48 protein-coding genes (1 of these 48 cut by a window edge) are annotated in these 57,340 nt (G+C 72.8%); 27 read left to right on the forward strand and 21 right to left on the reverse strand.

All coding sequences use genetic code 11. The features are described 5' to 3' along the window. The 6 genes from AB0M11_RS18245 to AB0M11_RS18270 form a co-directional block, all read left to right on the forward strand. Positions 1-408 (forward strand): alpha-glucosidase C-terminal domain-containing protein (locus AB0M11_RS18245; RefSeq protein WP_365706524.1); only part of this gene is annotated, 408 nt, incomplete at its 5' end. A 31-nt stretch (positions 409-439) separates the two neighbouring features. Continuing rightward, entirely contained in the window at positions 440-1,795 is a 1,356-nt protein-coding gene (locus AB0M11_RS18250) for a maltokinase (protein ID WP_365706526.1), read from the forward strand. Between the two features lie 4 nt (positions 1,796-1,799). Beyond that, positions 1,800-4,013 carry a 1,4-alpha-glucan branching enzyme gene (gene glgB, locus AB0M11_RS18255; protein ID WP_365706528.1) on the forward strand — a complete coding sequence of 738 codons (2,214 nt, stop codon included), beginning with the start codon at positions 1,800-1,802 and terminating at the stop codon, positions 4,011-4,013. 106 nt (positions 4,014-4,119) lie between these two features. Further along, positions 4,120-5,208 (forward strand): glutamate--cysteine ligase, encoded by a 1,089-nt coding sequence (locus tag AB0M11_RS18260; RefSeq protein WP_365706690.1) that lies wholly within the window; start codon positions 4,120-4,122, stop codon positions 5,206-5,208. A gap of 127 nt (positions 5,209-5,335) precedes the next feature. Then, positions 5,336-7,237 (forward strand): AMP-dependent synthetase/ligase, encoded by a 1,902-nt coding sequence (locus AB0M11_RS18265; RefSeq protein WP_365706530.1) that lies wholly within the window; start codon positions 5,336-5,338, stop codon positions 7,235-7,237. 93 nt (positions 7,238-7,330) lie between these two features. Further along, positions 7,331-7,765, forward strand: coding sequence for an ATP-binding protein (locus AB0M11_RS18270; RefSeq protein WP_365706532.1), 435 nt, complete (start codon positions 7,331-7,333; stop codon positions 7,763-7,765). A gap of 42 nt (positions 7,766-7,807) precedes the next feature. Here AB0M11_RS18270 and AB0M11_RS18275 read toward each other — a convergent pair whose 3' ends face one another. Beyond that, positions 7,808-8,617 (reverse strand): methyltransferase domain-containing protein, encoded by an 810-nt coding sequence (locus AB0M11_RS18275; protein ID WP_365706534.1) that lies wholly within the window; start codon positions 8,615-8,617, stop codon positions 7,808-7,810. 257 nt (positions 8,618-8,874) lie between these two features. On the opposite strand from AB0M11_RS18275, the gene AB0M11_RS18280 reads away from it, so the two are divergent. Together AB0M11_RS18280 and AB0M11_RS18285 are read left to right on the forward strand one after the other, a co-directional pair. Continuing rightward, positions 8,875-10,251: an NAD(P)/FAD-dependent oxidoreductase gene (locus tag AB0M11_RS18280; RefSeq protein WP_365706536.1), complete on the forward strand. Its 1,377-nt coding sequence runs from the start codon at positions 8,875-8,877 to the stop codon at positions 10,249-10,251. A gap of 16 nt (positions 10,252-10,267) precedes the next feature. Next, entirely contained in the window at positions 10,268-12,520 is a 2,253-nt protein-coding gene (locus tag AB0M11_RS18285) for an FUSC family protein (protein ID WP_365706538.1), read from the forward strand. 16 nt (positions 12,521-12,536) lie between these two features. On the opposite strand, the gene AB0M11_RS18290 is transcribed toward AB0M11_RS18285, so the two are convergent. Both AB0M11_RS18290 and AB0M11_RS18295 read right to left on the reverse strand, forming a co-directional pair. Continuing rightward, positions 12,537-13,367 (reverse strand): SigB/SigF/SigG family RNA polymerase sigma factor, encoded by an 831-nt coding sequence (locus tag AB0M11_RS18290; protein ID WP_365706540.1) that lies wholly within the window; start codon positions 13,365-13,367, stop codon positions 12,537-12,539. A 232-nt stretch (positions 13,368-13,599) separates the two neighbouring features. After that, positions 13,600-14,019, reverse strand: coding sequence for an ATP-binding protein (locus AB0M11_RS18295; RefSeq protein WP_365706542.1), 420 nt, complete (start codon positions 14,017-14,019; stop codon positions 13,600-13,602). 397 nt (positions 14,020-14,416) lie between these two features. On the opposite strand from AB0M11_RS18295, the gene AB0M11_RS18300 reads away from it, so the two are divergent. Continuing rightward, positions 14,417-14,866, forward strand: coding sequence for a cyclic nucleotide-binding domain-containing protein (locus tag AB0M11_RS18300; RefSeq protein ID WP_365706544.1), 450 nt, complete (start codon positions 14,417-14,419; stop codon positions 14,864-14,866). A 4-nt stretch (positions 14,867-14,870) separates the two neighbouring features. Here the strand turns inward: AB0M11_RS18300 and AB0M11_RS18305 are convergent, their stop codons facing one another. Together AB0M11_RS18305 and AB0M11_RS18310 are read right to left on the reverse strand one after the other, a co-directional pair. Then, positions 14,871-16,175 (reverse strand): MFS transporter, encoded by a 1,305-nt coding sequence (locus AB0M11_RS18305; protein WP_365706546.1) that lies wholly within the window; start codon positions 16,173-16,175, stop codon positions 14,871-14,873. Positions 16,176-16,304: 129 nt separating this feature from the next. Beyond that, entirely contained in the window at positions 16,305-16,922 is a 618-nt protein-coding gene (locus AB0M11_RS18310; protein ID WP_365706548.1) for a LysE family transporter, read from the reverse strand. 131 nt (positions 16,923-17,053) lie between these two features. Here AB0M11_RS18310 and AB0M11_RS18315 point away from each other — a divergent pair, with 131 nt between their 5' ends. Then, on the forward strand, positions 17,054-17,950 hold the full coding sequence (locus AB0M11_RS18315; protein ID WP_365706550.1) for a LysR family transcriptional regulator ArgP: 897 nt from the start codon (positions 17,054-17,056) through the stop codon (positions 17,948-17,950). A 12-nt stretch (positions 17,951-17,962) separates the two neighbouring features. Here AB0M11_RS18315 and AB0M11_RS18320 read toward each other — a convergent pair whose 3' ends face one another. Beyond that, positions 17,963-18,664 carry a helix-turn-helix domain-containing protein gene (locus AB0M11_RS18320; RefSeq protein WP_365706552.1) on the reverse strand — a complete coding sequence of 234 codons (702 nt, stop codon included), beginning with the start codon at positions 18,662-18,664 and terminating at the stop codon, positions 17,963-17,965. A gap of 124 nt (positions 18,665-18,788) precedes the next feature. Between AB0M11_RS18320 and AB0M11_RS18325 the strand changes: the two genes are divergently transcribed. Further along, positions 18,789-20,003, forward strand: a complete 1,215-nt coding sequence (locus tag AB0M11_RS18325) for a saccharopine dehydrogenase C-terminal domain-containing protein (RefSeq protein WP_365706554.1) — start codon at positions 18,789-18,791, stop codon at positions 20,001-20,003. Between the two features lie 111 nt (positions 20,004-20,114). Next, positions 20,115-20,369, forward strand: a complete 255-nt coding sequence (locus AB0M11_RS18330; RefSeq protein ID WP_365706556.1) for a WhiB family transcriptional regulator — start codon at positions 20,115-20,117, stop codon at positions 20,367-20,369. On the opposite strand, the gene AB0M11_RS18335 is transcribed toward AB0M11_RS18330, so the two are convergent. From AB0M11_RS18335 to AB0M11_RS18350, 4 genes are all read right to left on the reverse strand, one after another. After that, on the reverse strand, positions 20,362-22,221 hold the full coding sequence (locus AB0M11_RS18335; RefSeq protein WP_365706558.1) for a HAMP domain-containing sensor histidine kinase: 1,860 nt from the start codon (positions 22,219-22,221) through the stop codon (positions 20,362-20,364). The two genes, AB0M11_RS18330 and AB0M11_RS18335, sit on opposite strands and share 8 nt — an antisense overlap. Beyond that, positions 22,218-22,919, reverse strand: coding sequence for a response regulator transcription factor (locus AB0M11_RS18340; RefSeq protein ID WP_365706560.1), 702 nt, complete (start codon positions 22,917-22,919; stop codon positions 22,218-22,220). The genes AB0M11_RS18335 and AB0M11_RS18340 overlap by 4 nt, the downstream gene beginning before the upstream one ends. Before the next feature lie 31 nt (positions 22,920-22,950). Continuing rightward, entirely contained in the window at positions 22,951-23,694 is a 744-nt protein-coding gene (locus AB0M11_RS18345) for a hypothetical protein (RefSeq protein WP_365706562.1), read from the reverse strand. A 131-nt stretch (positions 23,695-23,825) separates the two neighbouring features. After that, positions 23,826-25,229, reverse strand: coding sequence for a M1 family metallopeptidase (locus AB0M11_RS18350; protein ID WP_365706564.1), 1,404 nt, complete (start codon positions 25,227-25,229; stop codon positions 23,826-23,828). 165 nt (positions 25,230-25,394) lie between these two features. On the opposite strand from AB0M11_RS18350, the gene AB0M11_RS18355 reads away from it, so the two are divergent. Next, complete coding sequence (locus AB0M11_RS18355) at positions 25,395-25,742, forward strand: DUF488 family protein (RefSeq protein ID WP_365706566.1); 348 nt, start codon at positions 25,395-25,397, stop codon at positions 25,740-25,742. A gap of 158 nt (positions 25,743-25,900) precedes the next feature. Here the strand turns inward: AB0M11_RS18355 and AB0M11_RS18360 are convergent, their stop codons facing one another. Together AB0M11_RS18360 and AB0M11_RS18365 are read right to left on the reverse strand one after the other, a co-directional pair. After that, a complete protein-coding gene (locus AB0M11_RS18360; RefSeq protein WP_365706568.1) occupies positions 25,901-27,574 on the reverse strand; it encodes an FAD-binding dehydrogenase in 1,674 nt (557 codons plus the stop codon). Between the two features lie 13 nt (positions 27,575-27,587). Then, positions 27,588-28,217, reverse strand: coding sequence for a TetR/AcrR family transcriptional regulator (locus tag AB0M11_RS18365; RefSeq protein WP_365706570.1), 630 nt, complete (start codon positions 28,215-28,217; stop codon positions 27,588-27,590). Positions 28,218-28,363: 146 nt separating this feature from the next. On the opposite strand from AB0M11_RS18365, the gene AB0M11_RS18370 reads away from it, so the two are divergent. The 3 genes from AB0M11_RS18370 (at position 28,364) to AB0M11_RS18380 (ending at position 31,085) form a co-directional block, all read left to right on the forward strand. After that, positions 28,364-28,990 (forward strand): alpha-ketoglutarate-dependent dioxygenase AlkB, encoded by a 627-nt coding sequence (locus tag AB0M11_RS18370; protein ID WP_365706572.1) that lies wholly within the window; start codon positions 28,364-28,366, stop codon positions 28,988-28,990. 85 nt (positions 28,991-29,075) lie between these two features. Then, the gene (locus tag AB0M11_RS18375) at positions 29,076-29,825 is read left to right on the forward strand and encodes an MBL fold metallo-hydrolase (RefSeq protein ID WP_365706574.1); all 750 of its coding nucleotides are present in this window, start codon (positions 29,076-29,078) and stop codon (positions 29,823-29,825) included. A 24-nt stretch (positions 29,826-29,849) separates the two neighbouring features. Further along, a complete protein-coding gene (locus AB0M11_RS18380) occupies positions 29,850-31,085 on the forward strand; it encodes a DUF4032 domain-containing protein (RefSeq protein WP_365706576.1) in 1,236 nt (411 codons plus the stop codon). A 48-nt stretch (positions 31,086-31,133) separates the two neighbouring features. Here the strand turns inward: AB0M11_RS18380 and AB0M11_RS18385 are convergent, their stop codons facing one another. Beyond that, positions 31,134-32,003 (reverse strand): universal stress protein, encoded by an 870-nt coding sequence (locus tag AB0M11_RS18385; protein WP_365706578.1) that lies wholly within the window; start codon positions 32,001-32,003, stop codon positions 31,134-31,136. Between the two features lie 190 nt (positions 32,004-32,193). On the opposite strand from AB0M11_RS18385, the gene AB0M11_RS18390 reads away from it, so the two are divergent. The 4 genes from AB0M11_RS18390 (at position 32,194) to AB0M11_RS18405 (ending at position 38,679) form a co-directional block, all read left to right on the forward strand. Beyond that, complete coding sequence (locus AB0M11_RS18390) at positions 32,194-33,870, forward strand: FAD-dependent oxidoreductase (protein ID WP_365706580.1); 1,677 nt, start codon at positions 32,194-32,196, stop codon at positions 33,868-33,870. Next, the gene (locus tag AB0M11_RS18395) at positions 33,867-35,339 is read left to right on the forward strand and encodes an ATP-binding protein (protein ID WP_365706582.1); all 1,473 of its coding nucleotides are present in this window, start codon (positions 33,867-33,869) and stop codon (positions 35,337-35,339) included. Before AB0M11_RS18390 ends, AB0M11_RS18395 begins: the two co-directional genes overlap by 4 nt. After that, on the forward strand, positions 35,336-35,689 hold the full coding sequence (locus tag AB0M11_RS18400) for a UBP-type zinc finger domain-containing protein (RefSeq protein ID WP_365706584.1): 354 nt from the start codon (positions 35,336-35,338) through the stop codon (positions 35,687-35,689). The genes AB0M11_RS18395 and AB0M11_RS18400 overlap by 4 nt, the downstream gene beginning before the upstream one ends. A 116-nt stretch (positions 35,690-35,805) precedes the next feature. After that, positions 35,806-38,679, forward strand: coding sequence for an AAA family ATPase (locus AB0M11_RS18405; RefSeq protein WP_365706586.1), 2,874 nt, complete (start codon positions 35,806-35,808; stop codon positions 38,677-38,679). A gap of 15 nt (positions 38,680-38,694) precedes the next feature. Here the strand turns inward: AB0M11_RS18405 and AB0M11_RS18410 are convergent, their stop codons facing one another. The 4 genes from AB0M11_RS18410 to AB0M11_RS18425 all read right to left on the reverse strand — a co-directional run bounded on the left by AB0M11_RS18410 (position 38,695) and on the right by AB0M11_RS18425 (position 45,410). Next, positions 38,695-39,921, reverse strand: coding sequence for an SGNH/GDSL hydrolase family protein (locus AB0M11_RS18410; protein WP_365706588.1), 1,227 nt, complete (start codon positions 39,919-39,921; stop codon positions 38,695-38,697). Beyond that, entirely contained in the window at positions 39,918-42,257 is a 2,340-nt protein-coding gene (locus AB0M11_RS18415; protein ID WP_365706590.1) for a glycoside hydrolase N-terminal domain-containing protein, read from the reverse strand. The genes AB0M11_RS18410 and AB0M11_RS18415 overlap by 4 nt, the downstream gene beginning before the upstream one ends. Positions 42,258-42,391: 134 nt before the next feature. Further along, positions 42,392-44,188, reverse strand: a complete 1,797-nt coding sequence (locus AB0M11_RS18420) for a CBM35 domain-containing protein (protein WP_365706592.1) — start codon at positions 44,186-44,188, stop codon at positions 42,392-42,394. 31 nt (positions 44,189-44,219) lie between these two features. Beyond that, the gene (locus AB0M11_RS18425) at positions 44,220-45,410 is read right to left on the reverse strand and encodes an ROK family transcriptional regulator (protein ID WP_365706594.1); all 1,191 of its coding nucleotides are present in this window, start codon (positions 45,408-45,410) and stop codon (positions 44,220-44,222) included. A gap of 437 nt (positions 45,411-45,847) precedes the next feature. Between AB0M11_RS18425 and AB0M11_RS18430 the strand changes: the two genes are divergently transcribed. The 7 genes from AB0M11_RS18430 to AB0M11_RS18460 all read left to right on the forward strand — a co-directional run bounded on the left by AB0M11_RS18430 (position 45,848) and on the right by AB0M11_RS18460 (position 53,782). After that, positions 45,848-47,071, forward strand: coding sequence for a serine hydrolase domain-containing protein (locus AB0M11_RS18430; RefSeq protein WP_365706596.1), 1,224 nt, complete (start codon positions 45,848-45,850; stop codon positions 47,069-47,071). 103 nt (positions 47,072-47,174) lie between these two features. Beyond that, entirely contained in the window at positions 47,175-48,518 is a 1,344-nt protein-coding gene (locus AB0M11_RS18435) for a CAP domain-containing protein (RefSeq protein ID WP_365706598.1), read from the forward strand. Positions 48,519-48,574: 56 nt separating this feature from the next. Then, entirely contained in the window at positions 48,575-49,252 is a 678-nt protein-coding gene (locus tag AB0M11_RS18440; RefSeq protein WP_365706600.1) for an AIM24 family protein, read from the forward strand. Positions 49,253-49,495: 243 nt separating this feature from the next. Then, complete coding sequence (locus tag AB0M11_RS18445) at positions 49,496-51,115, forward strand: serine/threonine-protein kinase (protein WP_365706602.1); 1,620 nt, start codon at positions 49,496-49,498, stop codon at positions 51,113-51,115. A gap of 38 nt (positions 51,116-51,153) precedes the next feature. Further along, positions 51,154-52,125 carry an LLM class F420-dependent oxidoreductase gene (locus AB0M11_RS18450; RefSeq protein WP_365706604.1) on the forward strand — a complete coding sequence of 324 codons (972 nt, stop codon included), beginning with the start codon at positions 51,154-51,156 and terminating at the stop codon, positions 52,123-52,125. Between the two features lie 91 nt (positions 52,126-52,216). After that, positions 52,217-53,263, forward strand: coding sequence for a hypothetical protein (locus AB0M11_RS18455; protein ID WP_365706606.1), 1,047 nt, complete (start codon positions 52,217-52,219; stop codon positions 53,261-53,263). 93 nt (positions 53,264-53,356) lie between these two features. Then, positions 53,357-53,782, forward strand: coding sequence for an SsgA family sporulation/cell division regulator (locus AB0M11_RS18460; RefSeq protein WP_365706608.1), 426 nt, complete (start codon positions 53,357-53,359; stop codon positions 53,780-53,782). Between the two features lie 2 nt (positions 53,783-53,784). Here AB0M11_RS18460 and AB0M11_RS18465 read toward each other — a convergent pair whose 3' ends face one another. The 4 genes from AB0M11_RS18465 to AB0M11_RS18480 form a co-directional block, all read right to left on the reverse strand. Next, positions 53,785-54,270: a DUF6328 family protein gene (locus AB0M11_RS18465; protein WP_365706610.1), complete on the reverse strand. Its 486-nt coding sequence runs from the start codon at positions 54,268-54,270 to the stop codon at positions 53,785-53,787. 82 nt (positions 54,271-54,352) lie between these two features. Next, the gene (locus tag AB0M11_RS18470; protein WP_365706612.1) at positions 54,353-55,336 is read right to left on the reverse strand and encodes an aldo/keto reductase; all 984 of its coding nucleotides are present in this window, start codon (positions 55,334-55,336) and stop codon (positions 54,353-54,355) included. A 76-nt stretch (positions 55,337-55,412) separates the two neighbouring features. After that, on the reverse strand, positions 55,413-56,021 hold the full coding sequence (locus tag AB0M11_RS18475) for a TetR family transcriptional regulator (protein WP_365706614.1): 609 nt from the start codon (positions 56,019-56,021) through the stop codon (positions 55,413-55,415). Beyond that, a protein-coding gene (locus AB0M11_RS18480) for an MFS transporter (protein ID WP_365706616.1) crosses the window boundary here: on the reverse strand, positions 56,018-57,340 show its 3' portion. The gene runs 171 nt beyond the window's last position; the window shows 1,323 of its 1,494 coding nt (coding positions 172-1,494); the start codon falls outside the window, past its right edge; its stop codon occupies positions 56,018-56,020. Before AB0M11_RS18480 ends, AB0M11_RS18475 begins: the two co-directional genes overlap by 4 nt.

The following is a 57,340-nucleotide window of genomic DNA, read 5'->3' on the forward strand; positions in this document are numbered from 1 at the left end:
TACGGCTACCAGGTCACCAACGTCGAGGCCTCCATGTCCTCGCCGTCGTCCCTGCTGCACTGGACCCGGCGCATGATCGAGATCCGCAAGCAGAACCCCGCCTTCGGACTCGGCTCGTTCACCGAACTCCAGTCCTCCAACCCGGCGGTGCTGGCGTTCCTGCGGGAGGCCCCCTCGTCAGCGGAAGGGGGGGACGACATCGTCCTGTGCGTGCACAACTTCTCCCGGTTCGCCCAGCCCACGGAACTCGATCTGCGGGCCTACGCCGGCCGGCACCCGGTCGAGCTGATCGGCGGGGTGCGCTTTCCCGCCATCGGTGAGCTGCCCTACCTGCTCACCCTCGCGGGACACGGCTTCTACTGGTTCCGGCTCTCCCGAGTCGACTCCCGCATCGGCCGTCGGCGCTGAGCGTGCGGGGCCGAGGAAAGGACGCGTCACCATGACGAAGACCGTTGACCCGCCCCGGAGCACGACGGCGGATCTGAACGGCCCGCTGGTCTCGCTGGGCGGGCTGTTGCGCGACTGGCTGCCCCGACAGCGCTGGTTCGCCGGCAAGGACCGGCCCGTCACGGAGCTGTCGGTGCTCTCCGTGACCGAACTCTTCCCCGGCTGCCTGCACCTGCTGGTCCACGCCGACCACTCCCCCGGCGGGGACGCCGCCCCGTCCGGCGACTGCTACCAGCTGCTGCTCAGCGTCCGCGAACACCGCGTGCCCCGGCTGGAGCGGGCCTTTCTGGGCCGGGCCGAGGAGGGCCCGCTGGCCGGGCTCGCGGTCTACGACGCCCTGCACGACCCGCGCGCCGCCGAACTGCTCCTGGAGCGGCTGCGCATCCCCGGCACGGCGGGCCCGCTGCGCTTCGAGACGGCTCCGCGGGCCCGGATACCCGGCGGACTCGCGCCGCGGCTGCTGGACGCCGAGCAGTCCAACTCCTCCCTGGTGTACGGCGACTCCTACATCCTCAAGGTGTTCCGGCGGATCCAGCCCGGTGTCAACCCGGACCTGGAGGTGCCCGGCGCACTGGCCGCGCAGGGCTGCGCGCGGGTACCGGCGCCGGTGGCCTGGTTCCGGACCACCGAGCCGAGCCCGGCGACGCTCGGGGTGCTGCAGCCCTTCCTGCCGGGCGCGGCCGACGGCTGGACCCTCGCCCTGCGCGCCCTGGCCGCCGGGGACGACTTCACCACCGAGGCGCACGAACTGGGGCGGGCCACCGCGGAGGTGCACCTCGCGCTCGCCTCCGCCTTCCCGTCCGCCGTCCACGACGAGCACAGCCGTACGGCCGAGGCGATGTCGGCGCGGCTGGACGCCGCCGCGCACGCGGTGCCGGCGCTGCGGCCCTTCGTACCCGGACTGCGCGGCGCCTTCGAGGCGCTGGCCGGCTGTGCCGCCGGGCCGCTCGCCCAGCGCATCCACGGCGATCTCCATCTCGGGCAGGTGCTGCGGGCGGACCAGGAATGGTTCGTCATCGACTTCGAGGGCGAGCCGTCCCGGCCGCTCGCCGAGCGGCGCAGCACGCAGTCTCCGGTGCGGGACGTCGCCGGGATGCTGCGCTCCTTCGACTACGCCGCACGGCAGCGCCGTCCCTGGCGCCCGGAGTGGGCTCGCCGCTGCCGGGAGGCCTACTGCGCGGGTTACGCTGCCCGGGCCGGCTGGGACCCGCGCAGGAAGCACGCGCTGCTGCGCGCCCACGAGACGGACCGCGCGGTGTACGAGGTGGTGTACGAGGCCAGGCACCGGCCGGCCTGGCTTCCGGTTCCGATGGCCGCGATCGAGCGGCTCGCCCGCTGGAGAGGCTGACGTCATGGCACTGCGCGACTCCTCGCTCCCGGAGCCCTCCGGTCCCTCGCGTCCCACGGCCCCGCCGCTGGCCGCCGACGACCGCGGGCGCCTGCTCGCGGGCGCCCACCACGATCCGCACGCCCTGCTCGGCGCCCGCCCGGTGGACGGCGGCACCCTCTTCCGGGCGCTGCGCCCGCACGCGCGCGCCGTGAGCGTGCTCGTCGACGGGGTGCGCAGCCCCCTGGCGCCGGAGGGCGACGGGCTCTTCGCGGCCGTGCTGCCGTACGCCGAGGTTCCGTCGTACACCCTCCTCGTCCAGTACGAGGACGAGGAGGGCGGGGAGCACGAGGTCCACGACCCCTACCGTTTCCTGCCCGCGCTCGGTGAGTTCGACCTGCACCTGATCCGGGAGGGGCGGCACGAGCAGCTGTGGAAGGCGCTCGGCGCGGAGCCGATGACCCATGACGGCGTGACGGGCACCCGGTTCACGGTGTGGGCGCCCAACGCCCAGGGCGTGAGAGTGGCCGGGGACTTCACCTGCTGGGACGGCACGCAGTACCCGATGCGCTCGCTGGGTGCCGCCGGGGTGTGGGAGGTGTTCCTGCCGGGGGTCGGCGAGGGCGCCCGGTACAAGTTCGAGATCACCTCCCGGTACGGCGGCCGGTTCCTCAAGGCGGACCCGATGGCCCGGCGGACCGAGGTGCCGCCCGCGACCGCGTCGATCGTGACGGTGTCCCGGCACGAGTGGAGCGACGGTGAGTGGATGGCGCACCGGGGCGACGTCCCCGTGCACGAGGCGCCGTTCTCGGTGTACGAGGTACACCTGCCGTCCTGGCGCCCCGGCCTGACCTACCGTCAGCTGGCCGAGGCGCTGCCCGCCTACGTCAAGGACCTGGGCTTCACGCACGTCGAGTTCATGCCGGTCGCCGAGCATCCCTTCGGCGGCTCCTGGGGCTACCAGGTCACCGGCTTCTACGCGCCGACGGCCCGGCTCGGCACCCCCGACGACTTCAGGTACCTGGTCGACGCCCTGCACCGGGCCGGCATCGGCGTGATCATGGACTGGGTGCCGGCCCACTTCCCCAAGGACGACTGGGCGCTGGCCCGCTTCGACGGGGACCCGCTGTACGAACCCGGGGACGAGCGGCGGGCCGAGCATCCGGACTGGGGGACCTACGAGTTCGACCTGGGCCGGGTGGAGGTGCGCAACTTCCTGGTCGCCAACGCCGTGTACTGGTGCGAGGAGTTCCACATCGACGGGCTGCGGGTGGACGCGGTCGCCTCGATGCTCTACCTCGACTACTCGCGGGATTCCGGGCAGTGGACGCCGAACGTGTTCGGCGGGCGCGAGGACCTGGACGCGGTCGCGTTCCTCCAGGAGATGAACGCGACCGTGTACCGGCGGGCGCCGGGCGTGGTGACCATCGCCGAGGAGTCCACCGCCTGGGACGGCGTGACCCGGCCGACCGACAGCGGCGGGCTGGGCTTCGGGCTGAAGTGGAACATGGGCTGGATGCACGACTCGCTGGAGTACATCCGACACGAGCCCGTGCACCGCAAGTACCACCACCACGAGATGACCTTCTCGATGGTCTACGCGTACAGCGAGAACTACGTCCTGCCCATCTCCCACGACGAAGTGGTCCACGGCAAGCGGTCGTTGGTGTCGAAGATGCCCGGCGACTGGTGGCAGCAGCGGGCGAACCACCGCGCGTATCTGGCCTTCATGTGGGCCCATCCGGGCAAGCAACTGCTCTTCATGGGGCAGGAGTTCGCCCAGGGCGGCGAGTGGTCCCACGCCGACGGCCCGGACTGGTGGCTGCTCGACCCGCGGTACGGGGCGGAGGCCGATCACCGGGGTGTCCGGGATCTGGTCCGCGATCTCAACTCCGTCTACCGCGCGCACCCGGCGCTGTGGCAGCGCGACACCGATCCGGCGGGTTTCCAGTGGGTCGTGGGGGACGCGGCCGAGGACAACGTCTTCGCCTTCCTCAGGTTCGATGCCGAGGCCCGGCCGTTGCTGGCGGTAGCCAACCTCTCCCCCGTGGTGCGTCCCGGCTACCGGCTGGGCGTGCCCCGGAAGGCGCCCGTCTGGCGGGAGGTGCTCAACACCGACAGTGCCCGGTACGGCGGCGGGGACGTCGTCAGCCGGGGACCGCTCCTCGCCGACGACGGGGCTCTGCGGCTCACGCTGCCCCCGCTCGGCACGGTGTGGCTGGAGCCTGTCGCCCCGTAGCCCGTCGAGGGCCCCGGCACGTGTTTGTGCGGCCGGGTCCGGGCAGTCCGGGATGAAAGACCTCGCCGCGCCCGGTCGCGGCCCGGCCGGAGGGCGGTTCCCCGTGCTGCGTACCGTCGGAGTGGAGGAAGAACTCCTGCTGGTCCACCCGGACAGCGGGGAGCCCATGCCCTGGTCGGCGGCCGTCCTGGACCGCGCCGCCCAGGAGGATCCCGGACAGGCCGTGTTCCAGATGGAGCTGTTCGGGCAGATGCTGGAGCTCGCGACCAGTCCGCAGCGGGACATGGCCGAGCTCGGCGCGGAGGTCGCCCGGTGCCGCAAGGAGGCGGGCCGGCTGGCCGGCGAGATCGGGTGCGCGGTGGCGGCGATGGCCACGTGTCCGCTCCCGGTCGACCCGGCGCTCACCCGCCACGAGCGCTACCGCTGGATGGCCGGGCGGTACGGCGCGGCCATGGCGGACTGGTTCGTCTGCGGCTGCCATGTGCACGTGTCGGTGGAGTCCGACGAGGAAGGGGTCGCCGTCCTCGACCGGATCCGGCCCTGGCTGCCGGTGCTGCGCGCGCTCAGCGTCAACTCGCCGTACTGGCAGGGCCGGGACTCCGGTTACGCCAGCTTCCGCAGCCGGCTGTGGGCGCGCGGCCCGTCGGCGGGACCGACCGAGCTGTTCGGTTCGGCCGAGCGGTACCGGCGGCGGGTCGCGGACATGGTGGCCAGCGGCGTCATCCTCGACACGGGGATGGTGTACTTCGACGCCCGGCTGTCCACGCGGTACCCGACGGTGGAGATCCGGGTGGCCGACGTGTGCCTGCGGGCGGACACCACCGTCCTCGTCGCCACGCTCATCCGCGCCCTGGTGGAGACGGCGGCGCGCGAGTGGCGGGCCGGGCGGCCGCCGCTCGACCCCAGCGTGAGCGTGCTCCGGCTGGCCTCCTGGCTGGCCGCCCGCGACGGCCTGGACGGCGACCTCCTCGACCCGGTGACCATGCGGCCACGGCCCGCCGTCGACGTGATGCGCGCGCTGGTGGCACACGCCGCGGACGCGCTCGCCGACAGCGGGGACACCGTCGGTGTCGAGGAGGCCCTCGCACAGCTGCTGTACCGGGGCACCGGCGCCCGCGAGCAGCGGTCGTTCCTGGAGCGCACGGGGAGTCTGCGGGACGTCGTCGTGGAGTGCGTGCGCCGTACCCAGGGATGAGCTCTGTCATCGGGCGGACACGAGTTGACCGTATCCGACACGGGCCGTGCTCCCCTGGGCTAGATTCGACCCGCTCGACAACCGTACCGATCGGGAGGGTAACCCTCCGTACATCCAGGAGCAGCGCATGCGCGACTACGCCCTCGCTCCGACGACCGCTTCGACCCTGACCGGCGGGCTCGCCGACAGCATCTTCGAGACGGCGGACCGGAACCCCACCCTGCCGGTGCTGGCGCGCCGGCCCGAGGCCGCCGCGGGCTGGCAGGAGGTCACCGCGGTCGAACTGCGGGACGAGGTGGTCGACCTGGCCAAGGGGCTGATCGCGTCGGGGATCTCACCCGGGCAGCGGGTGGCCGTGATGGCGCGGACGCGCTACGAGTGGACGGTGTTCGGCCTCGCGCTGTGGTCGGTGGGGGCCGAGGTCGTCCCGATCCACCCGACGTCCTCGCGGGACCAGGTCGAGTGGATCCTGCGGGACGCGCGCTGTGTGGCGGTGGTGGTCGAGGACGAGCAGGCGGTGATGACCGTCGGCACCGTGTGCGAGGGACTGCCCGGGCTCAAGCACGTGTGGCAGCTGGACGCGGGGGCGCTGCCCGAGCTGGTGCAGAAGGGCACGTACGTCCCGCTGACCACGGTGGAGTCGCTGCGCCGGATCGTGATGCCGGACTCCACGGCGGCCATCACGTACACCTCGGGCACCTCGGGCCGCCCGCTGGGCTGCGCGCTGAGCCACGCCGGGCTGGCCTACCCGTGCGACACACTGCTGGCCGGCTGGGGGCACACCGCGGCACGCCCGGGGGAACAGGGCTCCGTCCTGGCTTTCCTGCCGTTCTCGCACGTGTACGGCCTGATGATCATGGTGATCTGTCTGCGCGGCGGGATCCTGATGGGTCACGAGCCCGAGATGACCGAGGCCGCGCTGGCCGAGGCGCTGCGCACCTTCCGTCCGACCTATCTGTACGCGGTGCCGTCGGTGCTGGAGAAGGTGTACAAGACGTTCCTGCGCACCTCGCAGCAGCACGGCCGGGGCGCCCTGTTCGAGCGGGCCGCGGAGACCGCGCGGGACTTCGCCGCGGCCCTGGAGCGGCAGCGGCTGGGCACCGGCTCGGGCCCCGGCTTCGACCTGCGGCTGCAGCACGCCGTGTACGAGCGGACGGTGTACCGCAAGCTGCGCGCGGCGCTCGGCGGCCGGGTGCTGCGGGCCACGTCCGGCGGCTCCTCGCTCAGCCGTGAGCTGACCCTGTTCTACGAGGGCATCGGCATGTACGTGCACGACGGCTACGGCCTCACCGAGTCCAGCGGCGGGATCACCATGCAGCCGCTGGGGCGCGAGAAGTCGGGCACGGTCGGCCAGGCTCTGCCGGGCACCCAGATCCAGGTGGCCGACGACGGCGAGATACTGGTGCGCGGGCCGTCGGTGTTCCAGGGGTACGTGGGTGACGACTACGCGACCCGGGCCGCGCTGCGCGGCGGCTGGCTGGCCACCGGGGACATCGGGCGGCTGGACTCCGAGGGCTATCTGACCATCACGGGCCGCAAGAAGGACATCATCATCACCAGCAGCGGCAAGAGCGTGGCCCCGGCCCCGCTGGAGCAGCGGCTGCGGATGCATCCGCTGGTGCACCAGGCGGTGGTCGTCGGCGACGACCGGCCCTGCGTGGGCGCGCTGATCACCCTGGACCCGGACTTCCTCGCGCACTGGCGGGGGGCGCTGGCGGTGCCGGGCGACTCGCCCGGCCGCGAGGCACGCGAGGAGAACGCGCTGCGCGAGGAGATCGCCCGCGCCATCGCCTCCGCCAACAGCCTGGTCTCCCGTTCCGAGTCGATCCGGGTCTACCGGGTGCTCCAGGAACCCTTCGCCCCGGGCAACGGCATGCTGACCCCGTCGATGAAGCTGCGCCGGGACGCCATAGCGCGCCATTACGCGGCCGAGATCGACGCCATGTACCAGGCCCGCTCGCAGGCCGTGCGCCGGCCGCGTCAGCCGGAGCCGGCCGACTGGGACGACTCGGACGACGTCTTCCGGTGAGCGGAACACGCGTACCCTGCGCCAGGGTGGGAACTCGCGACGGAGAAGAGACCGGCGCGACAGCGGCCCCTGCGCGGGGCTGAGAGAGACGAGATGGGGACCGGACCACGGCGGGACGACAGAGGATCCGCGGAGGAGACCGACGGCTGTACGGTCTCCTTCCCGGGTCGGCTTCGTGATGTGACCGGTGCGCGGCTCGCCGCCGACGGCTACCTGGCGGGCCTCGCGCGCACCTCGCCGCCCACCGGGCCCGACTGCTGGAACGACATCCTGCTGGTCGTGACGGAGCTGGCCGCCAACGTCGTCCAGTACGCGCCGGGCCCCTTCGAACTGCGGATGCGCCGGACGTACGACGGCGTCCACGTCACCATGCACGACTCCAGCCAGGTCCGGCCCGAGCCGCGGCCCTTCCACCCGCAGGGCAGCGGAGGCGGCATCGGCTGGCATCTGCTGCACACCCTGTGCGACCAGGTCAGCGTGGTCGTCACCGACGACGGCAAGGACGTCCACGCCTTCCTGCCCTGGTGAGTTCCCGCCCTGGTGAGTTGCCCGGGTGAGGGCTGCCCGCCGTCATTCGGGGCGGTGGGCGACCACCCCGAACATCGTCACCGACATGTGCACCGCTCCCCGCTCCGCGGCCTCGGCGAGATCGGCGTACAAGGTGTCCCGCTGTTCCTCCGTGACGGCGCCCGTGCGCACGGCGGCCTCGCCGAGCATGCGGATCAGCGGCCAGGCGACCGAGCGGTGGTCCTGGAGCAGAGCCTGCGAGCCGCGGTCGTCCACCACGAACCCGGCGGCGCTCAGCTGGCCGACCAGGCGGCGCCCGGAGCAGGGGTTGGCGCCGCCCAGGGCGGCCCCGGTCAGCGCGCGCACCACCGCCGGGTCGCCGGGGTGCAGGAGGGTGGTCCCCCAGTCGGTGTCCAGCACCGCCACCCGGCCGCCGGGACGCAGCACCCTGGCCATCTCGGCGATCGCCCGGTCGGGTTCGTGGAGGTGCTGGAGGACCCGCTCGCACCACACGACGTCCATGGAGCCGTCCGGGACCGGCAGCGCCTCCGCGTCTCCCTGGAGGAAGCGGGCCCGGCTGCCGGCGGACCGCTCCTCGGCGACCGCGCGCAGACTCGGGTTGACCTCGATGCCGATGGCGACGCCGTCCGGCCCTGCCGCGGCGGCCAGCGCCCGGGTCTGCGAGCCGGTTCCGGAGCCCACGTCGAGGAGCCGGTCGCCGGGCCGCACGGCCAGCGCCCCCTCGGCCCAGGCGCGCAGTCGCCGTACCCCGGTGTTGGCGTCCTGGACGTCCAGGGCGGCCACCAGCGAGGGCACGCGGTCCGGGTCGATGTGCCGCTTCTGGAAGCCCGTGCCGGGCTGGGTCTGCGCCATGGCGGGCACTCTACTGGCGTACGTGATCGCCGGGGGACGGCCTTTCCTCGATCGCGAGTCCGGCGCATATCTGTGCGGGAGCCGGTTTCTCCCGGCGATCGAGGGGCATGCTGGAGCCCACGCGTTCGGCTGCCCGCTCCGCCCGGCTGGCGGAACGGCGTCGGGCACGGTGGGATCGATGTGGTGCGAAGCAAGCGTTCCGGGGCACGCGAACGGCGTCGAGCCGAACGGCCTGGAGCAGCGGAAAGGGATACACCGTGACACGACCCAGGATCCTGGTGGTGGGCGCAGGCTTCGCCGGAGTGGGGTGCGTGCGCCGCCTGGAGCGGAAACTCTCCCCCGACGAAGCCGACGTCACCCTGGTGTCGCCGACTTCCTACCAGCTCTATCTGCCCCTGCTTCCGCAGGTCGCCTCGGGCGTGCTGACGCCCCAGTCGATCGCCGTCTCGCTGCGCCGCAGCAAGAGGTACCGCACCCGGATCATCCCCGGCGGCGCGATCGGGGTGGACCTGAAGTCCAAGGTGTGCGTCGTGCGCACCATCACCGACCAGCTCGTCAACGAGCGCTACGACTACATCGTGCTGGCCCCGGGCAGTGTCACCCGCACCTTCGACATCCCCGGCCTGACCGAGCACGCGTTCGGGATGAAGACCCTCGCCGAGGCCGCCTACATCCGCGACCACGTCATCTCCCAGCTCGACCTGGCCGACGCCAGCGACGACCCGGCCGAGCGGGCGGCGCGGCTGCAGTTCGTGGTGGTCGGCGGCGGCTACGCGGGCACCGAGACCGCGGCCTGTCTGCAGAAGCTCACCCACGCGGCGCTGCACCGCTACCCGAACCTGGACCCCAAGCTGATCAAGTGGCACCTGATCGACATCGCCCCCAAGCTGATGCCGGAGCTCGGCGACAAACTCGGCCGCAGCGCGCAGGAGGTGCTGCGCCGCCGCGGTATCGACGTCTCGCTGGGCGTGTCGATCGAGAAGGCGGGTCCCGAGGAGGTCACCTTCACCGACGGCCGTGTGGTGCCCACGCACACGCTGATCTGGACGGCCGGGGTGGCCGCCAGTCCGCTGATCGCCACCATGGGCGCGGAGACGGTCCGCGGACGCCTGGCGGTCACCGCCGAGATGACCCTGCCGGGCCATGACGGGGTGTTCGCGCTCGGCGACGCGGCGGCCGTGCCGGACAAGGCGAAGGACGAGGCGGGCGCGGTCTGCCCGCCGACCGCGCAGCACGCCATGCGGCAGGGCAAGGTGGTCGCCGACAACGTCATCGCGGCCCTGCGGGGCCGGCCGCTCCAGCCGTACGTGCACAAGGACCTGGGGCTCGTGGTGGACCTCGGCGGCAAGGACGCGGTGTCCAAGCCGCTCGGCATCGAACTGCGCGGTCTGGCCGCTCAGGCGGTGGCCCGCGGCTACCACTGGTCGGCGCTGCGCACCAACGTGGCCAAGACCCGGGTCGCGACCAACTGGCTGCTGAACGCACTGGCCGGTGACGACTTCGTCCGGACCGGCTTCCAGTCCCGCAAGCCCGCCCGGCTCAAGGACTTCGAGTACACGGACACCTATCTGACGCCGGAGCAGGTGCGGGCGCACGCCGAGGGCCCCGAGGCCCCCGGTGCCGCCACGGCGTGACGCCGAGCGCGGGTCGGTGAGCGCGGCGGGACGGCCGGGCTGGGCGGATGTCCGGGGCCGGGTGGCGGCTGCCGACCCCGGGCTGCTCCGTTTCACCGCCGGTCTGCGCACGGTCACCTCGATCGCGCTCACGCTCGCCGTGCTGGCGGCGCTGCGGTTCGACGTGTCGCACCTGGTGGCGGGGGCCATCACGGCGATGGTCGCCACCTTCTCGATCCGGGAGAAGGGCCGGCCGCAGCAGGCCGTCACGCTCACCCTGGGCCTGCCGGTGGCGCTGGCCTCGATGTCGCTGGGCGCGCTGCTCAACGCGCGGGTGGTGACCGGCGACCTCTTCTTCGTGGCGCTCATCTTCTGCGCGGTCTACGGCCGCCGTTTCGGCGACCGGGGGACGGCGTTGGGGCTGATCGGCTTCCAGATCTACTTCGCCTCGTTGTTCGTGCACGCGACGGTGCCGGCGCTGCCGGAGCTGTACGTCACGATCACGGTGGCGTTCGGCTGCGCGGCTCTGGCGCGGTTCGTCCTGGTCCGGCAGACGGCCGCGGGCATCCTGGAGCGGCTGCGGCGTGCCTTCCGGGCCCGGTTCGCCCAACTGGTCGCCGCGCAGGCGGAGTTGCTCGACGCCGGTCCGGACGGGCTGGACCGGGCTGTGGAGGAGGTCCGGGTCAGGACCGCCCGGCTGCACGAGACGGCGCTGCTGATCCAGGGGCGGCTCGCGGACGGCACCTCCGACGAGGCGGTGGCCAGGCTGGTGCAGCGCCGGATCGCGGACGCCGAGATCGCTGCCGAGCGGCTCGGGCTGCTGCTGCTCACCGCCCGCAGCGCCGAGCGGGCGGACACGCTCACCCTGCACCTGCCGGGCGCCCCGCTGCCGTCGGCCGCGCCGGAGCCGGTGCGGGACGAGGCGACGGCGCGGCTGCGGCTCGATCTGGAGGCGCTGCGGCTGCTGGTGCTGCGGCCGGGCGGACCCGAGCGGGGGACGGCGCAGGCCCGGCTGCGCAACCGGCTCCTCGGTTACCGCGAGGGGGAGGACCTGCCGCCCGCCCCGACCGCCGTCCAGGACGTGTTCCGGGGCGTCGGCGAGGCCGCGCGGGCGGTGCTGGGGCTGCGGATCGCGCTGGACGGGCCGCAGGACGAGTCCGCCGACACCCCGGCCACCTCCCGGTCCCGGGAGGAACTGGACGCCGAGGACGCGGCCATCGAGAGCGCCGAGGAGGGCGAGCGGGAGGCCGAGGAGGCGACCGGGCTGCGCCGGCCGACCACGCGGGCGGCGGTGCAGGTGGCGGTCGGCTCCTCGCTGGCCATGGCGGGCGGCGAGTTCCTGTCCGCGCAGCGCTGGTACTGGGCGGTGCTGACGTGCTGGATCGTGTTCATCAACACCGCGTCCACCGGCGAGATCCTGGTCAAGGGCTACCGGCGGCTGCTGGGCACGGTTCTCGGCGTGGTGGCCGGCATCGTGCTCGCGGGACTGGTCGGGCACCACACCTGGACCGCGTTCGCGCTGGTGCTGGTGTTCATCTTCGCGATGTTCTACTCGGCGCCGCTGTCCTACACCCTCATGTCGTTCTTCGTGACGGCGATGCTGGGTCTGCTGTACACGCTGCTCAACACCTACAGTCTGGACGTCCTGGTGCTGCGGGTGGCGGAGACGGCGCTCGGAGCGGTGTGCGGGGTGATCGCGGCCGCGGTGGTGCTGCCGGTGCACACGGACCGCCGTACCGACGAACTGCTGGCCGTGACGCTGGACCGGCTGGCCGACGTCACCCGCGCCGCCGCCGAGCAGTTGAGCGGTGCGCCGCCGGTCGACCTGGTGGAGAAGGCCCGTGACCTGGACCAGGCCCTGGCCGATCTGTCGGCGGCCGTGCAGCCGCTGACGCATCCGATCACTCCGCTGCGCTCCCGACGGGACACCGCGCGCTACGTGGTGGCCCTCCTGGAGACGTGCGCCTATCACGCGCGGTCCCTCGCGGCGACGGCGGAGCTGCTGCCCACCCACCCGTCGATCGCGGCGGATCCCCGGCTGCGCGGGGCGGCACGGCGGATCGTGCACAACATCGAGGCGGTCGCCGCCCAGGTGGCCGGCCGGCGGCCGGTCCCCGAGATCGAGACCGGCCCCAGCATCGCGGCGATGCTGGAGCCGGGCACGCTGGGCGCCCCGCGCTACGGCCGGGTGACCGACCGGGTGCTGCGCCATCTGCAGCGCCTCGACGAGGCGGTGGTGGGCCTGGCCCGGCCGTTGGGGGTGCCGCTGCGGCCGCGCGCGGCGGCCTGACCGGCGGTGCGGGACGTCAGACGGACCGGCCCAGGGCCTCGGCCCTGACCCGGGCGCAGCTGCGGCTGATGAGCCGGGACACGTGCATCTGCGAGATGCCGAGCTTGTCGGCGATCCGGCTCTGCGTCATGTCCTCGAAGAACCGCATGTAGAGGATGGCCCGTTCCCGCTCGGGCAACCGCCGCAGGCCCTCCTTGGCCGCCTCCCGGTCGACGACGACGTCGTAGGAGCCGTCGGACTCGCCCAGGGTGTCGGCGAGGCTGTAACCGTCCTCGCCCATGGAGAGTTCGGCGTCCAGGGAGAGGGTGCTGAAGCTCTCCAGCGCCTCCAGGCCGGCGGCGACCTCGTCCTCGGTCAGACCGGTGTGGGCGGCGATGGCCGCGGGGGTGGGTTCGGGGGATCCGGGATGCTCGGTGAGTTCCCGGCGGGCCACCCGCACCCGGTTGCGCAGTTCCTGCACCCGGCGCGGTACCCGCAGGGCCCACATGCGGTCGCGGAAGTGGCGCTTGACCTCACCGGTGATGGTGGGCACCGCGTAACTCTCGAAGGCGCCGCGGGACGGGTCGTAGCGGTCGACAGCCTTGACCAGGCCCAGCGCGGCGACCTGGCGCAGGTCTTCCACGGACTCGCCGCGGTCGCGGAAGCGGCCGGCGATCCGGTGGGCCATGGGCAGCCAGGCTGCGACCAGTTCGTCCCGCAGGGCGTCCCGCTCGGGGCCGTCGTCGAGCTCGGCGAGGCGGGCGAAGAGGGCCGCCGTGTCGGGAGCGTCGTCGTGGGCCCGCCGGGGCGTGGGGCGGGTGGTGGGGCCGGGCGTGGGGGTGGGGCCGGTCGACAAATCGGTGGGCATGCGGAATCGCTCCTGAACTGTGGGTATCAGGGCGTCACCGGAACGTGGTCCCGGGACTTCGCCCGAACTGCGGTGTCAGGTTCGCCGCGGGAGCACCACCCGGACCGGTCGGCCCGGGGGCTGTCGTACGACTGCTCCCGCTGGCGCGCGCCTCCGGTCCGAAGCACGACACTCCGCCTGCCCCATCGATCCGGGCGCAAACACCCTCCGGTTCGAAGTTCCGCCCACCGGTTCAGTTCAGCGGTACGACGGCGGTGATCCGCTTGCCTCCGCAGGGCAGTCCGGCGACCTCCACCTCGCGGGCCAGGCGGCAGACGATGGGCCATCCCCGGCCGCCGGCCCGCCATCGCTGCCGTTCGTCCACGGCCCGTTCGGCCACGGGCAGCTCGTCGCTGTGGTCACTGACCGACACCCGTACCGCGCAGCCCTCGACGTCGACGTCGAAGCCGGTGATCCCGCCGCCGTGCAGGATCGCGTTGCTGGTCAGTTCCGAGGTGACGAGCAGGGCGTCGTCGAGGGCGTCGGCGGTGTACGGAAGGGCACGCCGGGCGACGGCGCCGCGGACCGCTCTGCGGGCGTCGGCCGGCCGCATCGGCGGCCGACGGGACTGGGGTGGTACGACTGGTGACTCGGTCCGGTACTTTTCCTGCATCCTTTCGCTCCCTGGGTGGTGGACCGGTTGGTCGGCTGAGTCCCGCCTGTACGGGGCTCTCCCTTGTCGGCTCACCGGTCGGGGCGCCGCCAAACCAGTTCCGGGGCCGCGAGGGCTCCCCAAAGTGAAACAGGTCACGTAGCCTGTTCCCAGATGCGCGAAACGGCTCCGGATGGTTTACCGTTCACCCATAAGTGGTCGAGGGGTTGACATCAGGTCCTCCCGCACCACCTTTGACGGCCCTGGCTGGCCTCCCCCGTCCAGCCAGGGCTTTTTCCTGCCCGGACGCCCTCGTGACGGCGTTTCTCATCTCCTTCGAGGTGCCCGGTGGGGCGGCAACGGCTGAAATGGGCGTAGGGAAAGACCCCGTACCCTCGCCGGCGAGGAGTCCCGAGCCATGACCAAAGCCATCAAACTGCTGACCGCCCTGCCGCAGGCTCAGCGCGAGCGCCTCATGGAACTGGCTCACGAGGTGTCCTTCCCCGAGGACACCAGGATCTTCGAGGCCGGCGGCACCGCGGACCGCTTCTGGGTGATCCGCTCCGGAGCGGTCAACCTGGACCAGGAGGTGACGCCCCGCAGGCGCGTCACCGTCGCGAGCCTGGGCGCCGGCGATCTGCTCGGCTGGTCCTGGCTCTTCCCGCCGTACACCTGGGACTTCGGGGCGGTGGCCTTCAGCCAGGTCCGGGCGTACGAGTACGACGCCGCGGCGGTCCTCGCGCTGTGCGTGGAGGACCCGCTGCTCGGCCTGTCGCTGGTGCGCACCGTCGCCGAGATCCTCGCCAGCCGCCTGGAGGTCACCCGCGGCAAGCTCCTCGACGCCTACGTCGGGCGGCGGCCCGCGTGACCGGTCAGACGCGGTAGCGGCGCAGGGCCGGAACAGCGGCGGCCAGGACCAGCATCACGGCCACCACCAGCAGTCCGCCGCCCGCGACGGCCGCGCGCGGTCCGAGGACCGAGCCGGCGGTGCCGTGCAGCACGTCCGCCAGGCGCGGGCCGCCCGCGACCACCACGGTGAAGACCCCCTGCATCCGGCCCCGCATCTCGTCGGTCGCGGCGGAGAGCAGGATCGCGCCGCGGAAGACCATCGAGACCATGTCGGCCACCCCCGCCAGGGCCAGGAAGGACACGGCGATCCAGAGGTTGCGGCTCAGCCCGAACCCCGCGACGGCCGCGCCCCAGCCGACCACCGCGCCGATCACCATCAGACCGTGCCGGCGCGCCCGCGAGAAGGTGCCGGAGAAGAGCCCGCCGAGGACCGCGCCGATGGGGATCGCGGCGAACAGCAGGCCGAGCGCGAGCCCCTCGCCGTAGGGGGCGTAGGTCTGGGCGGCCAGTTGCGGGAACAGGGCGCGGGGCATGCCGAAGACCATCGCGATGATGTCGGCGAGGAACGACAACAGCAGCACCTTGTGCATGGAGATGTACCGGAAGCCCTCCACGATCTCGCGCACCCCGGCGCGCCGCGCCGTTGCGCCGGCCAACGGCGGCAGCGCCGGCAGCCGGTGGACCGCCCACACCGTCACGCACAGCGCCAGCGCGTCGATCAGGTACAGCTCGGGCAGCCCGATGACGGGGATCAGGGCGCCGGCGAGCAGCGGACCGACCACCTGTCCGGTCTGCATGACCGTCGACCCGAGCGCGTTGGCGGCGGGCAGCTGCTCCTCGGGGACCAGCCGGGCGATGGAGGCGGTCCGGGCGGGCGCGTTCAGTCCCCAGAAGGCCTGCTGCAGCGCGAGCAGCACCATCAGCGCGGCCACCGACTTCAGCCCGGTGGCCGCCTGGACGAAGAACAGCAGGGAGGTCGCACCGATACCGGTGTTGGTGATCAGCAGCAGCCTGCGGCGGTCCATGGTGTCCGCCACCGCCCCGCCCCACAGCGCGAACACGATCAGCGGCAGCAGCCCGGCGAGACTCGCCGCGCCGACCCAGGCGGAGGACCCGGTGATGTCGAAGATCTGCTTGGGCACGGCGACGGCGGTCAGCTGGCTGCCGACCGAGGTGACGATGGTCGACGTCCACAGCCGGCGGTAGGCCGGGATGCGCAGCGGGCGGGTGTCCATCGCCCAGCGGCGCCAGCCGCTCCGGGGCGGGGCCGCCGTGCTCTCGTCGGGGGTCTGTATGTCGGACTGGGTGCCGCTCTCGCTGGTGTCCACGGAGTTCCTGGTGTCCTGGTCTTCTCGATGCCCGCTACATCTTTCAGTTGCAGGTTCACTATCGCAGCAACATCCGTCGCCGCCGAACCGGTTGTCCCAGGATGCGGCCGCTCCGGGGGTGCGCGCGGCTCAGGATCCCGCCACGAGCAGCAGGCCGAGCCCGGTCATGGTCAGCGCCACCAGCCCGTCCAGCACCCGCCACGCGGCCGGCCCGGCGAGGTACCGGCCGAGCAGCCGGGCGCCGAAGCCGAGCGCGGCGAACCAGCAGAGGCTGGCCAGGGCGGCGCCGAGGCCGAAGGTCCAGCGCAGGTCGCCGCGGTCGGCGGCGAGGGAGCCGAGCAGGAACACGGTGTCCAGGTAGACGTGCGGGTTGAGCCAGGTCATGGCCAGGCAGGTGAGCACCGCACGGCGCCGGGAGCCCGCCGCCTCGCCCTCGGTGCGCAGGCCGCCGGTGCCTGGCCGCAGGACCCGGCGGGCGGCCAGCACGCCGTAGCAGAGCAGGAAGGCGCCGCCGATCAGACCGACCGCGCGGACGGCGCCCGGCCAGGCCACCACGAGGGCGCCCACCCCGCCGACGCCGAGCGAGATGAGGGCGGCGTCGGAGAGCGCGCAGATGCCGACGACCACGAGGACCGCATCCCGGCGGATGCCCTGGCGCAGCACGAAGGCGTTCTGGGCGCCGATGGCGACGATGAGCGAGAGGCCGCTGCCGAAGCCCGCGGCAGCGGCGGCGAGAGAGCTGGACATGACCTCGACGCTACGGAAGCGATCACCGCAGGTACAGCTAAGGTTTTTTACGTACCCTTAGCAGAGCTGAAGGCAGGCCTGAGGGAAGGCTGAGGGCAGGGCTGAGGGCAGGGCTGAAGACAGACAGGAGGATGTCCGTGGAGCTGCCGCTCGACCAGGTGCGGACGCTGCTGGCGGTGGTGGACGAGGGCACCTTCGACGCGGCGGCCGCGGCCCTGCGGGTGACGCCGTCGGCGGTCAGCCAGCGGGTGAAGGCGCTGGAGCAGCGCACGGGCCGGGTGCTGCTGCGACGGACCAAACCGGTGCGGCCGACGGAGTCGGGCGAGGTGCTGGTCCGGTTCGCCCGGCAGCTGGCGCGGCTGGAGCGGGACGCGCGCGGTGAGCTGGGCATGAGCGGCGCCGGCGCCGGTGAGCCCACCCGGGTCCCGGTCGCGGTGAACGCGGACTCGCTGGCGACGTGGTTCCTGGGAGCGCTGTCCGGTCTGCCGGGCGTCTACGTCGAACTGCGCCGGGAGGACGAGGACCACACGGCTGCCCTGTTGCGGGAGGGGCTGGTGATGGCGGCGGTGACGTCGTCGTCGCAGGCGGTGCCGGGGTGTTCGGTGCGGGCGCTGGGGCGGATGCGGTATCTGCCGGTGGCGGCGCCGGAGTTCGCGGCGGACCGTCTGGCGGGAGCGCTGCCGGATGCGCTCGCCGCGGCGCCGGTGATCGTGTTCGACCGGGTCGACGACTTCCAGGACGGGTTCGTCCGGCGGCTGGGCGGTGCGGCCGCGAGTGCGCTGCGGCACTACGTGCCGACGTCCGAGGGGTTCGTGGACGCGGTCACGGCGGGGCTGGGGTGGGGGATGGTGCCGGAGGCCCAGGCGCGACCGCGGCTGCGGGAGGGGCGGTTGGTGCGGATCGGCGGGCCGGAGTGGTGGGTCGACGTGCCGTTGTACTGGCAGCAGTGGAAGTTGGACTCGCCGGCTCTGGTGGCGGTGGCGGAGGCGGTCATACGTACGGCGGGGGGTGCGTTGCGCCAGCCGTAGGGGGCGTCCGGTTCAAGGCGCTTGCAAGGACCGTTCCGCGCTGTCCAGGAGCATCTCCAGCGCCGTGGGATAGGCACTCGTCACCATGCGTCTCGCCAGCAGGCGGGACGCCTCCGCGATGCGGGGGTGGGTGGTGTGCGGGAGGCGGGCGTAGGTGGAGTGCCACTTGTCCTCGTCGGCTCGCCGGGAGTCCTTCGGGAGGGTGAGGGACGCCGCGTCCAGGGCCGCGAAGGCCAGGGTCTGGTCGATGAAGGCGTGGTAGATGCGGACGGTGTCGGCCAGGGTGAAGCCCGCCGTGCGCAGGACGTCCAGGACCGCTTCGTCGGCGGCCAGTTCATGGGCTCGTCCGGTCACCCGGTTCGTCGTCAGCAGGGCCGCCTGCGGGTGGGACACGTACTGCGCGTGGACGCGCAGGCCGATCGTGCGCAGGTCGGTGCGCCACTCCCCCATCGGCGTCCAGCCGGCCAGCGCCTGGCCGATGAGCGCGTCGCCGATCGCCAGGGTCAGGTCGTCCATGCCCCGGAAGTAGCGGTACAGGGTGCTGGGGTCGCAGTCGAGGGCGAGGCCCAGGCGGCGGGCGGTCAGGCCGGTGCTGCCGTGCTCGCGCAGCAGGCGCAGCGCCGTCTCGACGATCAGCCGCTCGGAGAGCACCGTGCCGCCGCGGGTGGGGCGGCGCCTGCGGCGCTTCTCCTCCGGCACGACCGGTTTGGCCATCGCTCACACTCCCCTGCGTCCTTATGCCAACGCCATTGACCTTACGTGACGGCTCGGCGTTTCATTCCGGCCAGGGCGCCCCCCGTAGTCGACCTCGCTCTCTGTCCGAGAAGGAGATTCCCGCATGCGTGTACTGCTCGTGGGTGCCGGTGGTGTGGGCACGGCGATCACCCGGATCGCGGCCCGGCGGCCGTTCTACGACCTGATGGTGGTCGCCGACCACGACCCGGCCCGTGCCGAGGCGGCGGTGGCGGCCGTCGGCGACGACCGGTTCCGCGCCGAGCGCGTCGACGCCGGCGACGAGGCGGCCGTCGCCGCGCTGCTGGCCCGGCACGGCTGCGACGTCCTGGTCAACGCCACCGACCCGCGTTTCGTGATGCCCCTGTTCCGGGCCGCCGGTACGGCGGGCGCCGACTACCTCGACATGGCCATGTCGCTGTCGCGGCCGCATCCCGAGCGGCCCTACGAGGAGTGCGGGGTCAAGCTGGGCGACGAGCAGTTCGCGCTGGCCGCGGAGTGGGAGCGGGCGGGGACGCTGGCACTGGTCGGGATGGGGGTGGAGCCCGGCCTGTCGGACGTGTTCGCGCGGTACGCGGCCGACGAACTCTTCGACGAGATCGAGGAGATCGGCGTCCGCGACGGCGCGAACCTGACCGTGGACGGCTACGACTTCGCACCCTCCTTCAGCATCTGGACCACCATCGAGGAGTGCCTCAACCCGCCCGTCGTGTACGAGCGGGGGCGCGGCTGGTTCACCACCGCGCCGTTCAGCGAGCCCGAGGTGTTCGACTTTCCCGCGGGCATCGGGCCGGTGGAGTGCGTGAACGTCGAGCACGAGGAGGTGCTGCTCGTGCCGCGCTGGGTGGACGCGCGGCGGGTCACCTTCAAGTACGGGCTGGGCCGGGAGTTCATCGAGACGCTGAAGACGCTGCACCTGCTGGGCCTGGACCGCACCGACCCGGTGGCCGTGCCCGGCGCCGACGGGCCGGTCTCGGTCTCGCCCCGGGACGTGGTCGCCGCGTCGCTGCCCGACCCGGCGACGCTGGGCGGCCGCATGCGCGGCAAGACGTGTGCGGGCACCTGGGTGCGCGGGACCAGGGACGGCAGGCCGCGTGAGGTGTATCTTCACCACGTTGTCGACAACGAGTGGTCCATGGCGGAGTACGGTTGTCAGGCCGTGGTGTGGCAGACGGCCCTCAACCCGGTCGTCGCCCTCGAACTCCTGGCCACCGGCGCGTGGTCGGGCTCGGGGGTCCTCGGCCCGGAGGCGTTCCCGGCGCGCCCGTTCCTCGACCTGCTGACCGAGTACGGCTCCCCGTGGGGACTGCGCGAACAGTGACCGCCGCGATTCCCACGGGACTTGGCCGTTTCAGCCGCGCCCGGACCGGTGACCCGGTCCGGGCAACGTACACACCCACGGCAGAATCGACCTGGATCGCAGGTGACTTCGATGGACGACTGGCGAGACCACGCCGAGTGCCGCTACGAGGATCCGGACCTCTTCTTCCCGATCGGCACCACCGGCCCGTCACTGCATCAGACACGGCAGGCGAAAGCCGTCTGCGAGCGCTGTCCGGTGCGGGAGCCCTGCCTGCGCTGGGCGATGGAGACGGGCCAGGCCGTCGGTGTCTGGGGCGGTACGACCGAGGCGGAACGCCGGCTGCTGATCCGGCGCCGGCAACGGGCGGAACGCAGGCTCAGCTGACGTCGGCCGGGGCGGCCGCGGCCGGCAGCCGCAGGGTGAACTCGGCGCCCTTGCCGGGTTCGCTGCGCGCCTCGGCGCTGCCGTCGTGGGCGGCGAGCAGGTGCCGCACGATCGGCAGGCCGAGGCCGCTGCCTCCGGTGCGGCGGCTGCGCGACTTCTCGGCGCGCCAGAACCGCTCGAAGACATGCGGGAGATCGGCGGCGGCGATGCCCTGGCCGGTGTCGGTGACGGTGAGGACGACGTCGTCGCCGTCCCGGCGGGCGGCCAGGGTCACCGTGCCGTCGGCGGGGGTGTGCCGGATCGCGTTGGAGACCAGGTTGCCGAGGGCCTGGCGCATCCGCACCGGGTCGGCGTGGAGCCAGGCGCCGCCGTCGGCGTCGGTCAGGAGGGCGACCCCGGCCGTGTCGGCGGCGACCCCGTAGGCGGCGGCGACCTGGTCGACCAGGTCGGCGGCGCGTACCGGTTCGCGGTGCACGCGCAGGGTGCCGGCGTCGGCGGCGGCCAGGTCCTGGAGGTCGTCGATGATCCGCTGCAGGACCAGCGACTCCTCGTGCAGGGAGGCCAGCAGGGCCGGGTCGGGGTCGACGAGACCGTCCCGGGTGACCTCCAGCCAGCCGCGGATGTTGGTGAGGGGGCTGCGCAGTTCGTGGGCGATGTCGCTGACCATCGCCTTGCGCTGCTCCTCCAGGCGTTCCCGGCGCTCGGTGAGGTCGTTGAACGCCTCGGCCAGCAGCCCGGTCTCGTCCCGCGTGCGCACCGGTGCCCGGACGTGCAGTTCGGGGGGCTGCCGCACGGCGGCGGTGAGCGCGCGCAGCGGTCGTACCAGCCGCATGGCGACGACGACGGTCACGGCGACGGTGACGGCGAGGACCAGGCCGGCCGCGCCGACGATCCGGGCCTTGTTGGCCGCGGACATGTCGAAGCGGGGCGTGGTCTGGTCGCCGATACCGAGGAAGAGTTCGGCGGCCGGGGCGACGTACGGTTCCAGCTGGGCGCGCCGGGCGCTGGTGACGCAGTTCTTCGCGAACTGGTCCGTCTTCTGCTCGTCCCCCCGCTTGGTGACCAGGAACCCGCCGGAGACGGGGTTGCGTCCGGTCGTGTCGTAGGTGAGGTCGAGCGGGCCGGCGAGGTCCAGGTTCCTGGCCCGCAGGCAGGGGCGGGCGAGGTCCGTGAGCGCGGCGAGCGCCCTGGTCTCGGTGGCGGTCGGATGGTCGAGCGCGTCGCGTGTCTCGGCCGTCGGCCGGCCATAGGCGTTGCCGCAGCCGACCTTGAGCTCCAGGGGCGTGTCCCGTGCGTCGTCGAGGTCGACGTGCGGCCGTCCGCTCGGGGTGTGGCGGACGGTGGTCTCGACGCCCACCTGGCCGAAACACGCCTTCTGTTTCAGCGCGATCGCGTCCAGCTCCTCGCGCTCCGCCGCGGTGAGCCGGAACGGGCCCACCGCGCGCGGGTCGATGCCGCTGAGCTGAGCGCCGGACTCGGTGTACGTGTCGGTGTGCAGGGGGTCCACGGCGGCGGCCGGCCGCGGGGGCAGCGGGGTGTCGTGCGGCGCCGAGTCGGCGATCAGCGTGCGGTCGGCGGTGGTCAGCGCGATCCTGCGCCCGGTCTTCGCCGCCAGTGCGCGGACGGTGGCCCGCACGCCGGTCCAGTCGGCGTGGTCCGCCGCGTACCCGCTGAGCTCGGCGAGGATCCTGTTGTCGGCGGCCAGGTCCTGCCCCTGCTCCTCCTCCAGCGCGTTGGTGGTGGTCGTCACGGCGAGCCAGGCGGTGGCGGCCACGGAGCAGACGGCGATCAGCACCGAGGTGAACAGCAGCCGGACCAGCAGGCGTTTGCGCCACGGTATCCGGGGCTTCACGGCCGGCCGCCGGTCAGCTTGTAGCCGACGCCGAACACGGTCACCAGCCGCACCGGGCGCCGGGGATCGGCCTCGATCTTCCGGCGCAGGTTCATCACATGGACGTCGACGGCGCGTTCGGTGGAGGACCGGTCGAAGCCCCGGGTGCACTGCAGCAACTGCCGCCGGGAGAACACCCGGTCCGGTTCCCCGGCCATGGCCAGCAGGATCTGGAACTCGGCCGGGGTCACCTCCACCGGCTCCCCGTCGCAGTGGACCGTGTGGCGCACGGGGTCGACGCTGATGCCGGCGGCGGCCACGGCGGGCTCCTGCTCCCGGGCGGCGGCGGCCCGCCCGCTGCGCCGCAGGATGGTCCGGATCCGGGCCATCAGCTCACGCGGGCTGTACGGCTTGGTCATGTAGTCGTCGGCGCCCAGTTCCAGGCCGAGCAGCAGGTCGTCCTCGTCGGACCGGGCCGTGAGCATCAGCACCGGGATCTCCGGGTCGCCGCCGCGCAGCACCCGGCAGACCCCGAATCCGTCGATCACCGGAAGCATCAGGTCCAGGACGACCAGGTCGGGCCCGAGCCGCCGGGCCGCGTCCAGCGCCGCCGACCCGTCATGGACCACGGTCGCGGTATGCCCCTCGGCGAGCAGTGACCTCCGGATCAGCTCGGCCTGCATCTCGTCGTCCTCGGCGACCAGCACATGTGCGCACACAGGTTCGGATCCTAAGCGGAGTTCCGGCCGTCTACCGGGCGAGCCAGTCGGCGTACCCCATCACGACGACCGGATGCCGGTCCGGGTCCAGGGCGCGCAGCAGTTCCTTCATGTGCGCCTTGGCGACGCTCACACAGGCGTGCGTCGGCCCGCCGTGGTCGACGTGCAGCCAGACACCGCCACCGCGGCTCTGGCCCATCGGCCGGGTCCAGTCGAGCGGTGAAGTACCCGGCTTCCGGTTGTAGTTGATGGCGATGACGTAGTCGAAGGAACCCTCCAGCGGCTCGCCCTCGAACCCGGTGCCGGGCGAGGTGAACCCGTAGGACTGGTGGTACGGCAGCCTGCTCCCGGGGTCGGCGAGCAGGCCTCCGGCGTCGGTCAGCCCGTACACCCCGACGGGCGAGCGCAGGTCCCCGGCCAGGTGGTGCTCGCTCCAGCCGTCCCTGCCGTTGTGCGCGGGCCAAGGGGCGCCGGGCTGCCAGACGTTGTCGTCACGTTCGTAGAGGACGACGGTGGAGAGCGGCGAGTCCTTACCGCGCCCGGAGGCGACGACCACCTGTTCCGCCCGCCCGGGTACGGCGGCCGTGGTCCTGGGCCCCAGGCCGGGTATGCCGCTCGGCCGCGGGCTGCCGCTGCCGGGGACGGGGGAGACCGTCGCCCGCTCCGGCCGGTCGTCGCCCGGCCGACTCGGCACGGCCTCGGCGCCTCCCCCGCAGCCGGAGAGCAGGAGGGGGGAGGCGGAGAGGAGGGCAACGGCAGTTCTGCGATGGATCATGCGACCGACCCTGACCGACGGATGTAAGAAACTCGTCAGCTTCAGACGCCCGTTGCCGAAAGCGCCCCGTCAAGGGCGGGGGGACCTGCGCGAGAACCCCCCACCGGCCCGCACTCGAACCGCTGCTACGGCTACGGCTTGCCCTTCTTGTACAGCCACGTCTGGAACAAGGAACCGAGATCGTTTCCCGACTGCCCCTCCGCCAGCTTCACAAACTCCGCGGTCGTCCCGTGCCCGTACCGGTGCTCTGAGGCCCACATCCGCAGGATCCGGAAGAACACCGGGTCGCCGACCGCCTTCCGCAGCTCGTGCAGGGCCATCGCCCCCCGCGCGTACACCGGTTCACCGAAGATGTTCTTCCCGCTTCCCGGATCCCCGGGCGGGTACGCCCACAGCTCGTCGCTCGCCGGCTTGGCGTACAGCGCGTCGAAGGTCTTCTGCGCGCTGTCGCCCCCGTGCTGCTCGCTGTACAGCCACTCGGCGTAGGTGGCGAAGCCCTCGTTGAGCCAGATGTCCTTCCAGGCGGTGAGGGAGACCGAGTCGCCGAACCACTGGTGGGCGTTCTCGTGCACGAGCGTGCTGAGGTCGGGTGCCGAGTCGTAGACCGGCCGGCCCTGCGTCTCCAGGGCGTACCCCACGTTCGGCGCGTGGTCGACGATCGACCCGGCGGAGCGGAACGGATACGGCCCGAACAGCTTGCTCTCCCACTCCAGCACGGACGGCAGCTTCTTCAGCACCGCCGCCGACCCGCTCGCCTCGCGCGGGTCGACCGCGTTGTAGACCTTGATCCCGTCCCGGGTGGTGTACTGCTGGACGGTGAACTTGCCGACGGTGGCGGTGGCGAGGTACGCGGCCATCGGTTCCGTCTGCCGCCACCGGAAGGTGGTACGGGCACCGGACGTGTGCTGCCCGAGGAGGACGCCGTTGGCGACCGCGGTGCGGCCCTTGGGCACGGTGATCGTGAAGTCGTACGACGACTTGTCCCTGGGGTGGCTGTTCGCCGGGAACCAGGTCATCGCGCCCTGCGGCTCCCCGGCGACGAACGCGCCGTCGTCGGTGCGGATCCAGCCGTCGGCCGAGCCGTCGGGGTCGGTTGCCTGCTTGGGCGTGCCGTTGTACGTCACCGTGACCCGGAAGTCCCGGCCCTTCGCGAGCGCGCGCGAGGGGGTGACGACGAGTTCCTGTCCGCTGCGGCTGAACCGGGCGGTCCGGCCGTCGACGGTCACCCCGGTGACCTTCAGGCCGCTGAGGTCGAGGTCGAAGCGGGTCAGCTTCTGGGTGGCGCGGGCGGTGAGGACCGCCTTGCCGTCGAGGTGCCGCGAGGAGGTGTCGTAGCGCAGCGTCAGGTCGTAATGGCTGACGTGGTAGCCGCCGTTGCCGCTGAGCGGGAAGTAGGGGTCGCCCGCGCCCGCGGCACCGATCGTGCTCGCCGAGGCCGTTCCGGCGCCGGCCAGCAGGGCCGCCACGGCGACCGGCACGGTGGCGAGGACTGCCTCGCGGCGGAGGACTGCGGTACGTCTGCTTGCGCCCTGCACATGAGCTCCTTGGGGGTGGCCAGTGATCAACAGCCCCACAGCCTAGGCGCGCGGGTGGCGGTGTTTCCCCCTCATTCTGGTCAAGCTCCGCCGCGTCGGCAGCCCGTGGCGCGGACCCGCGCATACGCTCGCGGGACCGTCGGCGAGCCGAGAGGTGCAGCGATCGTGAGCGTGCGCGTGCGCAGGATCTATGAGCCGCCCGAGCCGGAGGACGGGGTGCGCGTCCTGGTGGACCGGCTCTGGCCGCGCGGGGTGTCCAAGGAGGACGCGCACGTGGACGAGTGGCCGAAGGGGCTGACGCCGTCGGACGAGCTGCGGCGCTGGTTCCATGACGGCGGCTCCTACGAGGAGTTCACCCGCCGTTACGAGGCGGAGCTGGCCGCTCCCGGGGCCGCCGAACTCCTCGACGCCCTGCGGACGTCGGTGCGCGAGGGCCGAGTGACCCTGCTCACCGCATCCAGAACCCCGACCGAGAGCCACGCCACAGTACTGGCCCGCCTCCTCTCCGACTGACAGCACCCTCAAAGGCTGCGCGACCGGCCACGACGACGCCGCGGACGAAGACGACGAGACAGCGCCCCAAAGGGGCGCGGGGAACGGCGCGACCAGCCACGACGACGCCGCGGACGAAGACGGCGCCGGCAGCGCACCGCGGCCTGCCGGCGCTTCGCTCACGCGCTCTGCTTCGCCGCCGCCCGCCCCGCCGCCCGCCCCGAGAACAGGCAGCCGCCCAGGAACGTGCCCTCCAGCGCGTTGTACCCGTGCACGCCGCCGCCGCCGAAGCCGGCCACCTCGCCGGCCGCGTAGAGCCCGCCGATCGGCTGCCCGTCGGTGCCGAGCGCGCGGGAGTCCAGGTCGGTCTGGATGCCGCCGAGGGTCTTGCGGGTCAGGACGTGCAGCTTGACGCCGATCAGCGGCCCCGCGGCCGGGTCGAGGATGCGGTGCGGGGCGGCCACTCGGCCGAGCCGGTCGCCGATGTAGCGGCGGGCGTTGTGGATGCCCTGGACCTGGGAGTCCTTGCTGTAGGAGTTGGTGATCTGGAGGTCGCGGGCGACGATCTGGCGGCGCACCTCGGCCGCGTCGAGGAGCGGCTTGCCGGTGAGGCCGTTCATCTTCTCGACGAGCTGCTCCAGGGAGCGCGCGGTGACGAAGTCCGCGCCGTGGTCGAGGAAAGCCTGGACGGGGCCCGGCGCCCCCTTGCCGAGCAGCCGGTCGCGCAGCACGGCCTTGCGGTCCTTGGCGGTGATGTCGGGGTTCTGCTCGGAGCCGGAGAGCGCGAACTCCTTCTCGACGATCTTGCGGGTGAGGACGAACCAGGAGTGGTCGTGCCCGGCGATGTCCTCGGTGGTGCGCAGGTACCGCAGCGTGCTGAGGGTGTCGTAGCCCGGCAGGCAGGGGTCGGGCAGGCGGCGGCCGAGCGCGTCGAGCCAGATCGAGGACGGGCCCGGCAGAATGCGGATGCCGTGGCCGGGCCAGACCGGGTTCCAGTTCTGCAGTCCCTCGGTGTAGTGCCACATGCGGTCGCGGTTGACCAGCCGGACGCCGGCCTCGGCGCTGATGTCGAGCATCCGGCCGTCCACGTAGGCGGGGACGCCCGTGACCATCTCGGCGGGGGGCGTGCCGAGGCGTTCGGGCCAGTAGCGGCGGACGATGTCGTGGTTGGCGCCGATCCCGCCGGTGGTGACGACGACGGCCTGGGCGGTCAGTTCGAAGTCGCCGACCCGGTCGCGGTTCGAGGCGACACCGCGCGGCGCGTCGTCCGGGGCGAGGACGGTGCCCCGTACGCCCCGCGCCTCGCCGTTCTCGATGACGAGTTCGTCGACCTGGTGGCGGTGGTGGAAGGTGAGCAGGCCGTCACGGGCGGCCTGCCGGGCGTACCGGGCGAAGGGTTCGACCACGCCGGTGCCGGTGCCCCAGGTCACGTGGAAGCGGGGGACGGAGTTGCCGTGGCCGTGGGCGCGCAGGTCGCCGCGCTCGGCCCAGCCGACCGTCGGCAGCAGGCTGATGCCGTGGCTCTGCAGCCAGGGCCGCTTCTCCCCCGCCGCGAACTCCACATAGGCCCGTGCCCAGCGCACCGCCCAGGAGTCCTCGTCGTCCTCGCGGTCGAACTGGGCGCTGCCCCGCCAGTCGCTCCAGGCGAGGTCCAGGGAGTCCTTGATGCCGAGGCGGCGCTGTTCGGGCGAGTCGACGAGGAAGAGCCCGCCGAACGACCAGAACGCCTGCCCGCCGAGGTTGGCGGCGTTCTCCTGGTCGACCAGGGCGACGCGCCTGCCCCTGCTGGTGAGTTCGTGGGCCGCGACCAGGCCGGCGAGACCGGCTCCGACGACGATGACGTCCGCGTCCATGGCGACGCCTTTCTTATCCGGATCGGGTGCTGCCGTCGGTCAGCAGCGCGGTGAGGAGTTGCCCCAGCCAGGCACGGGCCCGGTCCACGTCCCTGTCGAGCAGCAGCTGGACGGTGACCCCGTCGTACGCGGCGACCACGGCGTGGGCCGCGCCCTCGGCATCGCCGAGGACCGTGGGGATCGGGGTGTGGCCGCGGGCCCTGACGAGCCGGTCGGCGATGGCCCGGCGGAGCCGGGTGCGGTGGTCGAGGAGGAGTTCGGCGACGGCCGGGTCCCGGGCCGCGTGCACCAGGAAGTCGGTCTTCACCAGCAGCCAGTCCACGTCGAGGAGCAGCACCTCGGTGACCCGGTCCACGGAGGCCGGTACGTCGAGGTCGGGTCCGTCGCCGGCGAGCGCGTCGGCGACCTGCCGGGCGATGAGGTCGGCGCGCTCCCGGTAGAGGGCGAAGAACAGTTCGTCGAGGGTGGCGAAGTTGGAGTAGAAGGCGCCCCGGCTGAACCCGGCGGCCTCGCAGATCTCCTCGATGGAGACCCGCCCGAAGCCCTTGGCGGCGAACACGGTGAAGGCGGCGGCGAGCAGCCGGGCGCGGGTCTGCTCCCGCCGCCGGGTCACGCGCTGAGGCGCGTCGTCGTGCCCTGTCATGGTGCCTGCCTCCGTTCGATACACCAATGTATCGGATGCACTGATGTATCGAAAGAGCCGACGACCTTTCGGTGGGCTCACCGACGGAGATCACCGACGGAGATCAAATAAGAACATCTTTTCGATTACGGAGTACCCTGGGCGTCATGGCCACGCACCTCCAGGGCTCCCTGTTCGACCAGACCGACGATCTGCGGCTCGGCAGCCTCGACGGCATCGGCCGGACCGTCCTCGGCTCCGGTGCCTGGATCGACGAGCTGCCCGGCTGGCTGAGCGGCGCCGACGCCCTGTTCGAACAGCTGGCGGCGGAGGTCCCCTGGCACGCCGAGCGCCGCACGATGTACGACCACGTCGTGGACGTACCGCGCCTGCTCGCCTTCTACGGCGCGGACGACCCGCTGCCCCACCCCGTCCTCGCCGAGGCCCGCTCCGCCCTCACCCGCCACTACGCCGGCGAACTGGGCGAGCCGTTCGCCACGGCCGGGCTCTGCTACTACCGCGACGGCCGGGACAGCGTCGCCTGGCACGGCGACCGGATCGGGCGGGGCTCCCGCGAGGACACCATGGTCGCGATCCTCTCCGTGGGCGCGCCCCGCGACCTGCTGCTGCGGCCGCGGCGCGGCGGCCCCTCGGTCCGCCGGCCGCTGGGCCACGGCGACCTGATCGTGATGGGCGGCTCCTGCCAGCGCACCTGGGAGCACTGCGTACCGAAGACGACCCGGGCCGCCGGGCCGCGGATCAGCATCCAGTTCCGGCCGCACGGGGTGCGATGACCCGGACCTCGGCGTCGGCCGGTCCGCCGTATGTGATTGGCTGTGCTCCGTTTCGATCTGCGCGAACGGGCGAGCCGGAGTGAGCATGCGGGCAGAGGTACACGAAGTCGGCAAGGGCGCCTACCTGGTGCACGGCCGGCACACCAACTGGGTGATCCTGAAGGACGGTGACGCCGTCACGCTGGTGGACACCGGTTACCCCGGTGACCGGCCGGGGCTGCTCGGCTCCCTGGTGGAGGTGGGCAGCTCACCGGAGGCGGTGGCGGCCGTGCTGATCACGCACGCGCACAACGACCACCTCGGCTCGGCCGAGTACCTGCGCGCCGCCCACGGCACGCCGGTCTACCTCCACGAGGCCGAGGTGCCGCACGCCCGGCGGGAGTACCTCCAGCAGGTGTCCGTGGGCGAGGTGGTGAAGAACGCCTGGCGGCCGGGTGTGGTGCCGTGGCTGGTGCACGTGCTGCGGGTCGGCGGCACCGAGCAGCACCCGGTCACGGCGCCTGCGGCGTTCCCGGTCGCCGACGGCCCCCTGGACCTTCCCGGCCGTCCGGTCCCGGTGCACACCCCTGGACACACCGACGGGCACACCGTCTACCACCTGCCCGACGCCGGAATCGTGATCTCCGGGGACGCCCTGGTGAGCGGCCACCGCACCTCGCGGATCCAGGGCCCGCAACTGCTGCCCGACATGTTCCACCACGAGCGGACCCGGGCCGTCGCCTCGCTGGATCTGATCGGCGCCCTCGACGGCGACGCTCTGCTGCCCGGCCATGGCCCGCTGCACCGCGGTTCCGTGCGGGCGGCCGCCGAGCGGGCCCGGCAGCTGGCCTCGTGACCCTCCGGCCTTAAGGTTCGTGCCATGGCCTTGCAGATCAACGCCACCAACCCGGAGCACCCCGCGCTCCTGCTGGAACTCCCCTGGGACGTCCCGCTGGAGGAGTGGCCCGAGGACTACCTCGTGCCGCTCCCCCGCGGCATCTCCCGGCACGTGGTGCGCTACGCGCGGGCCGGTGACGAGGTCCTGGCGGTGAAGGAGCTGGCCGAGCGCCCGGCGCTGCGCGAGTACGAGCTGCTGCGCGACCTGGACCGGCTCGGCATCCCGGCGGTCGACCCGCTCGCGGTGATCACCGGCCGCCTCGACGCGGACGGCGAACCGCTGGAGTCGGTGCTGGTCACCCGGCACCTGGGCGGCTCCATGCCGTACCGCTCGATGTTCGAGACGACCATGCGCCCGGCCACCATGCACCGCCTCATGGACGCCCTGGCGGTGCTGCTGGTCCGCCTGCACCTGGCCGGGTTCGCCTGGGGCGACTGCTCGCTGTCCAACACCCTGTTCCGGCGGGACGCGGGCGCGTACGCGGCGTACCTGGTGGACGCCGAGACCGGCGACCTGCACCAGCAGCTGAGCAACGGGCAGCGGGAGTACGACCTCGACCTGGCCCGGGTGAACATCAGCGGGGAACTGCTCGACCTGGAGGCCTCGGGGGCGCTGCACCCCTCGCTGGACCCGATCGAGTTCGGGTTCGAGATCTGCACCCGGTACGGCGAGCTGTGGGACGAGCTGACCCGGACCTCGGTGTATCCGGCGGGCAAGTACCACTACATCGAGCGCCGGATCCGGCGGCTCAACGACCTCGGTTTCGACGTCGCGGAGATGCAGATCCAGCACTCCTCCAACGGCGACACGGTCACCTTCGTGCCGAAGGTCGTCGACGCCGGCCACCACCAGCGCCAGCTGCTGCGGCTGACCGGCCTGGACGCCGAGGAGAACCAGGCGCGGCGGCTGCTCAACGACCTGGAGAGCTGGATGGCCACCCAGGACGACTACGCCCCCGGCGACCCCCTGGCGGCCCGCCCCGAGGTGCTGGCCCACCGGTGGGTGCGGGACGTCTTCCGCCCCACCGTGCGGGCCGTGCCGCTGGAGCTGCGCGGATCCATGGACCCGGCGGAGATCTACCACGAGCTGCTCGAACACCGCTGGTACCTGTCCGAGCGGGCGCAGCACGACATAGGCCTGGACAACGCGGTCGAGGACTACATCGAGAACGTGCTGCCCAAGGCCCGGGAGACCCTGGAGCCGGTCACCCCCGAATGAGCCCGGAGCGGGTCCTGGCGCGGACTCCCGCGTGGGCCCCGGCCCGGGTCACTCGTGCGGTACGACGGCCACCGGACAGTCGGCGTGGTGCAGCACGCCGTAGGCGACGGAGCCGATGCGGGCGCCGACCGCCGTGCGGTGGGCGCCCCGCCCGACGACCATCAGCTGGGCCCGGCCGGCCGCCGAGAGCAGCACCTGCCCCGCGCTGCCCATCTCCACGTGCTCGGCGACCGGCACGTCCGGGAACCGCTCGCGCAGCGGCCGGACCGCCTCGGACAGCGCCTCCTTCTCGAAGGGCTCCATGCCGCCGGACTCGTCGAGCAGCTTCAGCGAGCCCGGACTGTAGGCGAAGACCGGCGGCAGGGTCCAGGCCCGCACCACCCGGACCGCAGCGCCCCGCGCCGCCGCCGTCCGGAACGCGAACTCCAGCGCAGCCGCGCTGTCCTCCGCGCCGCCCTGCTGGCCCACGACGACCTCCCGCCCTGCGGCCTCCGCGGCGGGCCGGTCACCGGCGCGCACCAGCACCACCGGACGCGCGGCCTCGGCGATCACCTGCTGTCCGACCGAGCCCAGCAGGAACCCGACGACCCGGCCGTGCCCGCGCGACCCCAGCGCCAGCAGCTCGGCCCCGGCCGCCGCGTCGACCAGCACCTCGACCGGGCCGCCCTCCAGCACGTCGACGCTCACCGTGAGCTCCGGATGGCGCCCGGCGACGGCCCGCACGGACTCGGCCACCCCGTCGGACACCCACCCGCGCTGGGCCTCCCGGTCACCGCCGAGCGCCTCGTGCGCCTCGTACCGCCAGGCGTGCACCACGCGCAGCGGCAGGCCCCGGCGCACCGCTTCCCGGGCCGCCCAGTCGAGAGCGGCCAGGCTCTCCTCCGTACCGTCGACCCCTGCCGTGATCGGGCGTGTCATGCACCGGCCTCCCTGTCGGTTCCGCGTCCGGGTGATCAGTCTCGCGCACTCACGGGTGCCCGCTGTGCACCGCCGTACAAGAGCGAAGAAGGGCGATCGACCATACGATGGGCGGGAACCGGTACGGCGACCGTGCTCCTCGCGGAGGACCCGCCCTACCGTGGAACCAACGGCTCGGGGTGGGAGACGTATGGCACAGGCTGCCGACGCAGCACGGACCGTCATCATGACCGTGGACGACGACCCGGGGGTCTCCCGTGCCGTCGCCCGAGACCTGCGGCGGCGCTACGGCGCGTCGTACCGGATCGTGCGCGCGGAGTCCGGGGAGTCGGCGCTGGACGCGCTGCGGGAGCTGAAGCTGCGCGGCGACCTGGTGGCCGTGATCCTGGCCGACTACCGGATGCCGCAGATGAACGGCATCGAGTTCCTGGAACAGGCCCTGGACGTGTACCCCGGCGCGCGCCGGGTGCTGCTGACCGCGTACGCGGACACCAACGCGGCGATCGACGCGATCAACGTCGTCGATCTGGACCACTATCTGCTCAAGCCGTGGGATCCCCCGGAGGAGAAGCTCTACCCGGTTCTCGACGACCTGCTCGACGCCTGGCGGGCCAGCGACTACAAGCCGGTGCCGGCCACCAAGGTCGTCGGGCACCGCTGGTCGGCCCGCTCCTCGGACGTGCGGGAGTTCCTGGCCCGCAACCAGGTGCCGTACCGCTGGTACTCGGTGGAGGAGCCGGAGGGACAGCGTCTGCTGACGGCGGCCGAGGCCGACGGGGAGCGGCTGCCGCTGGTGATCACACCGGACGGCACACCCCTGGTGGAACCCGAGGCCCCGGAGCTGGCCGCGCACGTGGGGCTCGCGACCACGCCCACGGCCGACTTCTACGACCTGGTGGTCATCGGCGGCGGCCCCGCCGGGCTCGGCGCGGCCGTGTACGGGGCGTCGGAAGGGCTGCGGACCGTGCTCGTGGAGCGGTCGGCGACCGGCGGGCAGGCCGGGCAGAGCTCGCGGATCGAGAACTACCTGGGCTTCCCCGACGGGGTGTCGGGCGCCCAGCTCACCGACCGGGCCCGGCGGCAGGCGGCCAGGTTCGGCGCGGAGATCCTGACCGCCCGCGAGGTCACGGCTCTGGAGGTCAACGGGGCCGCGCGGGTGGTGCGGTTCTCGGACGGCTCGGCGGTCGCGGCGCACAGCGTGATCCTGGCGACCGGTGTGCAGTACCGGCAGCTGGAGGCCGCGGGCTGCCTCGACCTGACCGGCTGCGGGGTGTACTACGGCTCCGCGCTCACCGAGGCGACCTCCTGCCAGGGCCAGGACGTGTACATCGTCGGCGGCGCCAACTCGGCGGGCCAGGCGGCGATGTACCTGTCCCGGTTCGCCAAGTCGGTGACCCTGCTGGTACGCGGCCCCGATCTGGCGGCCTCGATGTCGTACTACCTGATCCAGCAGATCAACGAGGCGCCGAACATCAGCGTGCGCAGCCACACGGTGGTGGACGCGGCGCACGGTGCCGAGCGGCTGGAGCAGCTGACCCTGCGCCATGTGCAGAGCGGGGAACGGGAACAGGTCGACGCCCAGTGGATGTTCGTGTTCATCGGGGCGGCACCGCTGACCGGCTGGCTCGGCGACACGGTACTGCGCGACGAGCGCGGTTTCATCCTGGCCGGGCCGGACCTGACCGTCGACGGACGGCCGCCGGCCGGCTGGGAGCTGGACCGGCCGCCGTACCATCTGGAGACCAGCATCCCCGGCGTGTTCGTGGCGGGCGACGCCCGCGCCGAGTCCGCCAAGCGCGTCGCGTCCGCCGTCGGAGAGGGAGCCATGGCAGTCATGCTCGTCCACCGGTATCTGGAGCAGTCGTGAGCGGGCAGCTGATGCCGTGCAGCCCGAAGGAGATCGGCGCGCTGTTCCTGTTCGAGAAGTTGGAGCCGGAGCAGCTCGGGCGGCTGTGCGCGGCGGGCCGGGTGGAGCTGTTCCAGCCGGGGCCGGTCTACACCGAGGGTGACCCGGCCACCTGCTTCTACGTGATGATCGAGGGCACGGTGGTGCTCTCCCGGCGGGTCGCCGGCGACGACGTCGAGGTCACCCGGACCTCGCAGGCCGGGGTGTACGCGGGCGCGATGCAGGCCTACCTGGGGGACCGGGTGCGGCAGGCCTACAACAACTCGATGCGGGTGACCGAGCCGACGCGGTTCTTCGTGCTGCCGGCCGACACGTTCGCGGACATCATGCAGGACTGGTTCCCGATGGCCGTGCACCTGCTGGAGGGCCTGTTCTTCGGTTCGAAGAACACCCAGGCGGCGATCGGGCAGCGCGAACGCCTGCTGGCGCTGGGCTCGTTGTCCGCCGGGCTCACGCACGAGCTCAACAACCCGGCCGCGGCGGCCGTGCGGGCCACGTCGACGCTGCGCGAGCGGGTGGCGAAGATGCGGCACAAGCTCGGGGTGATCGCCTCCGGGCCGTTCTCCCGGGAGCAGCTGGCGGGTCTGGTCGAGATCCAGGAGCGCACCGCGGAACGGGTCGCCAAGGCGTCCTCGCTCAGCCCCCTGGAGACCTCCGACCGCGAGGACGCGCTCACCGACTGGCTGGAGGACCGCGGCATCGACCACGGCTGGGAGCTCGCGCCGACCTTCGTGCAGGCCGGGCTCGACGTCGACTGGCTGGAGCAGGTCGCCGCCGCCGTCGACGAGGAGATCCTGCCGAACGCGGTCGGCTGGCTCAACTACACCATCGAGACCGAGCTGCTGATGAACGAGATCGAGGACTCGACCACGCGCATCTCGCACCTCGTCGACGCGGCCAAGCAGTACAGCCAGCTGGACCGGGCGCCGTACCGGGTGGTGGACGTGCACGAACTCCTCGACAGCACGCTGCTGATGCTGTCCGGGAAGATCGGGCAGGGCATCCGGGTGGTCAAGGAGTACGACCGTACGGTCCCGCCCGTCCCGGCCTACCCCGCCGAACTCAACCAGGTGTGGACCAACCTCGTCGACAACGCGGTCTGCGCGATGAAGGACGGCGACGGCGACGGGCAGGGCACGCTCACCGTGCGGACCGCGCTCGACCACGAGCAGCTGCTGGTCGAGTTCCGGGACACCGGGACCGGGATCCCGCCGGAGATCAAGGACCGGATCTTCGACCCCTTCTTCACGACCAAGCCCGTCGGCCAGGGCACCGGCCTCGGCCTGGACATCTCGTGGCGGATCGTCGTGAACAAGCACCACGGCAGCCTGCGGGTGGAGTCGGAGCCCGGTGACACCCGGTTCCAGGTGCTGCTTCCGCTGACCGCCGAGGTCCCTGAGGAATCCGAGACAGTTGTGGAGGCAGGATGAGCGACGACGCCGCTATCGACCCGGAGGTCGCCCCGAGCGGTGCCGGGTGCGTGGAGTGCGACGCGGCGGGGGGCTGGTGGTTCCATCTGCGGCGGTGCGCGCAGTGCGGCCACATCGGGTGCTGCGACGACTCGCCCTCCAAGCACGCGACGGCGCACTTCCACTCCACCGGGCATCCGGTGATCCGCAGCTACGAGCCGGGCGAGGAGTGGTTCTGGAACTACGAGACCGAGGAGCTGTACGAGGCGGGGCCGCAGCTGGCGCCGCCGGCGAGTCATCCCGCGGAGCAGTCGGTGCCGGGTCCTGCGGAGCGGGTGCCGGCGGACTGGGCGCGGGTTCTGCGGGGTTGAGCGCCCAGGGGGGCGGGGTTCTGTGGTGACGGCGGGTGCGGGTGCGTCGTGGCCGGTCGCGCGGTTCCCCGCGCCCCTTGGGGGTTTCGCCTCGCGCCTCTTGCGAGGATGAGGGTGTGTCGCAGAGATCTTTCGCCGGCCCTCTGATCGGGCGGACCGAGGAACTGCTCCGCCTCGGCGGAGTGCTTGAGCGAGCCCGCGACGGGCGTGGGCAGGCCGTGCTGGTCTCCGGGGACGCGGGGGTGGGCAAGACCCGGCTGCTGGAGGAGGTGGCGGCCAGGGCGGCCGCGGACGGGGCCACCGTCGTCGTCGGGCACTGTGTGGATCTCGGGGATGTGGGGCTGCCGTATCTGCCGTTCACCGAGATCCTCGGGGTGCTGGCGGGTGACGAGCGGTTCGGCCGGGTTCTCGCCGCGCACCCCGTCGTGGAGCGGCTGCTCGGGGCCGCCTCGGACTCCTCCGGTGACGCGGGTGCGCGGCTGCGGCTCTTCGAGGGCGTCGCCGGACTGTTCGCGGAGCTGGCGGCCGCCGCGCCGCTGCTGCTGATCCTGGAGGACCTGCACTGGGCCGACCAGTCGTCGCGCGACCTGCTGCGGTTCCTGCTCAGCCGGGGCGTGCTCCCCCGGCGGCTCGCGGTGCTGGCCTCCTACCGCGCCGACGACCTGCACCGGCGGCATCCGCTGCGGCCGCTGCTCGCCGAGTTGGTGCGGCTGCCCGAGGTGGAGCGGCTGGAGGTGCGGCCGCTGGCCGATGCCGAGGTCGCCCGGCTGGTGCGGGTGCTCCAGGAGCGGCCGCTGGCCGAGGCGACCGTGCGGGACATCGTCGAGCGCGCCGAGGGCAACGCCTTCTACACGGAGGAACTGGTGGCCGCCGCCGACGCCGACGGGATGCCGACGGGGCTCGCCGACCTGCTGCTCATCCGGGTCGAGCAGCTGTCGGAGACGGCCCAGCAGGTGCTGCGCACGGCGGCGGTGGCCGGCCGCCGGGTCGGGCACGATCTGCTGCGGGACGCCGCCGGGCTGCCGGAGGAGGAGCTGGAGACCGCCGTCCGGGAAGCGGTGGGGCGGCAGTTGCTGGTCGCCGGGGACGGGGACGCGTACGCCTTCCGGCACGCCCTCGCGCGGGAGGCCGTCTACGGCGATCTGCTGCCCGGCCAGCGGGCCCGGCTGCACGGCACCTACGCCCGGCTGCTGGCCGCCCGCGGGGGCGGGGCGGAGACGGCGGCCGAGCGGGCGCACCACTACCGGGAGAGCCACGATCTGCCCGAGGCGCTGGCCGCGTCCGTGGAGGCCGCCGGTCACGCCCGGCGGGTGGGTGCCCCGGCGGAGGAGCTGCGGCATCTGGAGGCGGCCCTGGACCTGTGGCCGGCCGTGCCGAGCGAGGCCCGGCCCACGGGCGAGGGACTGGACCCGGTGACCCTGACGCTGCGGGCGTCGGCCGCGGCCGCGCACTCCGGGGACGCGCACCGGGCGGTGGCCCTGACCCGCGCCGCGCTGGCCGGGACCGGTCAGGACGCGGATCCCGAACTCGCCGCGCGGGTGCGCTACACGCTCGCCGAGAACCTCATGACCGTCGACAACCTCGCCGCCGCGTTCCGCTACAGCAGCGAGGCGCTCGCCATGATCCCCGCCGAACCGCCGTCCAGGACCTGGGTGTGGGCGGCGGCGACCCATGTCATGGCGGCCCGTCAGGTCGGCGACGACGCCACCGCGCTGCGGGTCGCCCGGCAGGCCCTCAAGGTCGCCGAGCGGATCGGCGCCACCGCCGCACGGGCCGACCTGCTGATCTCCCTGGCCCGGCTGGAAGGCGGTGGCCGCCGCACCCGCGAGGGGCGGGAGCGGCTCCGGGAGGCGCGGGAGCTGGCCCGGTCGGCCGGGGACGCGCCGGTGGAGATGCGGGCGCTGTTCAGCCTCGCCATCGGCTGCTTCGAGTCGGGCGAGCTGCCGGAGTGCCTGCCGTGGCTCACCGAAGGGCTGGACCGGGCCCGGCGGTCGGGGCTGCTGTCCTCGCCGTACGCCCTGGAGATGCGGTACCTGCGGCTGCTGGTGCTGTACACGCTGGGGCGGTGGGACGAGTGCGTGCGGGTGGCGGGCGCGGAGGACCCGGCGCCCGCGTTCACCACGGGGCCCGTCCTGTACGTCGCCCTGGCCCGGGGCGAGCCGGACGTCGTGGCACGGGCCGGGGCGCTGCTCGGGGAGCCGTTCGACTGGATGGGCCGGCTCGTCGGGGGGATCGTGCTGACCGACGCGGCCGCGCTGCGGGGCGACCCGGAGGAGGCCGTGGCACGGGCGCGGGACGCGGTCGCGGCGCTCACCGACGAGTCGGGGCGGGCGCCGGACGTGTCGGTCCGGCTGGCCGCGCTGGCGCTGGCGGCGGTCGCCGACCGGGTGGCGGCCGAGGGGCGCGGTGACGGGAGCGGGGAGCGCTGGACCGCGGTCGCGGGCGAGCTGCTGGAACTGGCCCGGACGACGGCCGCGCGGCAGGGTCCGGAGGGCCGGGCCTGGCTGGCGCGGGCCGAGGCGGAGTGGGCCCGCACCGGGTCCGGGCCGTCCACGGCGGCCTGGGAACGCGCGGTGGCCGCGTTCGGGTACGGCGATGTGTACGAGGCGGCCCGGGTGCGGCTGCGGTACGCGGAGGCGCTGGCGGCCGACGGGCGGCGCGCGCAGGCCGCGGAGCAGGCGCGGGCGGTCCGGGAGACGGCGGTGGAGCTGGGCGCCGTACCGCTGCTGGAGCGCTCGGCGGCGCTGCTGACCCGGTCGGCGGAGCCGTCGGTCCCGCCGCTGACCGCACGCGAGCAGGACGTGCTGCGGCTGCTGGCGCTGGGCCGCAGCAACCGGCAGATCGGCGAGGAGTTGTTCATCACCGGCAAGACGGCGAGCGTGCACGTCTCCAACATCCTCGCCAAGCTGGGCGCGGCGAGCCGTACGGAGGCGGTGGCGATCGCCTACCGGGAACGCCTGATCGCCCCCGAGCCGACGGCGCGGGGGTGATCGGGGGACGGCGGTTCAGTGGTCGCAGTCGAGGCTCGCCAGGTCGACGGAGTCGGCCATGGCCTGCATGCCCTTGTCGTTGGGGTGGATGTGGTCGCCGCCGTCCAGGAACGGCAGCATGCGCGCCTGGTCGTAGGGGCTGCGCAGGATCCGGTCGAAGTCGGCGACCCCGTCGAACTCCCCGCTGGTGCGGATGTACTGGTTGACCTGCCGGCGCACGGCCTCGCCCGCCTGGTCCCACTCCGGCCAGCCCTCGAACGGCCCGACGGTCGAGGCGACCACGCACTTCCCGGCCGCGTGCGCCCGCCGGACGATCTCCCGGTAGCCCGCGATCAGGTCGGCCGCGGTGACCCCGGAGTGGGACTTGATGTCGTTGACCCCCTCGAAGAGGAAGACGGTACGGGCGCCCGGCTGGCTGAGGACGTCGCGGTCCAGCCGGTGGAGGGCGGCCTGCCCGGCGCCGTCGGCGAGGACCCTGTTGCCGGAGATCCCCTCGTCGGCCACGCCCTTGACCTCGGTGTCGGCCTTCTGGAGCCGGCGGGCGAGGTAGTCGGGCCAGCGGCGGTTCTGGTCGCTGGTGGACGCCCAGCCGTCGGTGATGGAGTCGCCGAGCGCCACCACCGCCCCGGTGTCCGGGTTCGGAGGCCGTACCGAGACCGCGTCCAGGTACCACCAGGAGCCGGTGGTACCGGTCCAGTCGGCGGCGCTCTCCTCGGCGGTGTGGTCCCCCTGGGTGACGTAGGAGGTCTGCATGGCCATGCCGTGGCCGGTGGCGGGACCGGCCGCGTCCGGGCTGTGCAGACTGACGACCAGGTTGCTGCCGGCGGGCAGGTTGCCGGGCAGCGGGTCGCTCCACGCGGTGGCTCCGGCCGGCACGGTGACCGTGCGGGCGCCGTGGAAGGTCAGCCGCCGGTTGCTGCCCGGCCTGAGGGCGGCGCCCTGGCTCTGCAGGCCCGCGTAGACGCTGTCCAGGGTCAGCGGCCGGTCGCCGAACGCGTTGGTGAGGCGCACCCGCAGTCCGCTGCCGGCGGCGCTGGTGTGCACGACCAGCCGGTAGCCGCGGTCGGCGGTGCCCTGCCCCAGCTGGTCGGCGCCGGCCCCCCAGGTGACGACGTCGTGCCGGACGGAGGGCTGCGGCGAGGGCTCCCACGCCGGGGCCGCCCGCGCGGGCCCGGTCTGGCAGGCGACGGTGGCCAGCAGGACGGCGGCGAGGCCGAGGAGGCGCGCGAACCGGCCGGTCACCGCGCGAGGTCCTTCAGTGTGACGGACCCGCCGGGTTTCAACGTGATCGTCCATGTCCTGCCGCCGTGTGCCACGGTGGTGGTACGGCCGCCGACGCTGCGGATCCGGACCTCGGTGGGCCTGCCGTCCCGCCAGCTCAGGTCGACGACGAAGCCGCCGCGCGCGCCCGCCCCGGTGACCTTTCCGGCGGCCGCCCAGGCGTCGGGGAGGGCCGGCAGGAGCTCCAGGTGGCCCGGCCGGGAGTACAGCAGCATCTCCAGGACGGCGGCCGGGGTGCCGAAGTTGGCGTCGATCTGGAAGATGCCGCGGCCTTTTTCGACCTCGTAGATGTCGAAGAGGTTGGGCGCGGTGCCGTTGCCGCCGTCGCGGGAGGGACGGAGGTTGCGCCCGATGAGCCGGTAGGCCTTGTCGGCGTCCTTCAGCCGGGCCCAGCACAGGGCGCGCCAGGCGTTGGCCCAGCCGAAGCTGTCCATGCCGCGGGCGGTGAGCAGGGCGGTGGCGCCGTTGACGATGTCGGCCGGAGTGGAGCCGTCGGGGCGGATCCGGTCGCCGGGGAAGAGGTTGATCAGCGGCGAGAGGTGCCGGTGGGTGGTCTCGCCGAGGTTGTCCGGGGACATCCACTCCTCCAGCCAGCCGGTCCTGGGGCTCACCACCGGCAGGTAGAGGCGGTCCCGGAGCGTGCCGACGGTGTCCGCGTATCCAGCATCTCTCTTCAGCTCGGCGGCCGCAGTGCGGAAGTTGCCGAACAGGATCCAGACCAGTTCCTGGGCGTAGGTGATGCCCTTGGCGTCCAGTGGCCCCTGCTCGGGCGACCAGTCGCTGTCCGCGATCAGCACCTCCTTGCCGTCGTCCAGGGTGGTGGTGAGCAGGCGCGCCTCCCAGAACTCGCAGGCGCCCCTGAGGAGAGGGTAGATCTTCTCCAGGTGGGTGCGGGACCGGGTGAACTCGTAGTGCTCCCACAGGCTCTGGCACAGCCAGGCGTTGCCCGCCGGGTGCCACCACCAACCGCCGCCGCCGAAGGGGTTGGTGGAGATGGCGACGGTCCAGCCGGCCACCTCGCCCCGGGAGTTGCGGTAGCGGTTGCGGGAGTCCTGGAAGAGGCGCCGGGTGGTGTCCGTCCAGGACGGGAGCTGGGCGACGCAGTAGTCGGTGAAGGCGTCGAAGCACGGGGGGAGGCCCAGCCGGTCGGACATCCAGTAGTTCATCTGGAGGTTGATGTCGGTGTGGTAGTCGCCCATCCAGTCCGGGTCGTTGCCGTCCAGCCAGAGCCCCTGGAGGCCCGTCGGCAGGCTGCCGCGCGATCCGGCGATCATCAGGTAGCGCCCGAACTGTGCGTAGGCGGCCTCCAGTTCGGGATCCGGGTCGCCGGTGTCGGCGCGGGCCTGGATGCGCTCCCAGGTGTCCCGTGCGCGCTGGTCGTCCGTGGAGGTGCCCAGTGACAGGTCGAACCGGCCGAACAGCGCCCGGTGATCGGCCGCATGGGTGCGCAGCAGCGTGTCCGCGGAGTGCGCGGCGGCCGCCCCGGCCTTGGTGCGGGCCAGTGCCACCGGGTCGGCGGAGGGGGCCCGGTAGCCGGCGGCGGCGTCCGGCGCGTAGTCGGTGCCGCCGCTGAGTACGACGGTCAGTTCGCGGCAGTCGGTGAAGGTGATGTGCGCCCCGCTCACCCGCACGGTGCCGCCGGTGCCGCGGGCCTTCACGGCGGCGCCGTACCTGAGCCCGTTGGTGAAGGACCCGGCGAACGACTCGGCCGTGCCGCCGGTCTCGCCGTGCGTGCCCTCCAGGGTGAGGGTGCCGGTGTAACGGCCGCCGCCGTCCTGGCTGAAGTGCAGCACGATCACGTCGTCGGGACGGCTGGCGAAGATCTGCCGCCGGTACGTCACGCCGGAGCGGACGTAGGACGCGCTCACCACACCGTTGTCGAGGTCGAGGGTGCGGCGGTAGCCGGAGACGGCACCCAGGTCGTGGTCGGGTATCTCGACGGTGAGCCGGGCGAGGAGGGTCAGGGAGCCGAAGTCGGCCCGGCCGTAGGGGAACTGGCCGTCGGAGTCGAGGGTGTCGTTGAGGCCGCCGGTCCACGACGTGGCGTCGGTGACCAGCAGGAGCTCACGGCCGGGGTCGTTGCTCGCGAGGGCGCCGAGCCGGCCGTTGCCGACGGGCAGCCCCTGCGTGATCATCGACCCGTCGTCCGCGGGCGCCTGCCACCAGAGTTGGTGGCGAGGGGTGGCGAGCGGTTCGGAGGACCGCACCGGTGCGGCGGTCGCGGTGAAGGAGGGAAGCCCGGCGAGGGCGCCGGTGGCGAGGGCGAGAATGCTCCGTCTGCTGGGGTGGTTGTCCATGGGTTCCAATCCGACGTCCGTGAGGAAGGCGTCCCTTCAGGGGCGCGGGGCTGTGTCGATGTGCGGCTGCCGCCGCGTGGGCGCGACCAGCCCCCACCGGCCCGTAGTCCCGACGACGCACTTACCGAGGCTGCCTACCGGGGCGACTTGGGAACGTCGATCCGGTCGACGTCCGGCGCGTACCCCGACCCGCTGTCGAAGCTGATCGTGTTCGCACCGGCCTTCAGCGTCACCGGCACACTCACCGTCGCCACGGTCCCCCAGTCCCCGGTGGACGGGAACTTGTGGCTGGTCCCGGCCCCGGAGTCGGCCGAGACGACCGCCGGCCGGGAGTCACCGCTGATGTAGGCGACCTTCACCAGGTACGTGCCCGCCTTGTCGACGACCACGTTGGTGAAGGTCAGCTTGCCGCCCTGGTAGAGGTTCCCGACCTTCTTCTGCCCGGAGCACGCGTCGCACCCGGCGACGGACGCGTTGCCGCTCAGCGTGTTGCCGCTCGCCTCGGCCTCGTAGCCGGTGTACGCGAGCGCGGAGCCCTTCGGCGCCACGATGAAGAGCCGCGAGCCGTGGGCCGGCAGCGCCTCGGTGATCTTGTTCTGGAAGCTGCCGAGGTCCTCGTGGTTCCACAGGTCCCGCACCGACGCCTTGCCGGTGAAGCCCAGCGCCGTCCAGTCGGCGGTGACCGCCGCAGGCGAGTCCGCGAGGTTGAACAGGGCGACGGTGTACGTGCCGTCGGCGTTCTTCGCGGCCCAGACCTGCTGCGGGTCGGACGGGGTGACCGGCCGGGCCGGCGGGTCGTCGCTCTGGTCGACGGCGATGACCTCGCGGTTGGTCAGCAGGGAGACGCCGTAGTCGTCGAGCTTGGTGAGGTCGTCGCCGGTGAACAAGGGCGACTTGGCGACGGCCCAGAGCGTGGCGTAGCTCTGCCGCTCGGCCTTGGTGAGGCCGTCCATCGCGCCGTTGCCGACGTCGAGGGAGTCGAGGTCGTTCCAGCCGCCGGGGCCTGCCTCGCCGGTCCAGGCCGGGGTGTCGTCCCAGCGGTCGTCGACGGAGTTCTCCCAGGTGACCAGGGTGTTGCAGTAGCACTCGACGTCGGTGTCGATGCGCCAGCCGTTGGTGTACCTGCGCCAGTCGGCGGCGTGCCCGAAGTCGAGCGACCAGGAGGCCTCCAGGTGGATCGGGCGGCCGGTGGCGGCGATCGCCTTGTGCCAGGCGGCGACGTCGGCGACGTTGTCGTACTGGTCACCGCTCTTGCCGGAGCCGGGGCCCACTCCGTCGAGCTTGAGGAAGTCGTAGCCCCAGCCGGCGAGCAACTGGGCCTGGGAGTCTATGTACTTCTGCGCGCACGGCCTGTCGAAGTCGATCTTGTACGAGCTGTCCCAGCCGTTGGTGGTGCGCAGGTCGGGATAGACGACGTCGGCGGTGGTGCAGCCGTCGGCGTTCCAGATCGGCGTCCTGCCGTCGCCGTACGCGCCCTTCTCCAGGCCGGCCGGGAGGTAGATGCCGGCCTTGAGGCCCTTGGCGTGGATGTGGTCGGCGACGGCCTTCATGCCGCTGGGGAAGCGGGCCGGGTCGGCCTTCTGGCGGCCGTATTGGTCGTACCCCTGCTTCCAGTTCCAGTCCATCCACCAGCCGGCGTCGATGTTGACGTGGTCGTAGCCGTACTTCTTCAGCCTGCCGGCCAGGGCGTCGGTCTGCTTGAGGACGTTCGCCTCGGTGAGGTAGCTGTAGTCGCCCTGGTCGTTCAGGCCCGGGTACCTGGACGACTGCATGCTCCAGCTCGACCAGCCCATGTACGGCTTGGCGGCGATCTGCTCGGGTGTCCGGGCCTGGGCGGCGGGCACGACGGCCGCGAAGGCGGCCGTCAGCGCCAGCACGAGGACGGTTCTCAGCCCGCGTACGGGCAGGGCGGATGTCGAAGGTGACCGCATGGGCCCTCCTGGGTTCGGGGTCTCGGGCGGCTCAGCCCTTGCCCGTCGGTGTGGGAGAAGAGGTGATGAAGGACTGGATCGCGGCGGCCGCTGCCCCGCGCGCCCACTCCTCGAAGGGGAGCGGGCGGGTCTGTACGTCGCACCGCGCGGCGGAGCCGAAGGCGGCCGCGGTGAACGAGTCGAGGATCTGCTCGGCGAAGAGGTCGTAGGCGGCGAGCCCCTCGCCGGAGATGATCACGCGTTCGGGGCCGAAGAGATTGGCCACGGTCGCGATGCCCCGGCCGATGGCCTCGCCGGCGCGGGCGTACACCTCGCGCGCGCCGGGCACGCCCTCGTGGGCGAGGGCCACCGCCGCCACGGAGTCCGCGACCTGACGGTCGGTCACCTCCCGCATGCGGGTGACGATCGCGGCGTCCCCGGCGATCGCCTCCACGCAGCCGCGGTTGCCGCAGTGGCAGAGGGGCCCGGCCGGGTCGATGGCCACGTGCCCGATCTCCCCCGCCACGCCGTGCGCGCCCGACACCACCTGACCGTGGATCACCAGTCCGCAGCCGATGCCGGCGCCGACGGTGACGACGGCGAAGTCCAAGAGGCCGACGCCGGCGCCGAACCACTGCTCGGCGACGGTCAGGGCGCGGACGTCGTGGTCGACGACGACCGGCAGCCCGGTGGTCATGGCGGCGAGGTCGGCGAGGGCGACGTCGCGCCAGTCGAGGAAGGGCGAGTAGCGCACGACGCCTTCCGCCCGGTCCACGTCGCCGGAGACGGCGATGCCGAGGCCGAGCACGGGGGCGCCGAAGTCCTCGGCCTGGGTGCGCAGTTCGTGGGTGAGTTCGGCGACGGAGGTCAGGACGGCCCTGACCGCGCGGTCCGTGACCGGCAGCCGGCGGGCCAGCAGGATCCGGCAGCACAGGTCGGTGAGGACCGCGATGACCTCGTCGCCGGTGATCTTGATCCCGATGAACAGTGCGCGTCCGCCGTCCACCCGTACCAGGTTGGCGGGGCGCCCGAGGGCGGGCCGGGCGTCGCCGTCGGCGTCCTCCGCCAGGTAACCGGCCGCCAGCAGCGGCCGGACGGCCTTGGTCACGGCCGCCGGTGACAGGCCGGTCCGGCGGGCCGCCTCCAGCCGGGTGAGCGGGCCGTGGGACAGGACCGTGGTGAAGATCTGCGAGACGGCCGGGGTGTGGGCCGGGAACGTCTCGGTACGGGAGGCGGAGCGCATGGCCGGGAACTTAGGTGGCTTATTTTCTGCTGTCAATAAAAGAAACAGGATCCGCCTGAAGGTTGACTGTGCGGCTGCGGCGGCCTTCAAATGGCGGGGTACAGGCGGCGGTTGACTCACCTTCGGCAACCGCGGCCGGTCCCAGACGCCCACCCCGAGGGCCTCGCCGCCGCCCCGGGCATTGCCCGCACCGCGCCGGACGGCGCATCGACGACTACCGCGGCGCCCCTCTCCCCGCCCCGGTGGGCGCGGACGCAGCGGACGTGGCGCACCCCCTTCCGGACGAATCAGATCCATACGTAGCCCATTTCGTCACATTTCTTGCTTTTCATGGCAATACTTGGCGAATCCCCCGCCGCACAGCGATCAGGGAGTGACCAACTGCGCGTGGGCTGCGGAGATGTGACGGGATGCGGCACGGAGAGGAGCACGTCCGAATGGTCTCGGCAATGGTGTGCAGAAGCGCGGTGCTCGGGGCGGTGACGCTGTCGCTGCTCGCGGTCCCGGCCCAGGCGGCGCCCCTGACGGCGGCGAAGGGACGGGCGGCCACCGCCCTGCCGGCGCCCGACACGGAGGGGCTGGCCGCGGTGCTGCGCTCGGTCGTGGCGAAGGGCGCGCCCGGCGCGATGGCCCGCATCGACGACGGCACCCGGGTCTACCCCTTGGCACAGGGCGTCGCGGACCGCGCGACCCGGCGGGCCCTCACCACCGCCGACCGCTTCCGCGTGGGCAGTGTCACCAAGACCTTCTCGGCGGTGGTGCTGCTGCAGCTGGTGGACGAGCACAGGCTGGCCCTGGACGCGCCCGTCAACCGCTACCTGCCGGGCCTGCTGCCGGACGACCGCATCACCGTGCGGCACGTGCTGAGCCACCGCAGCGGCCTGTACGACTACACCGACGACCTCTTCGCCAGCAGCGTGGCCGGCTTCGAGGCCGTGCGCAACAAGGTCTTCACCTACCGCCAGCTGGTGGACCTGTCCCTGAAGAAGCCGCGCACCAACGCGCCGGGCGCCGCCTACTCGTACTCCAACACCAACTTCGTGGTCGCCGGCCTGCTGATCGAGAAACTCACCGGGCACAGCGTGCGCACGGAGTACGAGAACCGCATCTTCAAGCCCCTGAAGCTCGACGACACCTTCTACGTGCACCCCGACACCACGATCCCGGGACAGCACGCCAACGGCTACCTCACCGCCGACCGGGCCGGGGACCAGCCCGTCGACGCGACGGACCAGACGGTCTCCTGGGCGCAGAGCGCGGGCGCGATCATCTCCAGCGCCCGCGACCTCGACACCTTCTACTCGGCGCTGGTGCGCGGGAAGCTGACCTCGGCCGCCCGGCTCGCGGAGATGGAGCGCTTCACCCGCGTCAACGCCACCACCTCCTACGGCCTCGGGCTGCGCCGCCGCGACCTGTCCTGCGGTATCTCCGTGTACGGCCACACGGGCGCCGTCCAGGGCTACTACACGTACGCCTTCACCACCAAGGACGGCACCCGCAGCCTCACCGCCCTCGCCAACGCCTCCAACAACTCCGACGTGCTGAACACGCTGGCCACCTCCCTGGAGCCGGCGTTCTGCGGGAAGCAGCAGTCCGCCCGCAGCGCGCCCGCGCCGATCGAGCGGGAGGACGTGGCCCCGGCCGCACCCCGGGAGCAGTAGCGGCCCGGCGCACGGAGGGAACCTCGCGCCCGGGCCGGACGTTCAACCGGCGACTTCCCCGCCGGGCGCGACGTCCGGCCCCTCACCTCGTGGAGGCGGCGCGATGAGCGAGCTGGTCCCCGGGGCCAACCTGCCCCTTCCGGACGGTGCGCTGACACTGCGGGTGCCAGGTCCCTTCGACGTGTCGGCGCTGATCACCGACGAGAGCGGCAGGACCGGCGGGGACGCCGACTTCGTCTTCTACAACCAGCCCGACGCGCCCGGCGTGCGACTGCGCGGGGACACGCTGACGGTCGAGCCGGCGCTGCTGCGGGCCGGCGCCCGGCGCGTCACCCTCGCGGTCACCGCTGCCGAGCCCGGCACCCCACTCGGCCGGCTGCCCGCGGCCACCCTGCACGTCACCGACCGCCTCGGCCGCACGGTGGCCCGTTTCGCCCCGCCGCGCCCGCAGACCGAGACCCTGCTGCTGCTCTCCGAGCTGTACCGCCGCGGCACCGGCTGGAAGCTGCGCGCGATCGGCCAGGGGTACGCGGACGGACTGGCCGGGCTCGCCCGGGACTTCGGTCTCGACGTGATCGAGGACCGGCAGCCCTCCCCCGCCTCCCGCGACACAGTCCCGAGCCGGCGCACTGCGGTCGCACCGGGCCGCCCCTCGCCGGCCGCGCCGCCCGACCCCGACGGACTGATCGGCCTGGTCAACTCCGCCCGCGCCCGGTCCGGCCGACAGCCGGTGGCCCCGGACTCCCGGCTCGCCTCCGCCGCTCTCGCCCACGCCACCGCGATGGCCGACGCCGGGCGTCCGACCGGTGAGAGCCGCGACGGCGTCTCCGTCCACCAGCGGATCAGCGCCACCGGATTCGCCTATGTCACGGTGGGCGAACACCTCGTGGCGGGTCCGCGCACCCCGGCCGAGTTCGTCGACTACTGCCTGCGCACCGAGGAGGCCCGACGCACCCTGCTGGACCCCACCTTCACCCACGCCGGGCTGGCCCGCGCCCGCGACCCGCGGGACGGGAACACCTACTGGACCGCCCTGTGGGCCAGGCCCCTCACCCCGGCCGAGCTGACGCGCACTCAGGCCGAGGTCGTCGACCTCACCAACCGGGAACGCACCCGGGCGGGTCTGCGCCCGCTCGCGGCGGACCCGCATCTGGCGACGGCCGCGCAGGCCTACAGCACGGATATGGCGGCCCGCGACTTCTACGCGCACACCTCGCCCGAGGGCACCCAGCCCTGGGACCGGGCCGCCGCCGCGGGCTCCCGGCGGCGCACCATCGGCGAGAACATCGCCTGCGGCCAGCGGTCCGCGGCCGAGGTGGTGGACGGCTGGATGAACAGTCCCCGTCACCGGGCGAACATCCTCAAGGCCGACTTCACCCACATAGGCGTCGGCTTCGCCGGCGGCGGCCGGGCCGGCACCTACTGGACCCAGTTGTTCGGTGCCTGAGCGGGTACTCTCCGTGATCTTGGCGGAACGGGTCCGTCCGGGACACCATGCCCGGCATGAAGGGTGATCTCTTTTCAAGTCAGCACATGGTGGTGCCCGCGGTCGAGCCGGGCATGACGGTCGAGAACGCGAAGTGCCTCAAGTACGCGGTCAGCGGCGAGATGTACGCCCGCCAGGGCGCGATGATCGCGCACCGCGGCGCACTGCGGTTCGAGCGCAAGGGCCAGGGCGTGGGCGGCATGCTCAAGCGGGCGGTCACCGGCGAGGGGCTGCCGCTGATGTCCGTGCAGGGCCAGGGCGAGGCCTGGTTCGCACACGAGGCGCAGAACTGTTTCATAGTGGAGGTGGAACCGGGCGACCAGTTCACGGTGAACGGCCGCAACGTCCTGTGTTTCGACGCCACGCTGGCGTACGAGATCAGGACGGTGAAGGGGTCCGGCATCGCCGGCGGCGGCCTGTTCAACAGCGTGTTCTCCGGATACGGCAAGCTCGGGCTGATCTGCGACGGCAACCCGCTGGTGATCCCGGTCTCGCCGCAGGCCCCGGTGTACGTCGACACGGACGCCGTGGTGGGCTGGACCGCGCACCTGCAGACCTCGCTGCACCGCTCGCAGTCCATCGGGTCGATGCTGCGCGGCGGTTCGGGCGAAGCGGTCCAGCTGATGCTCCAGGGCGAGGGGTACGTCGTGGTCCGGCCGAGCGAGGTGACCCCGCAGAAGACACAGCAGCACTGACGCACGGCAGCCCCGCCCCTGGCCCAGCCCGGGGCCCGGCTGACCAGCGGACCGCAGCCGGGCTTCTACCGTCGGTTACCCGCAGGTCGAGGCCCGGTCATGCACTGTCTTCCCCATGTTCTCCGGTACCGCGTCCAGTTGAATAAAAGGCAAGAACGGCCCCCGAGTTGCAGATTCTTTGAACACACCCGGGGACGTCCCGCGTACCTCTGGTCAATGACGAGGCAGGGGTTTCAGCGAGGGATGACGATGGTCAAGGCGCATGTCTCCGCACACGAGTTGGTCGCCGGGCGGTACCGGCTCCTCGAAGTCGCCGACCGCGAACCGAACCGCATCAGCTGGTACGCGGAGGACGTGCAGGCCGAGCGACCGCGCCTGGTGACCCAGATCGCGTTTCCCGAGCCGCTCACCGAGGACACCGTGCGCCGGGCCACGGCCCGCATCCTGCGCTCCTCCGAGGTGATGAGCGCGCTGCGCCCCGGTCGGGTCGCCATGGTGATCGACGCCTTCGAGGAGGCGGGCATGCTGTGGACGGTCACGGAGCTGATCGACGGCACGCCGCTCAGCGAGCTGCTCGCCCAGCAGCCCGCGTTCGACTACGTACGGGCCGCCCGCATCGGGCTCGAAGTGCTCGACGTACTGGAGGCAGCGCATGCCGACGGCTACACGCACGGCGAGCTGAGCCCCGGCCAGATCTTCGTCCGGGACCGGGGCCCGGTGGTCGTCACCGGCTTCGGCCTGGCCGGTGCGACCCTGGCGCCCCGGGTGACCGCGCCGTCGTACGCCTCGCCCGAGCAGGCACGGGACGAGCGCATCGGGCCCGCCGCCGACCTGTGGGCGCTCGGCGCCATCCTCTACACGATGGTCGAGGGCCGGCCGCCGTTCCGGGACCGGGGCAAGGCGGAGGCCACCCTGAAGGGCGTGGACCGGCTGCCGTTGCGCACCCCGCTGCGGGCCGGCCCGCTGACCCAGGTGGTGCAGGGGCTGCTGCGGAAGAACTCCCGGGAACGGCTGAGCCGGGTGGTGCTGCGTCAGGCACTGAGACGTGTGCTGGACGAGGATCCCGACGCGGTCGTCGAGTCCCCACCCGTCTCCCGGCTGCGCGGTGCCTATGTGGCCGCCCGCGCCTCCGGTTGGAGCAGGACCACCATGATCGGCGGGACCGCGCTGGCCGTGGTGACGGTCTCGGTCGCGGTGCTGGCCGCGACGCAGGGGCTGCCGGGCGCATCCTCGGCGGGCTCGGCCCCGCCCGCCTCCGCCACCGCCCCGGCCAACCGCACGGACGGCAAGGGCCCCGCCCCCTCCTCCTCACGGACGGTGCCCTCTTCCCCCGACTCCCCCGCCCCGTCGTCCTCCGCCTCCCCTTCGGCCACGGCCACGGCAGCGGCGGGCGCCCTGCCCGCCGGGTTCCACCGCTACACCGCCCCGGAGGGGTTCTCCGTGGCGCTCCCGAAGGGCTGGAAGCGCCTCGGCACCCAGCGGGACGCCGTCGCCTATCGCATCACCTTCGGGCCGGGCGGCGACGACCCGCGCACCCTGGCCGTCACCTACAGCACCAAGGCGGGCCCGGACCCGGTCGCGATCTGGCGGGACGAGGTGGAGCCGAGCCTGGAGAAGCTGGACGGTTACCGGCGGATCGGCGAGATCACCGCGACCACCTACCAGGGCCACCGGGCGGCGGACATGGAGTGGCTCTCCGGGACCGGCGCCGGCCGGGTGCACACCTTCGGCCGGGGTTTCCTGCTCGGCGGCGGCCGCAGCTTCTCGCTGCGCATCACGGCACCCGCCGCCGCCTGGGACGACGCCGCCGACGAACTCGCGCGAAAGACCTTCCTGGCCACCTTCCGCGGTTCCGCCGGCTGATCCGTTTCCTCCCCCGGTGGCCGGGGGACTCGGGGCCCATGGTGCAGATCGGATACACGATGATGACCGAGCAGGCCGGTCCGCGTGATCTCGTGGACCATGTGGTGCGGGCCGAGGAGGCGGGCTTCGACTTCTCGGTGGCCTCGGACCACTACTTCCCGTGGTTGCGCACGCAGGGCCACGCACCGTACGTGTGGAGTGTGCTCGGCGCGGCCGCCCAGGCCACCAGGCGGATCCCGCTGATGACCTATGTCACCTGCCCGACGTTCCGCTACCACCCGGCGGTCGTGGCCCAGAAGGCGGCGACCCTGCAGCTGCTGTCCGAGGGCCGGTTCCGGCTCGGACTCGGCGCGGGAGAGAACCTGAACGAGCACGTGGTGGGCGGCGGGTGGCCGTCGGTGGACGTACGGCACGAGATGCTGGAAGAGGCGGTGGAGATCATCAGGGCGCTGTTCGCGGGCGGCCATGTCAACCACCGCGGTCCCCACTTCGACGTGGAGTCCGCCCGGTTGTGGGACCTCCCGGACGAGCCGCCGCCGATCGGTGTCGCGGTCTCCGGCGAACAGTCCTGCAAGCTCGCCGGGCACCTCGCCGACCTGGCGATCGCCACCGAGCCGAAGGCGTCCCTCCTCGACGCGTTCGACCGGCACGGCGGTGCGGGCAAACCCCGGATCGGCCAGCTTCCGGTGTGCTGGGACCCCGACCGGGACACCGCGGTGAAGCGGGCGCACGCCCAGTTCCGCTGGTTCGGCAGCGGCTGGAAGGTGAACTCCGAACTCCCGCACCCGGACTCCTTCGAGTCCGCGACCCAGTTCGTGACCCAGGACGACGTAGCCTCCGCCATCCCGTGCGGGGACGACCCGGACGATTTCGTCGAGGCCGTACGGCCCTACGCCGAGGCGGGGTTCGACGAGATCGCCCTGGTGCAGATCGGCGGCGAGTCGCAGCCGGAGTACCTGGAGTGGTCCCGCACGACGCTGCTGCCGGCGCTGCGCGACGCGCTCGGCTGATCTTCACGGGTGCGGCAAACCCTGGCCAATGGGTCGATATAGTCTGCCGGTCGGTACGTACGCAGTCCGGCAGCCTTCAGGAGCGTCCTCAGTGACCGTAGCGATCGACCCGTCCGAGACGTCCGAGACGCCCGGCGCGACCCCGGCCCCCCTCTCCGACCTGGTGGCGCGTGACGCACGCGAGTTCGGCGCCTATGTGCGGACCGGGGGCTGGACGTTCGGGCTGATGGTGGCCCGCAGCGTGCGGCCGGGAGGACAGGGGGCCCAGGAGACGCCGAAGGTCTCGGCGAAGGAGTTCGCCGAGCTGGCCGGGTGCTCCGCGGAGCGCGTCATGCGCTACTACAAGGCCTGGGACAAGGCCGCCGACGACGGTCTGGTGCCGCACTTCGAGGCCCTCGCGCCGGGGCAGGAGGTGGAACTCCCGGACTCCGACGTCTGGTCGGACTACTACGTCGCGCGCAGCGGTGCCACGTCCGAGCGCGGCACCGCCATCGCGGCGGCCGCCGAGGCCGAGGGCATCCGGCCCACCAAGGCCCTCGAAGTCGCCGAGAACCCGACCGCGTTGCGTGCCGCGATCCTCGCCGACCCCTCCACCGCCCGCGCGGCCCGCTCGGCCCTCCTCGACCGCATCAAGGAGGACCCGGACCTGCAGACCGTGCTGGCCCGGGACGTGGTCCGCACCGCCGGCCTGAAAAAGGCAGTCGCCACCGAGAGCCGCTCGGCCGACCGCATCGGTTACGTCCGGCAGATCGCCGAGTCCGGCCAGATCAGGACCCCTGCCGGGCAGACCGTCGACGCGCCGGCCGAACTGCGCCAGGAGGCCGAGCGCCACCTGTCGCTCCTCGACGAACTGGACGAGGACGAGGACACCGGCGAGTGGGCGGGCGAGGCCTACGACGCCATGAAGAACCTGGTCGTGGAGGCGGTGGAGGCCGACCCCGAGCTGCGGGTCCAGGAGAAGCGGACCAGGTTCTACAGCAGCCTGCAGAAGGCGACCAAGGCGTTCGAGGAGCTGACCTTCGACGACGCCCAGGACTTCTACGAGGACGACATGGTGCAGCGCCTGGAGGACCTCCAGCAGGCCATCGGCTCCTGCCTGGCGGCCCTGCGCGGCGCCCAGGGCACGGCGCGGCCGTAGGTCCCTCGGCCAATTTCCGTTCGGCATTGAGCGTTTTTCCCGTGAGAGGGGTACTAGAGGGCACCAAGCCGATCGTTCTCGGAGGACACTCACGTGAACCCCATCGTGCACAGGACCCTGGTCGTACAGCTCAGGACCGAAGGGACCGGCCGTTGTCCCGTCCTCGCGCATCTGTCGTACGACGCCGGCGACCCGTTCGCCGTCACCGCGGTGTTCACCCTGGACGGCCGAGTGCTCGCCCGGTGGCGGCTGGACCGCGAGATGCTCAACGACGGGCTGAGGGAGCCGGTCGGGGTCGGGGACGTCCGGCTGCGTCCGGTGCGGCAGGGGCGCTGGAGGGAAGTGCGCATGGATTTCCTCGGCGACCCCCTGCCCGGCGGCAGCCGCCACCACGCGGTGGTCTTCGCCTGGGCGCCCGCACTGGCCTCCTTCCTGGGCGACACCTACCTGGCCGTGCCGCCGGGCCAGGAGGAGGTCCCGGTGGACGACGTCCTCGCGGAGATCCTCGCCACCGGCTGAGCTCAGCGGGTGGTGTGGCGGTGCCGGGCCCACAGGGGCAGGCCGTACCAGCACGCCAGGTACCAGACGACGACCCCGGCCACCACCCAGGTCACGGCGCTGCCGTTCGTGGCCACCCGGAGGATCAGCACCAGGGAGGCGGTCATGGTGGTCAGCAGCAGGAACAGGCCGATGGTGGTCAGCCGGGACGCCAGCCGCACCGCCTCCGGCTTCACCTTCCGGCCGGCGACCAGCCGGTGCAGGGAGACCGGGCCGATCAGGGCGCCCGTGGCGGACGCGCCCAGGATGACGGTGACGACGTAGATCGTCTTGTCCGCGTGGGACAGCGTGGCGTACTTCTGCTGGAAGACCACGGTGAGCAGGAAGCCGAAGAGGATCTGGACACCGGTCTGCGCGACGCGCACCTCCTGGATGAGGTCGGTCCACATCCGGTCGGCACGCTCTTCCGCCGTCTCGTTGCGGCCGGTCCGCCTCTCCTGGTCCGTCATGGAATGCAGGTAACCGCCCGACCGGTCCTTCAAACGGCGCGGGCCGGGAGCGGCACCGCCCCGCTCCCGGCCGGCAGCGGTGCTACCAGCGGCTCTCCACCTGGTCCTTGATCCGCCGGTCGTACAGCTCGCGGATCGCGGCGACCGTCTCGCCCGGCAGCTCCGGGAGCTTCGCGGCGGCCGCGTTGGCGCGGGCCTGCTCCGGGTTGCGGGCGCCCGGGATCACCGTGGTCACGCCGGGCTGGTCGATGATCCAGCGCAGGGCGAGCTGGGCCGGGGTGTAACCCTCGGGGGCGAGGGCGGCGAACTCGGCGGCGGCTTCCACGCCCGTCGCGTAGTCCACGCCGGAGAAGGTCTCGCCCTGGTCGAAGGCCTCGCCGTGCCGGTTGTAGGTGCGGTGGTCGTCGGCCGCGAAGACGGTGTCCTTGGTGTACTTGCCGGAGAGCAGCCCGGAGGCGAGCGGCACGCGCGCGATGATGCCGACTCCGGCCTCCCGGGCGGCCGGGAGCACCTCGTACAGGGGCTTCATGCGGAACGGGTTGAGGATGATCTGCACACTGGCCACGCCCGGCCGGCCGATCGCGGTGAGCGCTTCCGCGCTGGTCTCGACGCTGACGCCGTAGGCCGCGACGCGCTCCTCCTCGACCAGGGTGTCGAGGGCGTCGTACACCGCGTCGGACGAGTAGACGGGGGTGGGCGGGCAGTGCAGCTGCACCAGGTCGAGGCGGTCCACGCCGAGGTTGCGGCGTGAGCGGTCGTTCCAGGCGCGGAAGTTGTCCAGGACGTAGTTCTCCGGGATCTGTTCGACCCGGCGGCCCATCTTGGTCGCCACCAGCACGTGCAGGTCCGGCCTGCCGCGCAGGAACGTGGCGATGGTCTGCTCGCTGCGCCCGTCGCCGTAGACGTCGGCGGTGTCGAAGAAGGTCACCCCCGACTCCGCCGCCGTCTCCAGGACGGCGAGCGCCTCCTTGTCGTCCACCTCGCCCCAGTCGGCGCCGAGCTGCCATGTGCCCAGGCCGACGACCGATGCCCGCTGTCCCGACCTGCCGATCACGCGTTCGTCCATGGCGCCAGTCTGCCATCCGCCGCCGACAACGGTGTCAGGGGACGGCCGTCCCCGTCCGCACGTGCCCCGAGCCGCTTCAGGGCGTCAGCTGGGCCTGGATAGCGGGCCCGTAGCGGTCGGTGATGTCGTCGATGCCGGCGGCCGCGGCGTCGCGCAGCCGGGGGCCGCGGGCGATGCCGTACATCACGCCGAGGCCGATGAGCTGGGCGACGGCGAGTTCGGCGCGCAGGCCGGCGTCGGGGCCGGTGAGCCGGGCGGCGAGGGCGTCGACGACATGGGCGCGGAAGTTGGCGCGCAGGATGTCTCCGTGGTTGCCGTGCAGGGGGGCGAAGGCGATCCGCAGCAGGGGGTCGGCGCCGCGGTCGCGCTGGCTCTCCAGGACGTGCCGGACCATGTGCCGGCCGAGGTCGTCCAGGGGGGCGTCGAGCAGGGCGGCCGCGTCGGTGTCGAAGGACATGACGCGGGCGAACAGGCTGTCCTTGTTGCCGAAGTACTTGAGGATCAGCGGCGGGCTGACCCCGGCGCGGTCCGCGACGTCCTTGAGGGTGATGTCGGCGTGCGCGTGCCGGGCGAGGAGGTGGCGGGCGGCCCTGAGGATGGCCGCCTTGGTGGCCTCGGCGTCCCGGCGGGCGGGGGCGGGCGCCGGGGCGGCGGGGGTGCCGGGTGGGGTGCTCACGGCACTCATGCTCCCTCCAGCGCGTCGTTCCTCGCGCTCTCGGCCCGGCCCTCGGCGCGGGGGGTGCCGTCGGGAGCCCGGTCGCCGGGTATGGAGAGGGCGGCGGCGGCCGCCGCCAGGGCGACGGCGCCGGCCATCGCGAAGGCCAGCAGGTAGCCGTGGAGCGTGGCGATCGGTACGCCGCCGACGAGGCTGGTGTGATGGGTGAGCACGGCGGCCACGGCGGCGCTGGAGGTGGCCTGGCCGATGGTGCGCATGAGGACGTTGACCCCGTTGGCGGAGGCGGTCTGGGTCGCCGGAACGGCCCGCAGGATCAGCGTGGGCAGCGCGGAGTAGGCGAGGGTGGTGCCGGTGGACACGACGGTGGCGCCCAGGATGATCATCCAGAGGTCGCGGCTGTCGGCGATGCGGACCACGTATCCGCAGGCGATCACCGCGGCGCCGAGGGCCAGGGTGACGCGCGGGCCGCGGGCGGCGGAGATCCGGGCGGAGACCGGCGAGAACAGCAGCATGGTCACGCCGCCGGGGAGCAGGCACAGGCCGGTGGCCACGATGGACAGGCCGAGGCCGTATCCGGTGGCCTTCGGCGCCTGCACCAGCTGGGCGGTGACGAGGGAGTTGGCGTAGAAGGCGAACCCGGTCAGCAGGGCGGCGACATGGGAGAGGCCGACCCGGGGCCGGGTCACGAGGTGCAGGTCGACCAGGGGCTGCGCGGTGCGCAGCTGCTGCCACCACCACAGGGCGAGCAGGAGGGCGGCGGCGCCGAACAGGCCGAGGACGCGCGGGCTGCCCCAGCCCCACTGGCCGCCCTGGGAGACGCCGAGCAGCAGCGCGGTCAGCCCCGCGGCCAGCCCGAGGGTGCCGAGGACGTCGAACCGGCTCGGCTCGCGCACCGGTGACTCCCGGATCGCCCACCAGACGGCCGCGACGCCCAGCACGCCGAGGAAGCTGGTCAGCCAGAACATGGTGTGCCAGTCGTAGTACTGCACGACCAGCGCGGCCAGCGGCAGACCCAGGGCGGCTCCGATGCCGACGGTGGAGCTCATCAGCGCCACCGCCGATCCCCGGCGCTCAGGCGGGAGTTCGTCGCGCAGGATGCTGATCGAGAGCGGTACGACCGAGGCGGCGGCGCCCTGCAGGGCGCGGGCGGCGATGAGCACGGCGATGTCCGAGGACAGCGCGCACAGCACCGAGCCCACGGTCATCAGGGCGAGCGCCCCGGTGAGCACCCGGCGCTTGCCGTACATGTCGCCGGCCCGGCCGAGCACCGGGGTCAGCACGGCCCCGGCGAGCAGGGTCGCGGTGACCGTCCAGGAGACGGCGCCGGC

It is taken from the genome of Streptomyces sp. NPDC051987, assembly GCF_040680735.1.
GTDB lineage: Bacteria > Actinomycetota > Actinomycetes > Streptomycetales > Streptomycetaceae > Streptomyces.

Coding starts and splice junctions, on each gene's coding strand:
- AB0M11_RS18250 (WP_365706526.1), top strand. CDS start 440: ATGACGAAGACCGTTGACCCGCCCCGGAGCACGACGGCGGATCTGAAC.
- glgB (WP_365706528.1), top strand. CDS start 1,800: ATGGCACTGCGCGACTCCTCGCTCCCGGAGCCCTCCGGTCCCTCGCGT.
- AB0M11_RS18265 (WP_365706530.1), top strand. CDS start 5,336: ATGCGCGACTACGCCCTCGCTCCGACGACCGCTTCGACCCTGACCGGC.
- AB0M11_RS18270 (WP_365706532.1), top strand. CDS start 7,331: ATGGGGACCGGACCACGGCGGGACGACAGAGGATCCGCGGAGGAGACC.
- AB0M11_RS18275 (WP_365706534.1), bottom strand. CDS start 8,617: ATGGCGCAGACCCAGCCCGGCACGGGCTTCCAGAAGCGGCACATCGAC.
- AB0M11_RS18290 (WP_365706540.1), bottom strand. CDS start 13,367: ATGCCCACCGATTTGTCGACCGGCCCCACCCCCACGCCCGGCCCCACC.
- AB0M11_RS18295 (WP_365706542.1), bottom strand. CDS start 14,019: ATGCAGGAAAAGTACCGGACCGAGTCACCAGTCGTACCACCCCAGTCC.
- AB0M11_RS18300 (WP_365706544.1), top strand. CDS start 14,417: ATGACCAAAGCCATCAAACTGCTGACCGCCCTGCCGCAGGCTCAGCGC.
- AB0M11_RS18310 (WP_365706548.1), bottom strand. CDS start 16,922: ATGTCCAGCTCTCTCGCCGCCGCTGCCGCGGGCTTCGGCAGCGGCCTC.
- AB0M11_RS18315 (WP_365706550.1), top strand. CDS start 17,054: ATGTCCGTGGAGCTGCCGCTCGACCAGGTGCGGACGCTGCTGGCGGTG.
- AB0M11_RS18320 (WP_365706552.1), bottom strand. CDS start 18,664: ATGGCCAAACCGGTCGTGCCGGAGGAGAAGCGCCGCAGGCGCCGCCCC.
- AB0M11_RS18325 (WP_365706554.1), top strand. CDS start 18,789: ATGCGTGTACTGCTCGTGGGTGCCGGTGGTGTGGGCACGGCGATCACC.
- AB0M11_RS18330 (WP_365706556.1), top strand. CDS start 20,115: ATGGACGACTGGCGAGACCACGCCGAGTGCCGCTACGAGGATCCGGAC.
- AB0M11_RS18345 (WP_365706562.1), bottom strand. CDS start 23,694: ATGATCCATCGCAGAACTGCCGTTGCCCTCCTCTCCGCCTCCCCCCTC.
- AB0M11_RS18360 (WP_365706568.1), bottom strand. CDS start 27,574: ATGGACGCGGACGTCATCGTCGTCGGAGCCGGTCTCGCCGGCCTGGTC.
- AB0M11_RS18365 (WP_365706570.1), bottom strand. CDS start 28,217: ATGACAGGGCACGACGACGCGCCTCAGCGCGTGACCCGGCGGCGGGAG.
- AB0M11_RS18370 (WP_365706572.1), top strand. CDS start 28,364: ATGGCCACGCACCTCCAGGGCTCCCTGTTCGACCAGACCGACGATCTG.
- AB0M11_RS18375 (WP_365706574.1), top strand. CDS start 29,076: ATGCGGGCAGAGGTACACGAAGTCGGCAAGGGCGCCTACCTGGTGCAC.
- AB0M11_RS18380 (WP_365706576.1), top strand. CDS start 29,850: ATGGCCTTGCAGATCAACGCCACCAACCCGGAGCACCCCGCGCTCCTG.
- AB0M11_RS18385 (WP_365706578.1), bottom strand. CDS start 32,003: ATGACACGCCCGATCACGGCAGGGGTCGACGGTACGGAGGAGAGCCTG.
- AB0M11_RS18390 (WP_365706580.1), top strand. CDS start 32,194: ATGGCACAGGCTGCCGACGCAGCACGGACCGTCATCATGACCGTGGAC.
- AB0M11_RS18400 (WP_365706584.1), top strand. CDS start 35,336: ATGAGCGACGACGCCGCTATCGACCCGGAGGTCGCCCCGAGCGGTGCC.
- AB0M11_RS18415 (WP_365706590.1), bottom strand. CDS start 42,257: ATGGACAACCACCCCAGCAGACGGAGCATTCTCGCCCTCGCCACCGGC.
- AB0M11_RS18420 (WP_365706592.1), bottom strand. CDS start 44,188: ATGCGGTCACCTTCGACATCCGCCCTGCCCGTACGCGGGCTGAGAACC.
- AB0M11_RS18425 (WP_365706594.1), bottom strand. CDS start 45,410: ATGCGCTCCGCCTCCCGTACCGAGACGTTCCCGGCCCACACCCCGGCC.
- AB0M11_RS18430 (WP_365706596.1), top strand. CDS start 45,848: ATGGTCTCGGCAATGGTGTGCAGAAGCGCGGTGCTCGGGGCGGTGACG.
- AB0M11_RS18435 (WP_365706598.1), top strand. CDS start 47,175: ATGAGCGAGCTGGTCCCCGGGGCCAACCTGCCCCTTCCGGACGGTGCG.
- AB0M11_RS18440 (WP_365706600.1), top strand. CDS start 48,575: ATGAAGGGTGATCTCTTTTCAAGTCAGCACATGGTGGTGCCCGCGGTC.
- AB0M11_RS18445 (WP_365706602.1), top strand. CDS start 49,496: ATGACGATGGTCAAGGCGCATGTCTCCGCACACGAGTTGGTCGCCGGG.
- AB0M11_RS18450 (WP_365706604.1), top strand. CDS start 51,154: ATGGTGCAGATCGGATACACGATGATGACCGAGCAGGCCGGTCCGCGT.
- AB0M11_RS18465 (WP_365706610.1), bottom strand. CDS start 54,270: ATGACGGACCAGGAGAGGCGGACCGGCCGCAACGAGACGGCGGAAGAG.
- AB0M11_RS18470 (WP_365706612.1), bottom strand. CDS start 55,336: ATGGACGAACGCGTGATCGGCAGGTCGGGACAGCGGGCATCGGTCGTC.
- AB0M11_RS18475 (WP_365706614.1), bottom strand. CDS start 56,021: ATGAGTGCCGTGAGCACCCCACCCGGCACCCCCGCCGCCCCGGCGCCC.